Below are 57,671 nucleotides of genomic sequence, written 5' to 3' on the forward strand. Positions count from 1 at the left end.
ATGAAGTGTTACTTCCGGCACTGGCAAAAATTGCAGAACTGTAATTATTTACGGAATTGACTGAACCTATGAAATTTGAATTCGCGTTGGTATGCTTATACACCGCAAATCCATCTACATACTCGATACTGGTATTTCCCTCAAGTCTATTTGATGGAGTGGCAGTAATCGCATTGGTATTGTTGAACCGAACTGTTGGATTAAAGTTGATCTGTTCCTGTTCGTAATTAATTGTCCCAAATTTAGTAAAGGTATTTGTACCTGTTTGATCTGTCCAATTGTTTAAGCTTGTACCCGAACTGCTTACACCCGCATCTGCTTTCAGCCAAAGGTTTGAAGTTAAAACTAATGGCAATTTGGTAACGATGGTAAAATGGCTATTATTTGGAAGAGTTACACCATTAAAAGCAACAATATTATTGGAAAAAGAAGTTGCGTCTACAACAGTTGCTCCCGAAGTAAAGTCTCCATCCGCATCATCAATCAGTAATTTAAATTCAAAAACATTATTGCCAGTAACAGTAAGACCATTTATATCAAAAGTAAGGTCAACGGTACCTACATCTCTGGTATGCCTAACATGCCATTCTCTTCCTATTCGTTGTGCACCAGCCAAACTTGCAGGCACTTCCGTGGCTTGCTCTGTGAGTGCTCCATTATCATGGCCCGTAATTAAAAAGTCGCCATCATCCAAAGAAGAAGGGTTGCTGATAACAATATTTCCTTTCCCGGTTTGTCCGGTTCCGTCACCACTTCCCGTATTGATACTATTGGATTGAGTCTGTTCCAGTCCAGAGGTATCATCTTTACCAATGCCAAATATATCATTTGTAAATGAACTTGATACGTAAATCACTCCCCCTGATGAATTTAAGTAAATACTATTTCCAGCTGCATTTTTTATGGTGATTCCGTATTTAAGGGCTAGATAAGTTTCCACCCTTAACTTATCTTGGCTGGAAAGACTGGATGGGTATAAAATTACTTCAGCTACATCACCTTGAAATTGTGGCCAACCATTGGCATTTCCCGCATTATTCGTGCCACCAATCATAGGTGTAAATGAAAAAGAGTTAAATGCAATACCCGCAGTTCTAACGGTCTGATCTAACCTATTCACTGCAGCACTGGCAAACGGATGGGTGGTTAAACTTACATCAAAATAAACAATATTCGACTGGCTAAATGAAGTAGGGTTAGTAAAGGCATTATAGGCTGCGTTATTTCCATTGGCCACATAAGTATTTGTACTTCTTCCCCCAAAAATGGCCTTACCAAAATCCGCACCAGGATTAACACCACCTACAATTGTTCCGTATTCATCGACCCCTTTTTTATAAACAGCAAACCCAGATACAAAGTTTATCTCTGTGTCTCCATTTAGTCGATCTCCTGGCAATTGTGTAATTCCTTCTTGATTGTCAAAGCTTACGAAGGGATTAAAGTTGATGGCATTGGTTTGATAGCCTGGGGTACCGGTAACAGTAAAGGTATTGGTGCCCGTTTGGTCAACCCAGCCGCTTAGGTTGGCTCCGCTATTGGTAGTACCTGCATCGGCTTTAAGCCATAGGTTTGAGCTCAAAAACAAAGGGAGTTTTGTAATTATAGTAATGTAATTCGCATCTGGTAAGGTTACACCGCTAAACGTAACTACATTATTAGAAAAATTGTCTGCATCCACAACAGTAGCACCTGCACTGAAATCTCCATCAGCATCAATCAGTAATTTTATTTCAAAAGCAGTAGTACCAGTAACTGTCAACCCATTCATATCAACAGTAAGGTCAACGGTTCCTACATCTCCGGTATGCCTAACCAGCCATTCCCTACCTATTCGTTGTGCACCAGCCAAACTTGCCGGTACTTCTGTGGCTTGCTCTGTGAGTGCTCCATTATCATGGCCTAGCATCAAAAAGTCGCCATCTTCAAGAGAAGAAGGATTGCTCAATACGATGTTTCCTTTTCCGCTTTGGCCAGTCCCATCCCCAGAACCTGTATTAATACTATTAGAAGAACGTTGGTTTAAACTACTTCCATCATCTTGACCAATACCAAACACATCATTCCAATAAGTAGCGTTATTCCAGATAACAGTACTGTTGGAATCAATATAATTAGTAGTAGAGGGATTTAAGGATATACCATATTTAATAGCTAAATAAGATTCTATTTTATTTCGTTCTAAATCTGAATGTATAGCGGGATACATAATTAACTCTGCTATTTTTCCATTGAAATAATCCGGCTCTGATGGATCTTGAGAGCGACCAACAAATGGAAGATCCTCAAAATTTGAATAATTACCTGAACCCAGAATTGAAGAAGTAGCAAACTCTTGTCCATCTATAAATGATTTTTGACCGGTAGCAGGTGCATTCTCTACAATTTCAATATTAGCAAGACGGGCTTGTGTGGTTCCTAACGTATCCGCAGATTGAAAGTAATTGTTTCCATCATTATTCCCTGTACTCATGTTATCATTTTTAATAACATAACCTCTATTTGAACCGCCGGTAGCAGCACTTAAGACTGTTAGGTTACCACCAGCATCACGCTTAATAACGGCATAAACATTCTGAAATTTAATTGATGTATCACCCGCCAAATAATCTCCAGAACCATCAAAAGAGATTGCGTTATTAAAGTTTATAGAATCTATTCCTGTTTGTGGATCTCCTGATACTGTAAAAGTATTAGTTCCGCTTTGGTCAGTCCATCCAGTTAAGGTACCTGATGCGGGAGAGACTCCATCATCGGCTTTAAGCCATAAGTTACTTGAAGCAAAGAGTGAATTATTTGATACAGGTAAATCTGTTACAAAGGTAAAGTAGTTGCCATCTGGCAAGGTGACCGCATCAAAGGACACTACTCCCCCCGTAAGGGCTGTTGCATCCACCACAGTTGCCCCTGCACTGAAATCTCCATCAGCATCAATCAGTAATTTGATTTCAGAAGCAGTAGTACCAGTAACAGTAAGACCATTTATATCAAAAGTAAGGTCAACAGTACCTACATCACCTGTATGCCTAACCAGCCATTCTCTTTCGATTCGTTGTGAACCAGCCAAACTCGCCGGTACTTCATTACTTTGCTCTGTTAAAGCTCCATTATCATGGCCCGTAATTAAAAAGTCGCCATCACCCAAAGAAGAAGGGTTACCGAAAACAATATTTCCTAGACCACTTTGGCCAGTTCCATCAGCTGAGCCTGTATTGTTACTGTTGGATTGATTTTGGTTGAGACTGGATACATCGTCCCTTCCTATTCCAAATACATCATTCCAGTAGGTGGAATTATTCCAAAGGACTGCACCGACAGAATTGACATAATTGCCCACATTTTGGTCAAGAGTAATTCCATATTTTAATGCCAAATAACTTTCAAGTTTTGTTTGATCATTGGAGGCCAGACTATTCCCGTAAAAAGAAATCTCTGCAATTTCTCCAGGTAGTAATGATATTGGGTTTGAAGTAGCGGTTTCCGTATGGGCAATTTTAAAACTCCGTTGTGCATTTAGAGCCATACTAGTTGATTCTGTCCCAACTAGCGCACCATCTACATAAAACCTTAAGGAGGACCCATCATATTTGGACGTAAAGAGTTTCCATTCATTCGGGTTAACAAATCCCCCACTTATTTCAGTTAATGTTGAACCATTTGCTGTGAAAAAAAACCATTCTGCAGCGTTTATTTCCAAGGCATATCCAGCTATGGTGGGAGAGGTTAGATCAAGACTATTTATAATGTTGGCACTATTAGTCAATTGGTTAGCACTAACTACTGTACTTAGGGTAAAAGAAGGCGTATTTAAACTGGAAGCGTAGGGAATAGAAATCCTATCATTTACTCCATCAAAAACTATAGTTGGGTTAAAATTTGCCCGTTGGGAGGTGACCTGAGGATTCCCCGCAATGCTAGTTGTATGATTACTGGTCTGGTCTGTCCAAGTAGCCAAATTTCCTGTTGAGGGAATAACACCTGCATCAGCTTTCAACCACAAGTCGGCCCCAGAAACTCCCCCCGGACTGGCTGGTGGAGCTGGTGAAGTACCCGGATCAATAGTCGCAGACCCAGAAAGTGTGATGGTATAGTCCAAAGGATACGTAGGCCCAAAATCATCTTGATTAGTGAATCTAAGTCGAACTGCATTATTAGGAGAACCTTTTCCTACTTCGCTTTGCGATGAGACTTGAATGGTAGTACTGGCTGAAGGACCATCAAACCCCCAAAGATCCGTATTCTTGAAAGAATTACTTGGTGAACATGGGTCATTTCCATCTAAAAACTGAATACGCATATTCCCGAACATTGCCGGATCAGGATAGTCCACGGTAATTGTGATGTCACCAGTTGAACTTGGCGTTATTACCCAAAAATCTATGTCAGTGCCGCTTTCGAATGCTCCTGTAAAGGTTCCATACCCTCCAATTACCTTGGCAGTAGAGCAATCATCATTGGGTTCTGTTTCGGCTGTTTGGGCAAAACTCCCCAACGAAACCAAAAACAGCATCAAGCCAAACAAAGCGCTTTTTAAAAATCCTTTTTTAGCGTTATAAAAGGGTAAACTTATTTTCATTACTATATGGTTAAAATATTGAAAACCGAATTTTTAGATCACCCCTGTTGTTTCTTATAATTACTTCAAAACGCCGTAAGGTAGACTAAAACAAATTAACTGCAATTTAACATTTTATCTTTTATGCATGTGGGTTTTTATGGTTAAAAGTGTAAGAATTTTTCTAAATATAATTCGATGTTTAGGATAATTAAGTTGGTAGAGGTCAGTTTTTAATTATGTATTTAAACAGGATAAGTATGGCGATATTCAATAGGTATATCTTATGCGCAACCTCTATTCCGCCCACGAATCCAATTTGGGAGAACTGTAATTTGATTAGGATGGCTGGAGTCCATATAAAACGAATAATTTAACATATAACACTTAAAAGACACCTTTCTTTTAGTTGATGTATAAATTATATTCTATATTTAACATTTTTAAAACCGAATAAAACCATAGTTTTTTTAAATTCAATGATTATAAACAATAAAACATAGAATTTATGAAACTTCAAAATGAAACAGGGCATGCCATTAATGTGGCGAATTTCCAATTATTAATGGAACAGGTAGCGGTTTACGAAAACTACAATCCGCCAATTGAAAGTTTAATATTGGAAAATCTTCGGGAACTGTATAACAAAGCACGCATTGTTCTTACCGAACTGGAGCAGAAACGTACCGACAATAAAAAAGCCATTCATAACCGACAGGAAGTTTTTGAAAATCTAAAGCCATTAACCACCCGTATTATTAACCATTTAGAAATTTTGAACTTAAATGAAGGAACCCTTCAGCAAGCAAAATCCTTACGAAATCAAATTCAGGGTTCAAATTACGCCAAGCCCAAAAAAGAGACTAGGGAAGGAGAGGACGTGAAAACCATATCAACCTCTCGACAATCGTACAATCAATTGGCAGAAAACTTTTCCATTTTGGTGCAATTACTAAAAACCATTCCCAATTACAACCCTAACACAGCAGATCTAACTTTAGTGAGCTTAGACCAATACGTTGCAGATTTAACTTCCAGCACACAGCAGGTAAATACATCAGAGGCCAGCTTTAATACTTTGCTAATAGAAAGGGATAACTTGCTCTATGCAGAAGATACAGGACTCTATGATACGGCACTATCCGTAAAGAAATACGTAAAAAGCGTCTACGGCGCCACCTCCCCAGAGTATGACAAAGTGAGTAGGGTGGAGTTCGTAAATTTCGCAGCAAAGTAAACCCCATTAAGATATCTCCATTAGTTCAAAACCATTTAAAAGTAAAGTTCTTGTTCAATTTGATCTGATATATTCCAATTCTTTAATTGCGATATAGAGAACTTTACTTTCTTTTCTAAAATAGCATTTTAAAAATCCCAGAATGCCAAAAAATCTCTAAGCCTTACTATTTTATATTCTTGTCAGGGAAGTTTATATTCTTTTGAGGGAACTGTATATTCTTGTCAGGGAAGTTTACATTCTTTCGAGGGAACTGTATATTCTCGTCAGGGAAGTTTATATTCTTTTGAGGGAACTGTATATTCTCGTCAGGGAAGTTTATATTCTTTCGATGGAACTATATATTCTTGTCATGGAAATTTATATTCTTTCGAGGGAACTGTATATTCTTTCGAAGGAACTATACATTCTTGTCATGGAAATTTATATTCTTCCGAGGGAACTATATATTCTTCTCAGGGAAGTTTATATTCTTTCGGGGAAACTGTATATTCTTGTCAGGGAAATTTACATTCTTTCGAGGGAACTGTATATTCTCGTCAGGGAAGTTAATATTCTTCCGAAGGAACTGTATATTCTTGTCAGGGAAGTTTATATTCTTTTGAGGGAACTGTATATTCTTTCGAAGGAACTATACATTCTTGTCATGGAAATTTATATTCTTCCGAGGGAACTATATATTCTTCTCAGGGAAGTTTATATTCTTTCGGGGAAACTGTATATTCTTGTCAGGGAAATTTACATTCTTTCGAGGGAACTGTATATTCTCGTCAGGGAAATTTATATTCTTCCGAGGGAACTGTATATTCTTGTCAGGGAAATTTATATTCTTCCGAGGGAACTGTATATTCTTGTCAGGGAAGTTTATATTCTTCCGAAGGAATTATATATTCTTGCCATGGAAGTTTATATTCTTCCGAAGGAACTGTATAATTTCCACATTGCACACAATTAGAATGAAAATCATTTGAATAGCACCGGGTAAAGTTAAAAATCGTTTTAAACTCCCAATACTATTGAAGCATCAATGCCAAGTTTTACGCTTATATCCCTTGCTACTTTTAAAGTTGGTTCGCTTTTTCCGTTAAGATACTCGCTAACTCTAGAGGTACTTACTCCTAAAAGCTCAGACAAACGCTTTTGGTTTAATCCCATTTCTACCATTCTTAGTTTAATAACGTCTACAAGAGAGGGTTTGTTTACAGGGTAATAGCGTTCTTCGTAATCTGCAACAAGATCCGTTAAGAGATTGAGTTCTATATAACCTTTGGTATCTTTGTTTTCTATATTTTCCGAATTTTGTAACAATTCTTCCACGCGTTCAACAATGGCGTTATACTCTTTTTCTGTTTGTATCATGGCTAAACGTTTTTAATGTCTTTAATTTTATCATATTCAGCATGAGTGCCTATAAACCTTATGTAAACTTTTTTGGCATTAAAAGAAATAATAGCTACCAACCGGTAATCATTTCCTTTTATATTGAAAACAAAACGATGATTTCCAACATAATCAACGCTATTAAAATCCTTCCTTAATTCATTGATGTTTTCCCATTCCTTCACCTTTACGTTATGATACCATAAGTTTAAGGGGGTTTCACTATCTGCGTGTATCTCTATAAACTCTTTAATTCTTTTATAAGTAACTATACGCATGGTTTAAACATAAGTTATCACACATCAAAGATACTTTGAAATTTTGATTTACAAAATAAAATTTTGAATTATAAAATAAATTTAAGAATTGAACTTTGTAACAAGATATTTGTAAGTACTTTATCTAAAACCTATCACCTAACCCCCAAAAAACCTACTTCCCCATACAATATGTAACTTTCCTTGCATATAGAGTGAAAAGAGGGTGTAAAGTGTAAAAAAGATGTACTATTTTTTTTGTTATTGGTAGGATGTTCTTAATGAATGTTTAGCTTATTCAAGCCACTTAATTAAAATTTACTAGAGGGATTTTTTTTGGTCGCAAAAGCTCTATAAATCTTAACAATCTTATTGTCTATTTTAAATACTAATACAAAGGGGTATTTTTTTAAAGTAACTTGCCTAAAGTCTTTGTAAACAATTTGAAATAAAAAAGGATCTCTTTCTAAATAAGAAATAGAATTCTCTATTTGATGCAAAAAGTTATCCGCTATTTTTGAGGAGATTTTGTTATACCAATCATAAGAATCTGCGATATCAGATTTCGCATCTTCCTCAAATACAACCGTATACTTATGCATTCCTATTTTTTACATAAGATTTAACTTCGTCCCAACCAACAAAGTTGGCATCTCCGTTTAACTCCTTTTTTGTAGCATTATCGAGCGCTTTCTTTTGAGACAGAGTAAGTGAGTGTTCAGAAGAATTGAACCAATCTTCAGGAAGTAATTTAAATAACTTAATTTTTTCCTGTAGAGATAAGTTTTGGAATGCCTCAGCTAATTGTTCAACTGTTATGTTTGGAATACTTGCCATAAGACAAATTTAATAATAAAATTCAAAAGTAATTTACTGGATCCTACTAGGTTTAAAGGCGGAGCGATACTTTTTCCTTGTAACATGAACCTTATAAAGTACGGTTAAAATAATTTTGGCCCGAAAAACCTACTTCCCGATGCAGAAATTAGCAAAAATGTTTCCTAATAAATCATCTGTGGTAATTTCTCCCGTGATTTCACCAAAATGATATAACGCTTGGCGGATGTCAATTGCCAGTAGGTCACTGGAAATACCGGCCGCCATTCCGTCTTGAACCCTGTCAATTTCTTGCATGGCTTTCAGTAAGGAATCGTAGTGGCGGGAGTTGGTAATAATGGTTTCATTATTACGCAGGGCACCCGTATTTACAAAGTTGAGTAAGATGTTCTTTAATTCCTCAACACCCACACCTGTTTTAGCGGCAAGCAATAGGTGCTTTGTCTTTTCGTTATCAGCGCTAATTTCCTGTAATTCAGCACTTATAAAGTCCGTTACCTCACTTTTTACTTTATCTGTTTTATTTGCGATAATTACCAGTGGTTTTTGCGGAAAACGGTTTCTTATCTTTTCCAATTCTATTCGTATTTCCTTAAAAGTGTCTCTGTTTTCAGCCAATTTTTGACTGTCAATTAAGTACACTACCACCTGGGCTTGTTCAATTTTTTCAAAGGTCTTTTTAATACCAATACTCTCCACCACATCTTTGGTTTCCCGTATCCCTGCGGTATCAATAAACCGGAAACCGATTCCCCCGATACTTAGTTCATCTTCAATAGTATCGCGTGTGGTTCCTGCAATGTCGCTAACAATGGCGCGTTCTTCATTTAAAAGTGCATTGAGTAGGGTAGACTTACCCACATTGGGTTCTCCCACAATAGCTACAGGAATACCGTTTTTCAATACATTACCCACGGCAAAAGAATCAATAAGTCTTTTTAATACTAATTGAATACGGTTTAGCAGTTCCTTAAAAGCACTGCGATCGGCAAATTCCACATCCTCTTCAGCAAAGTCTAGTTCCAGTTCGATGAGGGATGCGAAATTGAGTAATTCCTCCCGAAGCTTTTTTATTTCATTACTGAAGCCTCCACGCATTTGTTGCATGGCTATTTGATGGCTCGCTTCGTTATCGGAGGCAATGAGGTCTGCCACAGCTTCAGCCTGACTCAAATCTAATTTTCCGTTAAGGAAGGCACGCAGGGTAAATTCCCCGGCATCCGCCATGCGGCAACCATTCCGAAGAAATAATTGTAATATTTCCTGCTGAATAAAAGGTGAGCCGTGGCACGAGATTTCCACTACATTTTCTCCTGTATAAGAATTGGGGCCTTTAAAAAGGGATACCAACACTTCATCCAACAGTTTTTCGTTTTCCACAATATGCCCCAAATGAATGGTATGCGATTTCTGCTTAGACAGAACCTTGCCGCTAACTGATTTAAAAAAGGGTTCTGCAACAGCAAAGGCTTCTTTACCGGAAATCCTTAAAACAGCAATCGCTCCCGCACCCGAGGGGGTAGCTAAAGCAATAATAGTATCTTGGGTATTCATACGTAGAAATTTTGATGCAAAAGTACAAATAGTATACGAAGTGAGAGGCTTTACAAATCCTTTTAATTTGCTTAACAATGCAAGTTAAACCTTGTTAAAAACTATTTATTTTTTATCATTCTTTGTACATTTAAGCTATAATCATAAAACAAAATATAAATAATGAACTATTTAAATTTAGATAAAGGTAAAACAGAAAGTACTGTAAAAGAGTTAAATGTTTTATTGGCAGATTATCATTTATACTACCAAAAACTTAGAAATTTTCACTGGAACATCTTCGGAAAGAATTTTTTCGATTTACACGAGAAGTTTGAAGAGCTTTACGATGATGCTAAATTGAAGATTGATGAAATCGCAGAACGTATTCTTACATTGCGTCACATGCCTGTGAGTAATCTATCGGATTATTTGAAGAATTCTAACGTAAAAGAATCTAAAAGCGACATCACCGATACAGAAATGATTGAAGCGCTGTTGGAAGACCACGGAACCATTTTAAAGCAAATGCGTAAGGTAGTCGAGACCGCCGATAAAGGTGGCGACGAAGGTACTATCGATTTAATTGGTGCTTATATTAGAGAGTTAGAGAAAACTTCATGGATGCTGGATGCTTGGAGAATGAAAACAAATGATACTTTGAAGAAGTAATTGAAATAATACCTTATGGATCAACTAAAAGATCAGTTATCTGAAGCATGGGGTAAAATGATAAAAGAGTTAGGTTCATGGCTAGATGCAATAGTCGTGAACCTTCCTAATTTATTGTTGGCCATCATTGTATTTGTCGGCGCCTTCTTTTTATCCGGCTATATTAATACTCTGGTGTATCGCGTCCTGGGGCGTACCTCTATGCAGAGCAGTGTTAAGCGAATACTAGCCAAAATTGTTTCCGTAGTGGTAGTCCTTGCCGGACTATTCATTGCTTTGGGTATTCTTAATTTAAGCAAACTTCTGACCTCTTTATTGGCTGGTGCTGGGGTAGTTGGTTTGGCTATTGGTTTAGCGTTACAAGGAACCTTAGCCAATACTTTTTCCGGAATTGTTCTTTCCTTTGTTAAATATGTACAAATAGGAGATTGGGTTAAAAGCAATGGCTATAGAGGCCGCGTAGTTGATATCGACTTGCGTATGGTAACTATCAGGCAACCTGACAATAATATGGTATTTCTTCCCAACAGAATGGTTGTGGAAAACCCATTGGAAAATTTTTCCACCAATCCAACCGCTAAAGTTTTTCTTTCCTGTGGAGTAGGGTATAGCTCTGATTTGGATTTGGTTGAAGAAACCGTTTTAACCACGTTGAAAAGCAATTTCGATACCATAAAATCGGATGATGACCTAATCTTTTACTATACTGAATTTGCAGACAGTTCCATCAATTTTGAGGTACGTTTTACCGTAAATTCTGAAAGTAATTTGGAGCTTTTAAAAGCAAAAGGACAAGCTATTGTAGCTATTAAGAAAGCCTTTGATAAGAAAGGAATTAATATTCCGTTCCCAATTCGAACTATCGATTTTACTAATAAGTTAACGATGGAGAGAAGTAATGGAGCACAAGAAAATCAAAGCGAAACCGAAGAATAATCGGGATGGGGTGTAACAATTTCCAGTTTGGGTCAGTAAAAAAGAAACCGTCATAAATAAACTTATTGTGTGACTGCCTGTTCTATGGTAATTAATATTCCAAAAGCATAATTTTTTCGCAACACTAAAGTTCTGCAACAAATTGCAGGGTTTAAATACCATTTCTTTGACCGATTAACAAGCAAAAGCAATCCTACACTATTACTGTTGGTCAACAATAATAGATTTATTTTTTAGATTCTATTTGTTTGAAAATCAAAAATTAAGTTGTAAGTTTGCACTCCTTTTTAGCATACCCAAGAGGGAAAAGGGTTGAAAATCAATTTTTTATACAAACATCTTCTGTATTTAAATAATGTGAACCTCTTGATTTAAATCAGAATACAAATTTATTATCAGCACATGGCTGAAACTAAAGAAGCACAAGTAGCTGAAGCAAAGGCTGCAGAAGCTAAAAACGAACAAAAAGAAACAGTTTCTCAGGAAGAGTTTCTTCAGAATTTCAACTGGCACAATTACGAAGAAGGAATTGACCAAGTTGAAGACGAAAAATTAAAAGAGTTCGAAAACTTAGTTGAAGAAAACTTTGTTGACACGGCAGATGAAGAGGTAGTTGAAGGAACTGTTGTTCACTTAACAGACAGAGAAGCAATTATCGATATCAATGCGAAGTCGGAAGGTGTTATTTCTTTAAACGAGTTTCGATACAACCCAAACTTAAAAGTTGGGGATAAAGTAGAAGTTTTAATTGATGTTCGCGAAGACAAGTCTGGACAATTAGTATTGTCTCACCGTAAAGCGAGAACTATTAAAGCTTGGGATAGGGTAAATGCAGCTCACGATAAAGGAGAGATTGTAAACGGTTTTGTTAAGTGCAGAACTAAAGGTGGTATGATCGTTGACGTATTCGGTATCGAAGCGTTCTTGCCAGGATCTCAAATTGATGTGAAGCCTATCCGTGATTACGATGCGTATGTAGGTAAAACAATGGAATTCAAAGTGGTTAAAATTAACCATGAGTTCAAAAACGTTGTTGTTTCCCACAAAGCACTTATCGAAGCAGATATCGAAGAGCAGAAAAAAGAAATCATCGGGCAGCTTGAAAAAGGTCAAGTTCTTGAAGGAACCGTTAAGAACATTACTTCTTACGGGGTATTCATCGACCTTGGTGGCGTAGATGGTCTTATCCACATTACAGATCTTTCTTGGTCTCGTATCAACCACCCGAATGAGGTTGTTGAATTAGATCAGAAATTGAATGTGGTAATCCTTGACTTCGATGATAACAAGTCTAGAATTCAATTAGGTCTTAAACAATTACAGAAACACCCATGGGAAGCTCTTGGTGATGAAGTAAAAGTTGGTGATAAAGTTAAAGGTAAAGTAGTTGTTATTGCAGATTACGGTGCGTTTATCGAAGTTGCTGATGGTGTTGAAGGATTGATCCACGTTTCTGAAATGTCTTGGTCTACGCACTTACGTTCGGCTCAAGATTTCGTAAATGTTGGAGACGAAGTAGAAGCAGTAGTGCTTACTTTAGATCGTGAAGACCGTAAAATGTCTCTTGGTATCAAGCAATTGACACCAGATCCATGGACAGATATTACTTCTAAGTATCCTGTAGGTTCTAAGCACACAGGAATCGTTCGTAACTTTACTAACTTCGGTGTATTTGTTGAATTAGAAGAAGGAATTGACGGATTGATTTATATCTCTGATCTTTCTTGGACTAAGAAAATCAAGCACCCATCTGAATTTGTAAACGTTGGTGACAAACTAGAAGTTGAAGTTCTTGAATTGGATGTTGAAGGACGTAAATTAAGTCTTGGTCACAAACAAACTACTGAAAACCCTTGGGATAAGTACGAAGCAGAATTTGCTGAAGGAACTGTTCACAAAGCGGAAATCGGAGAGATTGTAGACAAAGGTGCTACTATCGACTTTAACGAAGATATCGTAGCATTTGTACCTTCTCGTCACTTAGAAAAAGAAGATGGTAAGAAGTTGAAAAAAGGAGAATCTGCTGAATTTAAAATCATTGAGTTCAACAAAGAATTCAAGAGAGTAGTAGCTTCTCACACAGCTATCTTCAAAGAAGAAGAAGAGAAAAATGTTAAAGCCGCTGCAAAACGTAGCAACCAAGCTGAGAAAACAACACTTGGTGATGCTAACGCAGAGCTTCAAGCATTGAAAGATAAAATGGAAGGGAAGTCTTAATTAGATTCCAATTCATTTAAAATTATAAAAACCACGCCTCGAGCGTGGTTTTTTTATGCTATAAATTTATATTTTTAACTTGCCGGCAATCATCAACCAAACACCAAACCAATGAAATCTATTTTTGTTTACTTATGGTTCTTTATTTTCTTGTTTTTCACCACAAATCAAACCAAAGCGCAAACACTCCAGTATAAAAATCCACTAATAGAAAATGCATTTATTGCAGATCCATTTGTTTTACATTACGAAGGAACCTATTATTTGTATGGAACTACAGCTTCAAATGAGGGTTTTAAATATTGGATTTCTAACAACTTAGTTGATTGGCAAGAAAAAGGTTTTGCCTTTAAAAAGAAAGAAGAAGGGTGGGGTCAAAAGAACTTTTGGGCACCTGAAGTTATTCAATATCAAGATAGGTTCTATATGTTTTATAGTGCAAAAGGGGAAACCGTTAACGGAGAAGGCATGCGCATTTGTGTGGCCGTTGCTGCCGAACCATCAGGGCCTTTCGAAGAAATGCATGCGCCGTTGTTCGATTATAATTTTTCGTGTATTGATGCCCATGTTTTTGTAGATGAAGGAAAACCTTATTTATATTATGAAAAAGTGGGTGCTGTTGGAAAACACTGGGAAGGTAAAGGCTATCTCTGGGGAATGATTTACGGAGTTCCTTTAGCTGAAAACCTTTCAGGCCCCATAGCAGAACCAACGTTGTGTCTTTATCCTAGTCAGGATTGGGAAGGGATTAACAGCATGAAAGCTCGCTCGAACGAAGGAATGACCGTTTTTAAAAGAAATGGAATTTATTATATGATGTATTCTGGTAATCACTATGCTGATCCTAATTATGGAGTTGGATATGCAACTTCAGATGCTCCTTTGGGTATGTGGCAGAAATTCCCGAAAAATCCTATTTTAAAGAACAACTTGAAAAAAGGCATTTCGGGTCCGGGACACAATAGCGTATTGAAAATCCCCAATTCAAAAAACTGGCTGATTTTTTATCACTCCCATGCTAATCCGGATAAGCCATCTGCAAATCGGGTGGTAAACATGGATGAATTGACATTCGATGAAAACGGATTCATAAATAGCATCCATTCTACTAAAGCAAAAAGGGTTATAAAAATTTCTTCAGAATAAATGCCGATCTCTCTTTATTTAATGTTTTAAGTCTGATTTTTAGGTAAGAAATTACGGCGAATTTTAAATAATTTTCTATTTTTAAAGAAAATAGCCAATAAATGAAATTTCTTTTAATATGATTACTCGAATAAAAGAACTGCTTTCCAATAGAATAAGAATTATTGGGTTTGCAATATTTTTGACAGGGATAGTGCTTAACTATATTTTCGAAAATCAAAGTAGTGGATATTATGAGTATGTACTCATGGGATTGGGACTTGGATTAATGATCCTTGGGAAAGAAGTTAAATTCAAATCAAACTAAATGAGTACGCTTAAAATAAACTATAATCCAAAAATATTGAAACGAGACCTGTATTTAGGGGTTGCGTGGGAAATTTTGGCCATTGCTACATTGTTTTTAGCTAAAGGAAATTATTGGCTTTTATCTGTAAACCTAATACTTGCCACACTTTATCATGGACGTTTTGTATACAGAAATATGAAACCTTATTTGTTGATTGAAAACGGAGTCCTTACTAAAAACTCTTTTCCTAAAAAATCAATGAAACTTTGCGATATAACAAGAATTAAAAAGTTTGGAGAAGATTTTGAACTGGAAACTTCAGAAGAAAAAATCAAAATTAATGCGGCTTTAATTGCACCGGTTTCGCTAAAAGTGCTGAACGAATTTTTGGGAGGAATTGAATTAGCACCTAATCTAACACCATTTTCCAAAAAATAACTTCCATTATTCCTTTTAATTTCATATTTTAATAAGTAGGTAACAACCAATACTATAAGTTATGAAATTAGGAGCATTTTCAGTTAGTTTAAGCGTCGAAAATCTTAGCGTTTCCAAAAAGTTTTATGAGAATTTAGGATTTTCTGTTTTTGGTGGTTCCATGTCGCAAAACTACCTTATTATGAAAAATAAGGATTGTTTAATTGGTTTGTTTCAAGGAATGTTTCAGGGAAACATTTTAACCTTCAATCCTGGTTGGGATTCGAATGCCCAAAAACTGAAAGAATTTGATGATATAAGAACCATTCAGCAAGAAATAAAAGCTAACGGCGTCAAAATCGATAAAGAAATAGATGAAGACTCCACAGGACCTGCCAGTTTTACCATATCCGACCCCGATGGAAATGTAATTCTGTTTGATCAACATATCTAAATTAATATTAAGCGTATAATAAACTTCAGGAATCGTTTTAATTGGAAAACTTTTATATATTTAACTTCTTATTAATCAGCAACTAACCAATTAGAATGAAGACCTTAGCAAGAAGAAGTATTTGGGTGCTATTTGCATTTATGTGCATTGGCATTGGGCTCTATCCAATAATTTATTTTTTAATCGATGGTAATTTTGGCTTGTTACTCAACAAAACTCCAGAATTACTAGCTGATCAAATATGGAATATTGCGTTTTACGGACATATAACTCTTGGAGGTCTTGCATCGCTTATTGGATGGATGCAATTCAGTTCGAAACTTCGAAGAAGAAATATTAAATTACATAGAAACATCGGTAAAATATACATTTTTGCAGTTTTAATAAGCGGAACTTGCGGCGCATATATTGCACAATTTGCAACGGGAGGAATAAGCAATAGTATTGGTTTTACCTTAAGCGGTTTGGTTTGGTTAAGTACAACAGCTTTGGCCTATAACGCGATTGTTAAAGGAAAAATTAGAGAGCATCAGAACTTTATGATATATAGCTACGCAGTTTGTTTTTCCGCCGTAACATTACGTATTTGGCTACCGGCGTTAACCGCAATTTTGGGAGAATTTCGTCTTGCTTATCTTATTGTAGGCTGGTTGAGTTGGGTACCAAATTTGGTTGTTGCTTACTTTATAATAAAAAAGATACATCCCAAACCATATCCTCAGCAAATTTAGGCTTTACGATAGTTTAATTCTTAGTCTAAAGCAGATTTGTAAGTCTTTAAACAACGTTCCCGAGCTTCTTTATGATCTACCATTCTATCAGGGTAGGTGAGCTCGTTGTAATCTTCTACCCAGCGTGTAATGTATTTTAAATCTTCATCGAACTTTTTTATTTGGGTAGTCGGATTAAAAATTCTAAAGTAAGGCGCGGCGTCTACGCCACTTCCGGCAGCCCATTGCCAGTTACCTACATTGCTAGACATTTCGTAGTCCAGTAGTTTTTCAGCAAAATAGGCCTCTCCCCAGCGCCAATCGACCAACAAATGTTTGGTTAAAAAACTGGCAACAATCATACGCACACGGTTATGCATGTATCCAGTTTTATTTAATTGCCTCATCCCAGCATCTACAAATGGATAACCTGTTTCCCCCTTACACCACTTTTCGAATTCCTTTTCATTGTTTCGCCATTCAATTCGGTCGTATTTTTCCCGAAAGGCATTGTTCACGGTTTCTGGAAAATGCCAAAGTATTTGCATGAAAAATTCGCGCCATATCAGTTCGTTCCAAAAAGTTTCTTCTTTGGCTTCTACCGCTTTTTTAAGTATTTTTCGGTAGCCTACCGTACCAAAACGCAAGTGTACACTCAGGTTTGAAGTTCCATGCTGGGCAGGATAATTCCTAGTGTCTTTATAATTTTCTAAGGTAGTTGGTGTTACATCGTAATCTTTTACTTCAATTTTTGATTTTTCGAATCCGATATCGGATAAACTCAACTGTGGTAAGCGAGTGTTTTTAACCAAATTGTCAAGATACTGACTCGTATAGTGAATTGTAAGCTCCTTTTTACTGAAATTTTCTTTCCATTTCTTCATATAAGGGGTGTACACCACATAAGGGTCGCCATCATCTTTCACCACTTCATCTTTTTCAAAAAATACTTGGTCTTTAAACGTTTTGAATGAGATTCCTTCCGAATTCAATAAATCCGAAATTTCCTCATCCCTCTTTTTGGCGTAAGGTTCGTAATCATGATTGGTATAAACTTCCTGAATGTCGTAATCCGAAAGGAGCATTTTAAATACACTTTTCGGATTGTCATGAAAGAGTGCTAAGGAGCTATTGTGTTCTTTTTGAAGGACATCCCGCATTTCCTGTAGCTTTTTATGAATGAAAGTCACTCGTGCATCGTCCTTAGGCAACCCATCCAAAATCTGTTTATCAAAAATAAATATGGGCATCACAGGAAATTCCCCTTTCAGGGCTTCTAGAAAACCAACATTATCATCTAATCTTAAATCCCTGCGGAACCAAAAAATGGAAATTTTATCCTTCATTGTATTTTTTGTTTATCAGAACACTAAAATAATTAAACAAAACAAGCATCGTGCAACTAATGATGCTTTTAAGATTTCGTTAACAACTTGAATGTGCTTTATGCGTAAATTCGTAGGACTAATAACTAATTTAAAATAATCAAAAAAAATGAAAAAGCTTTTATTAACCGTTTGCTTGGTGTTAACTGGCGTAGCTTTGCAGGCCCAAGTTACTACCCCGCAACCGAGTCCGAAATCTACGTTGCAACAACAAGTAGGTTTAACAGATGTAACTGTTGAGTATTCCAGACCATCCATGCGTGGAAGGGAAGTTTTCGGGAATTTAGTTCCTTTTGGTGAAATATGGAGAACAGGAGCCAACCAAAACACCATGATAACTTTTAGTGATGATGTAACTATTGGCGGAACAAAGGTTGAAAAAGGTACCTACGCTTTGTTTACCAAACCTAATGAAAAAAACTGGGAAGTATATTTTTATACTGATACCAACAATTGGGGAAATCCTCAAAAATGGGACGACAGCAAAGTAGCTGCAAAAGTTTCCGCAGAAACTTATGAACTTCCTTTTGACGTAGAAACTTTCACTATTGATATCGATAACTTAACCAACAACGGAGCTGCTATAGGTATTGTTTGGGAAAATACTTACGTAAGTGTTCCATTTGAAGTTCCTACGCAAGAAAAAGCTATAGCTAGTATTGAAAAAGTAATGAACGGTCCTCAAGCTGGAGATTACTATTCCGCAGCCGTTTATTATTTACAGGAAGAAAAGGAATTGAAGCAAGCAGAGGAGTGGATTGATAAAGCTATTTCTTCCCAAAAACAAGCCCCTTTTTGGATGCTTCGTCAAAAATCTTTAATTCAAGCTGCACAAGGAAATAAAAAAGGCGCCATAGAAACCGCTAAAAAATCATTAGCTGCAGCGGAAAAAGCTGGAAATAAAGATTACGTAAAGCTTAACCAAGACTCATTAGCAGAATGGGGAGCTAAGTAAAAGATATATTAATTTCTTTAGGCTGTCTTACCTAATTTTTATAGGCTAAGACAGCCTTATTTTATATTAAATTTCTGTGGACTTGGGATTGGGACCGTATTCGTTCGTTTTATTTTCACTATCAGTAGCTAATAATACAAATAGCCAAATACCTCCAATAATAGGAATAAGTCCCACTAACATCATCCATCCACTTTTACCAATGTCATGCAAGCGTCTTACGGCAACTGCAATTCCAGGAATTAATACAATAAGTCCATAGACAATGTAAATAGGGCCGTAGCCTATACCTTCAAAAGCAAGTCCTGTAACATTGTCTAATACACCTGCAATTAAAGCAAAAATAAGATTGAAAAGAGCGAACATCCAATATTCTTTTCTTCTTGCTCTTCCATTAAAATCCGCGTAGTGATTTTTTAAAACTTTTAAATACCAATTCATATTATTATTTTAGGTTCCTACTCATTTGGCTTTTCGGTTACGCCCTGTTTGTATGGTGTCGAGACTCCATTTTAAGGTGTAAATATATAGAAAAAAAGCGTTATTTCCCTAAAACAATTTACTCAACATTTTCACATATTTTAATTTTCCAGCATACGGAGCATATTTAAGTGGAACATCTAGCCAAGTACCTCGGCGAACAACAGCTTTTTTATGGGAAAATACATCGAAAGTGAGTTGTCCGTGGTAAGCGCCAATTCCGCTGTTTCCAACCCCACCAAATGGTAATTTTTTATTTATAAAATGTACAACTGTATCGTTTATCGTGCCGCCACCGTAAGAATTCTCGTTCATGATGCGATTGGCGAAATGTTTGCGTTTCGAAAAAACATAAAGTGATAACGGCTTTTCGAACCGGGAAATAATCGGTTCAATTTCATTCTCATTTTTATAACTGAGAATTGGTAGAATCGGACCAAAAATTTCGTCTTTCATAACTTCGCTTTTCAGACTAGGTTCATCAATGAGGGTGGGGGCAATAAAAAGCTCGCTTTCCACAGTTTCACCTCCAAAAAGCACAGACTGACCATTCAACAAGTTCTTTAGGCGATTAAAATGGTCTTTATTTACAATTCTTGGAAAATCAGGTGAATCTTTAGGGGTATTGGTGTAAGCGTTTACAATCTCATCCTTTAAAGCAACTATTAATTTTTGTTTTATATTTTCAGCAACCAAGAGGTAATCCGGAGCTATACAAGTTTGTCCGCCATTCAAAAATTTCCCCCAAACAACCCTTTTTGCAGCTTGGTTAATATCTGCGGTTTCATCAACAATACAAGGATTTTTACCTCCTAACTCCAAGGTTACGGGCGTAATGTGTTTTGCAGCAGCCTGATAAACAATTTTTCCCACTTTCGGACTACCGGTAAAGAAAATGTAATTCCATTGTTGTTCCAGTAATTGTTCTGAAACCTCTTTACCTCCTTGTACAACAGCAACATGGTTTTTGGGAAAAACTTCTGAAATAATTTCATCAATAATAGTAGCCGTATTTGGGGTGAGTTCCGAAGGTTTCACCACGGCAGTATTTCCAGCGGCTATGGCGCCAATGAGTGGGGATAGCGCAAGTTGAAAAGGATAGTTCCATGGAGCAATAATTAGAACTGTCCCATAAGGTTCTTTAATGATTTTAGCAGATGATGGAAAATTCACAAGGGAGGCGGACACACTTCTTGTTCTTGCCCATGAATTTATTTTCTTGATGGTGTTATCCAATTCTGTAATAATATATTGCGTTTCTGTGAGTAATGATTCAAATTCACACTTTTTAAAATCGGCAAAAAGCGCATCACAAATATTTTTTTCGCGTTTTTCAATCACCGCTTTCAATTTTTTTAAGGCAGCTTTTCTGTTGTTAATATCCCTTGTTTTGCCAGCATTGAAATACGTTTTTTGGTTATTAATGAGTTCTGTTATAGATGTGTCCATGATTTTTATTCTAAAAAAAGTTTTTTCAAGTTATAAATTATATTTAATATTGCAGTGATGAAAATATCACCGTATAAAATATTAGAACAAGCGAATACAATTACAGTAATCATTTCTGTCATTACTTTGGTAATTATTTTACTGAAGTAAAAGGAAGTGTTTATATTTAAAATATAGTAAGCCTTCCTTTAAAACGGAAGGCTTTTTTTATGGAATGAAAATAGCAAACAAAAATATTATTATTATCAGCATTGTCATTAACTCGTCTTGAGTTGATGCATGCCCTTATTGTATAAAGGTCTGTATCAACAAGTGATACAGACCTTTTTTTATGGTTCAAATTAAGAAATATAATCGTTTGAATGTCCTAAAAAATAAGCCTTAAAAGGCTGATTATCAGAAAAATGAATATTAATTATGGGTGTTGGATTTAAAGTAAATAGGTAATTGAATTAAAAAAATAGAAATTCAATACCATAATTTTGATTTAAATTAATAATACTCGAAAATTTAACATATAAAGTGAAATTAAATAAGTTTAGCCAGCAAGTTACCCAAGACCCATCGTTACCAGCAGCACAAGCCATGCTTCATGCGTTGGGCTTAACCGATGAAGATTTAAAAAAGCCTTTTGTAGGTATTGCCAGTACAGGTTACGAGGGAAATCCTTGTAACATGCATTTAAATAGTTTGGCGACCCATGTAAAAAAAGGGACTGAAAATGCTGATTTAGTTGGTTTGATTTTTAATACTATTGGTGTGAGCGATGGAATATCTAACGGTACACCAGGAATGCGTTTTTCCTTGCCATCGAGGGATATTATTGCCGATTCTATGGAAACGGTAGTAGAAGCAATGAGTTATGATGGTTTAGTAACCGTGGTTGGTTGCGATAAGAATATGCCCGGAGCACTTATGGCGATGTTGCGTTTAAACCGCCCTTCGGTTTTGGTGTATGGAGGTACTATAGCTTCCGGTTGTCACAATGGGAAAAAACTGGATATTATTTCTGCCTTTGAAGCCTACGGACAAAAAGTTGCGGGAACGATAGATGAAGAAGAATATAAAGAAGTTGTTCATAAAGCTTGCCCTGGTGCCGGTGCTTGCGGAGGAATGTACACAGCAAATACTATGGCTTCTGCCATTGAAGCTCTTGGAATGTCATTACCGTTTAATTCATCGAATCCAGCGGTTAGTAATGAAAATATAAAAGAACAAGAAGCGCAAAGAGCAGGGGAGGCAGTGCGATTATTGCTGGAGAGAGATATTAAGCCTAGTGATATTGTAACCAAACAGTCTTTAGAAAACGCTATTCGATTAGTAACTGTATTAGGTGGTTCCACAAATGCGGTACTTCATTTCCTAGCCATCGCTAAGGCGGCGAAAGTTGATTTTACTTTAGATGATTTTAAAAGAATTAGTGATAGTACACCACTTTTGGCAAACCTAAAACCTAGCGGGAAGTATTCTATGGAAGATTTACACCACATCGGCGGTATTCCTGGAGTATTAAAGTATATGTTGGAAAAAGGAATGTTGCACGGCGATTGCTTAACCGTTACTGGAAAGACTTTAGCCGAAAATTTAGTTGACGTACCAAGCTTAAAAGAAAATCAAGATATTATTCACCCGATTGAAAAACCTATAAAGGATAGTGGACATATTCGAATTTTATTCGGAAATCTTGCTACGGAAGGAGCTGTTGCTAAAATTACAGGAAAAGAAGGGCTTTCTTTTAGAGGGACAGCCAACGTATTCAATGATGAAAAATCGGTGAATGAAGGTATTAAAACTGGAAAAGTCAAAAAAGGTGATGTCGTCATTATCCGGTATGAAGGTCCAAAAGGAGCTCCGGGAATGCCAGAAATGTTAAAACCGACTTCCTCCATCATGGGAGCTGGTTTAGGAAAAGATGTAGCCTTAATTACTGACGGTCGTTTCTCAGGGGGTTCACACGGTTTCGTGGTTGGGCATGTTGCCCCTGAAGCGCAAGTGGGAGGAAATATTGCTTTGGTGGAAAATGGAGATATCATTGCTATAGATGCGGTTAACAATACCATCAATATTGAAATTTCAGATGAAGAGTTAGCTAAAAGAAGAGCAAATTGGAAAGCGCCTAAACTGAAAGCGGAAAGAGGAATATTATACAAATATGCCAAAACGGTTTCCTCCGCTGCTAAGGGCTGTGTAACCGACGAATTTTAAAACACAATACCAATTTTATAATTATGGGTAATACCTGTAACTAATAGATTGTTACTTATGGAAGTAAAAACATTAAAAAAAGAAGAAAGCAAAACCGGAACTTCAATAAGAGTTTCTGGTGCTGAAGCAGTAATCCACTGTTTGTTGGCGGAAGGCATAGATACGGTTTACGGGTACCCAGGTGGTGCAATTATGCCTATTTATGATGAATTGTTCAAATTTAAAGATGAACTTCATCACGTGCTAACAAGACATGAGCAGGGAGCTGCACATGCAGCGCAAGGATATGCACGTGTTTCGGGAAAAGTGGGAGTAGCTATGGCTACATCCGGACCTGGTGCCACAAACTTGGTTACGGGAATTGCTGATGCGCAAATCGATTCGACTCCTTTAGTTTGTATTACGGGGCAGGTAGCGCGTCATTTATTGGGTTCTGATGCTTTTCAGGAAACCGATATTGTTGGAATATCCACGCCTGTTACCAAATGGAACTATCAGATTACCCATGCTTCGGAAATTCCCGAAGTAATTGCTAAAGCCTTTTACATAGCACGTTCGGGAAGACCAGGGCCTGTTTTAATTGATATTACTAAGAACGCCCAGTTTGAAGAATTCGATTTTAAATATCAAAAGTGTACCGCTATACGCAGTTATACGGCAAAACCGACCATAAGTCAGCTTAAAATTGAGGAGGCCGCGGAAGCCATTAATAATGCCAAAAAACCAATGATTGTTTGGGGACAGGGAATTATTCTAGGAAAAGCAGAGGCGGAGTTAAAAGCTTTTGTTGAGAAGACAGGAATTCCAGCTGCATGGACCATTTTAGGCGCTTCTGCATTACCGAATACACATCCTTTAAATGTTGGGATGGTAGGAATGCATGGTAATTATGGACCAAACATTTTAACCAACGAGTGCGATGTTCTAATTGCCCTTGGAATGCGTTTTGATGACCGTGTTACCGGAGATTTATCTACTTACGCCAAACAAGCTAAAGTACTTCATTTTGAAATCGACCCTGCTGAAATTAACAAAAACGTACATGCTGATGTTCCAGTTTTAGGGGATGTTAAAGAGTCTTTGGAAGCAATTCTACCGCTATTGAAGGAAAACAAGCACGAAGCTTGGCACAATGAGTTTAAAGAAAAGTATAAAATAGAGTTTGATAAAGTAATTAAAAATGACCTTCAGCCTGAAAAAGAGGGCTTAACCATGGGAGAGGTGATTGAGCAAATCAATATAGCGTCCAAACATGAGGCAGTTATTGTTTCCGATGTAGGTCAGCATCAAATGATTGCTTGTCGTTATGCTAAATTCAATACTTCCAAAAGTAATATTACTTCCGGAGGATTGGGAACCATGGGATTTGCACTTCCTGCCGCCATTGGTGCGAAGATGGGGGCTCCAAAAAGAGAAGTAGTAGCCGTAATTGGAGACGGTGGTTACCAAATGACTATTCAGGAACTAGGAACTATTTTTCAAACTGGAGTGCCCGTAAAAATTGTAGTACTTAATAATGAATTCCTTGGAATGGTAAGACAATGGCAACAATTGTTTTTTGATAAACGCTATGCTTCTACGGAAATGACAAATCCTGACTTTATTAAAATTGCCGAAGGATATCACATCCAAGCAAAAAAGGTTACGAAAAGGGAAGATTTAGCTACTGCGGTGGAAGAGATGATGGCATCACCAGATGCTTATTTCTTAGAGGTACAAGTTGAAAAAGAAGACAATGTATTTCCGATGATTCCTACCGGAGCTTCAGTATCCGATGTTAGGTTGAGTTAAAATAAGTTTATAATGTTAAAAAGTAGCTAGTTAGTAGATTGATAGGTGCGGTTTGTTAAACTTTTAGTTAAAATAAATTTGATTATAAAAAGTAATGAAAAATCATACAAAGTTTGAGAATCAGAAACATTTATCAATTCTAAGTGCTTGGTACTAACTACTTAATATTAAAAAAATGGAAGAAAATAAAACATATACCATTTCAGTTTATTCTGAAAATAACGTAGGATTACTCAACAGAATCTCTGGAATATTCTTAAAGAGACACATTAATATAGAGAGTTTAAATGTTTCTAAATCAGAGATTGACCATGTTTCAAAGTTCACCATAGTAGTTCATACTACGGAGGATTGGGCGCGCAAAATTGTTGGTCAGATTGAAAAGCAAATTGAGGTTATTAAGGCGTATTATCATACCAATGAGGAAACCATTTTTCAGGAATCTGCCTTATTTAAAATAGCGTCAAATTTACTTTTTGATGAAAGACAGATTCAGAATATAATAAAAGATAACCATTCCGAAATCGTTACCGTTTCCCCAGAATTTTTTGTGATTTCAAAATCGGGAAGAAGGGAAGAGATTGAAGAAATGTACGAGCAACTAAAACCTTATGGCATCATGCAATTTGTTCGTTCGGGAAGAATATCGGTTTCTAAGTCGGAAATGCAGATTTCAAATATTTTAAAAGAATTTCAATATCAATAATTTGAATATCCGTAATGCAAAATACGAAGATTAAAATGTCAGGTCGAGCGCAGTCGAGACCTTATTTAAAGCTATTTAGCCAAATGACCTCTCGACTGCGCTCGAGGTGACATTGAGTTATGATAATTACGGATAATCATTCAATAATCAGAAAAAAAGAAAAACAACTAAAATTAATAGAAAACAAAATGGCAAATTATTTTAATACACTTTCGCTTAGACAGCAATTAGAACAATTGGGAGTATGTGAATTTATGGATATTTCTGAATTCAGTGACGGTGTAGAAAAACTTAAAGGAAAAAAGGTAGTGATTGTAGGATGCGGTGCACAAGGTCTAAATCAAGGACTTAACATGAGAGATTCTGGTTTAGATGTTTCGTATGCATTGCGTGAAGGTGCCATTAAAGAAAAAAGACAGTCCTACTTAAATGCTACTGAAAATGGATTTAAAGTGGGTTCTTACGAAGAACTAATCCCTTCAGCAGATTTGGTTTGTAACTTAACCCCAGACAAGCAGCACACCAATGTTGTGAGTACCATTATGCCTTTAATGAAAAAAGGGTCAACACTTTCTTATTCCCATGGTTTTAACATTGTTGAAGAGGGAATGAAAGTTCGTGAAGATATTACCGTTATCATGGTTGCGCCAAAATGTCCGGGTTCAGAGGTTCGTGAGGAGTACAAACGTGGTTTTGGGGTACCTACCTTAATTGCGGTTCACCCAGAAAACGACCCAGAAGGAAAAGGATTGGAGCAAGCAAAAGCTTACGCTGTAGCTACAGGAGGACATAAAGCAGGAGTATTGCGTTCTTCATTTGTTGCCGAAGTAAAATCGGATTTAATGGGAGAACAAACCATTCTTTGTGGGTTGCTTCAAACGGGGTCTATCCTTTGTTTTGATAAAATGGTTGAAAAGGGAATTGATGCTGGCTACGCTTCAAAATTAATTCAGTACGGATGGGAAACTATTACGGAAGCTTTAAAGTACGGTGGTATTACCAATATGATGGACCGTCTTTCAAATCCTGCTAAAATTGAAGCATTTAAGCTTTCCGAAGAATTAAAAGAAATTATGCGTCCGCTTTTCCAAAAACACATGGACGACATTATGAGCGGTCATTTTTCTAAAACTATGATGGAAGACTGGGCAAACGACGATAAAAACCTTCATACCTGGCGTGCAGCTACAGGAGAGACTGCTTTTGAAAAAACGCCGGCTGGAGATGTAGCTATTTCTGAACAAGAGTATTTCGACAATGCGGTGTTAATGGTGGCTTTTGTGAAATCGGGTGTGGAATTAGCCTTCGAAACCATGACGGAAGCCGGAATTATTGAAGAATCTGCTTATTACGAATCGCTACACGAAACACCGCTTATTGCGAACACGATAGCGAGAAAGAAATTGTTTGAAATGAATCGTGTTATTTCCGACACAGCGGAATATGGTTGTTACTTGTTTGACCACGCTTGTAAACCGTTGTTAACAGATTTCATGAAGAAAGTTGATACAAACATTATAGGGAAACCTTTTGCAACCTCAAATGGGGTAGACAACAAAGAGTTGATTGAAGTTAATGATCAAATCCGTAATCACCCAGTGGAAGAAATAGGAGCATGGTTGCGTACTTCCATGACTGCTATGAAAAAAATAGTATAAATTTTTAGAAAAGTAACTGCTTAGCATAGTTTGCCGATCTGTCAGACTATCCCGAAGTTTCGGGGGTAAAGCCGTTGCCTTCTAAAACAAATAGTTTTATGCAAACAGAAACAGTTTACATACCAACATTAGAAAATGTAAGAAAAGCTGCTGCTACCCTCAATGGGGTAGCAGCAGTTACACCTTTAACCCATAGCTTAAGGTATTCCAAAAACTTGGAAGCCAACATTCTTCTTAAACGGGAAGATTTGCAAGTGGTTCGTTCTTATAAAATTCGTGGCGCCTACAATAAAATGAGTTCTTTAACGAGCGCAGAACGTAAAAAGGGAATTGTTTGTGCTTCGGCAGGGAATCATTCGCAAGGAGTAGCGTATTCGTGTAAAGAGCTTCAAATAAAAGGAACTATTTATATGCCTTCGCCAACACCTAAACAAAAGATTGAGCAGGTAAAAATGTTTGGTGAAGATTATATTGATATTGTTTTGGTGGGCGATACTTTCGATGATGCCAACAAAGCCGCATTGGCGGAATGCAATCGTTTGGGAAAAACCTTTGTACACCCTTTTGATGATGAGAAAGTTATTGAGGGACAAGCTACCGTTGGATTGGAAATTCTTGAACAAACCAAAAAAACAATCGATTATGTGTTTGTGGCTGTTGGAGGTGGAGGCTTGGCGTCTGGACTTTCCAGCGTATTTAATGTACTTTCTCCACAAACTAAAATAATTGGGATTGAGCCTCAAGGTGCTCCATCCATGAAAACTTCCTTAGACAATAAAAAAAATACTGAATTAAAGGAGATTGACAAGTTTGTTGATGGTGCAGCCGTGCAACGTGTTGGTGATAAAACTTTTGCTATTTGCAGTCAGCTATTGGATGAAATGATTACCATTCCGGAAGGTAAAGTTTGTCAGGAAATATTGGATTTATACAACAAAGACGCTATTGTAGTGGAACCTGCTGGAGCACTTACTTTGGCTGCTTTGGATTTTTACAAGGATAAACTGAAAGGTAAAAACGTAGTTTGTGTAGTGAGTGGTAGTAATAACGATATTACCAGAACCGCGGAAATAAAGGAACGAGCATTGTTGTATGCCAATTTAAAGCATTACTTTATCATTCGTTTTCCACAGCGTGCAGGAGCGCTTAAGGAATTTGTTGCTGAAATCTTAGGGCCTTCGGATGACATTACCCATTTTCAGTATACCAAGAAAAATGCAAAAGAAAATGCTCCAGCCGTGGTTGGAATTGAGTTAAAGGACGAAACGGATCTAGAACCGCTAATTGACCGCATGAAATCCCGAAATTTCTTCGGGGAATATCTCAACAATAAACCCGATCTTTTTCAGTACTTAGTGTAAGTTATGATATAATTATCAATAACGATTAGAGTTGAATTTATCTTGGCTAATTACGATATTTATATAAATTATTAGAATCTTAAGCATCTTTGCTTTTCAAAAAATGAATTATGGAGACCAATACCAAAACGTTTAAAGAAATACCGGAAAAATTTCAGATTAAAGAACTCGTACATCAAGATAAATTTTTAGTAGGTGGACAATTGAAACAATGGGAAGGTAAAACTACCGAAGTATTTTCTACCATTTCTTCTACGGAAGATTACAAGCCTACTTTATTGGGAACCATTCCTTACATGGGAGAACCAGAAGCGAATGAAGCTTTGGAAGCAGCAGCAAAAGCTTTTGATAAAGGAAAAGGATTGTGGCCAACCATGAAGGTTGCCGATAGAGTGGCGTGTATGGAGAAGTTTGTAAAGCAAATGGAAACCAAACGGGATGAAGTGGTGAAGCTTATTATGTGGGAGATTGGTAAAAACTTACCGGATTCGGAAAAGGAATTCGATAGAACGGTGGAATATATCTACGACACCATTGAAGACTACAAGCAACTGGATCGAGATTCTGCCAATTTTCAAAAACGTGACGGGATTTACGCACATATACGTCGTGGTCCTTTGGGGATAGTTTTGTGTTTAGGACCTTATAATTATCCTTTGAATGAAACTTTTGCATTATTAATCCCCGCTTTGATAATGGGGAATACCGCCATTTTTAAACCTGCCAAACACGGTGTTTTATTAATTACTCCTTTGTTGGAGGCGTTTAGAAACAGTTTTCCTAAAGGTGTCGTAAATATTGTTTATGGTCGCGGTAGGGAAGTGGCTGCGCCCATAATGAAGTCTGGACGCGTGGATGTTTTAGCATTGATTGGGAACAGTAAATCTGCTGTAGCTTTGCAAGATCAGCATCCTTATAAAAATAGATTACGTTTGGTACTCGGACTAGAAGCTAAGAATCCGGCGATTGTTTTGCCCGATGCCGATCTCGATTTGGCTATTAACGAATGTATTGCTGGAACGCTATCTTTTAACGGGCAACGTTGTACAGCCTTAAAATTGGTATATGTGCATGAAGACATTCGTGAAGAATTTAATAAACGATTTGCTAAGCGTGTTGATGAGTTAAAGTTTGGCAATCCTTGGGAAGAAGGAGCGAAACTAACGCCACTTCCAGAGCCGGATAAACCGCAATATATTCAAGAGCTTATAGCCGATGCGAAATCGCATGGAGCTGCCATACTGAACAAAAAAGGCGGACAAATAAGCGAAAATTATATTTATCCAGCAGTTTTATATCCAGTAAATAAGGACATGCGAGTGTATCACGAAGAGCAATTTGGCCCAGTTATTCCAATAGTTCCTTTTAATGATATCGAGGAGCCTTTAAATGATATTGCCAATTCCAATTACGGACAACAAGTGAGTTTGTTCGGGGCGGATATCCGCACCTTGGCACCGCTTATTGATACGTTGGTTAACTTAGTTTGTAGAGTGAACCTTAATAGTTCTTGTCAACGTGGTCCAGATGTTTATCCTTTTACGGGTAGAAAAGATTCGGCAGTGGGTACTTTGAGCGTGCATGATGCGTTGCGTTCATTCTCCATTCGTACGTTTGTAGCTTCAAAAGACAATGAATACAACAATCGTATTCTAAACGATCTTTTGGGCAGCAAAGCTTCGAATTTTGTAAGTACTGATTATATTTTGTAATAATTTTTATAAAAACAAAACCCCAAAAGATAATGCTTTTGGGGTTTTTTAGTTTTATGATACTTGTTTTTAATCTAAATCATTAAGGCCCTTTTCAGCTTCGGATAAAATAGCCAAAGCGGCTGTATGCTCATCTTGATGCACAAACATTTGAACCTGATTAATAACTGAAGGCCCAAAACCTGCTAAACGCGCAGATTCCGTTTCATTTTTTATAACCGGACTAATTCCAGCCTCTTCCAATTTACTTTTTATATAGGTAGCTTGTATATCGCTTCCCGTAAAAATGCGTATATAATCTTTATTTTCCATAACCTAAAGCTACGCATTAAAATATTTACTTTTCCATATAGCATTGTTAAAATTTTTACCCAAAGCAAAACCGTAAAATATGGTAATACTTCCAATCATTTTAAACATAAAAAAGAATAGGAGCCAAAAATGACTGGAACTTTCTTCACGTGTAAAAAGTCCCATAGGCATCACCAGAGTAGCTAAATAACTTAGCGCTAAAACTAAAACGGTAAGATTGAATAAATTTTTAAATGGCAGTACCAAAAGTTTCCGTAGTGGATGCAAATCGTTGCCCCATTTATGGATTAGATAAAAGTAATTATTACCGATGGGCGCAAAAAGTAAAGGATCGTCTGCATTCTCAAGTTTAAATAACTTAGAAGGAGCCATAATTTTGAGTCCGCTTAGCGTTGTTTCATGTTCCTTTTCCAATTTTTTTATTTCTGAAATAGCCTCTTGCGGAAGGTTTCCCTTAAAGAAACGGGTACTTAGGAAACGAAGCCGATAGTCCACACAAATCTTTTCAATTTGGTCAATATGATAAATCTTATTTGATTCTAACATATCGAAATTAAAATCATTGTTGTCAGAGTGAACGCCATCGTTTAAGGATTTTAATATTTTCTCTTCGTGCTTGGCATCAAGCTTCAATACGTTTCGTACCTGTTTTAATATAGCCTCTTCGGAAAGCGATTTATCTCGATAGGACTGTAATTTCTCTTCAATATTCGTTCTTTTCAGCATAGTTCTTCTTTTTTTTGATGAGAGTTCATCAAATTTACTGAAATATAACTTTCATTACAACACTCATTTACAGTTAATTAATAAGTGTTTGTGTTAAAAAAATAGAAAAAACATCAAAAAGGAAAAACTCTCTTGAGGAAACTTGCGTAAATGAGGGTGTAAACAAAAAAATAATTACTATGAAAATTGAAAACATTAAAAACGCCATCTTAATTGCCGCTATTGCATTTACTACTTCCATTTCTTTTGCACAAGAAACTAAAATGGTTGGAGGAGCAGCGATGTACCCAACTAAAAACATCGTAGAGAATGCTGTAAATTCAAAAGACCATACAACTTTGGTTGCAGCCGTTAAAGCTGCCGATTTGGTGGAAACATTACAATCCGACGGACCTTTTACTGTGTTCGCTCCTACAAATAAAGCTTTTGAGGCGCTACCAGCAGGAACGGTTGAAACATTGTTGAAGCCTGAAAACAAAGAAAAATTGCAAGCTGTACTTACTTACCACGTAGTATCTGGTAAAATGGACGCAATGGACTTGATGAATGCCATTAAAGATGGAAAAGGAAAGGCAATGCTAAAAACGGTTAACGGAGAGAGCCTAACCTTTATGAAAAAAGGAAAAAAATTAATGGTAATGGATTCTAAAGGAAACAAAGCCAAAGTAACCATTGCAGACGTATATCAATCGAATGGGGTAATCCACGTGATTGATACCGTATTGCTACCATAAGGTGGGAATAATTGCTAAAGAAAAAGAAATGAAAGCGCTCTATTAAGGGCGCTTTTATTTTTTTTGAAACTCTTCAGGGACTTTGTCTCTATGCTTAAATCGGTTGTGTGTCCATAAGTAATATTCCGGCTGGTGCCTAATTTCTTTTTCTAAGAGTTCTGTGTAGATGTCTGTAATTTTATAATCAGGAAAGCTTTTAGGAGAATCGGTTATATCTATTATGGTGGTTTCGTAATAACCTCTTTTTACTTTTTTAGCGCAAAAGAACACCACGGCGTGATCGAACTTTTTAGCAAAGGTTTCTGCCGCCGTATGTACAGGTACTGTAATGCCGAAAAAATCTCGCCAATAACGAGCCTGTGAAGGCATAGGGGATTGGTCGTTTACAAATCCGTACAGGGCTAAGATATTATTCTTATAATTCCTCAGAATTGTTTTTGGGGTTTCAGATTTGGTTATCAATTCTCCATCTTGTTGTCTTCTAGTTTTCTTTACTAAACGGTCGAAATATTTGTTGCTCAGCGGAGCATAAATACCAAAACCTTTATGTTTTATATGCTTGCTCAAGGAAAGTACCCACTCATAATTGGCGTAATGACCACACAGTAAAATTACACTCTTGTTTTCTCTGGCATACTTTTCCAATAATTCCAAATTATGGAACTTTACTCTTTCCCTTAATTCTTTGTCAGAAATGCTTAGTGATTTAATCATTTCAAAGAATAAATCGCACATGTGTTTGTAGAATTTTTTTCTAATCAGTAATAATTCTTCCTCGGTCTTTTCCGGGAAACACATTTTCAAATTTTTGAGTACCAATTCTTTACGGTAGCCAATAACGTAATAGAGTAATAGATAAACTGCGTCTGAAACTTTATAGAATATGGGGAAAGGGAGAATGGAAATAAACCACAGAAGTGGATATACCAAGATGTACACAAGTAATTGCATTAATTTTGTTTTGGACAAAAATACACAAACAGTTGATTTAACCTTTTATTGATTCTTTAAAATAGCATATTTCTAGATATTTTATAATAAAAACCATGGTTCATTCCCTCAATTTTTTTGAAATTCATTAAGTGAATACGAGTTGAGTGTCAAGAAAATTGCTTTCCCCTAAAAAAGCATGGAAATATACCTATATTTGGGTAACATTTGAGCAAGTTAAAAATGCTATTAACCAATTTCAAATGAGCAAACTAGTATTAGAAGGCATTCTAATCAACCATTTAAAATAACTAAAAGTAAGTAAATGAATCTTAGTATAGCAACCATTGTAATTATTGCTGCCAATGTTTTGGCCTCCGTAAAGGGATTTAACGACTTTTCATTTTTCGAAAAATACAAATTTAATATTGGCGCCATCCGTCGGGGAGAGCATATTAGGTCAATTACATCTGGCTTCTTACATGTAGATGTAGCTCATTTACTTTTTAATATGATCACCTTATATTTTTTCGCGCCTATCGTAGTACAGTATTTCGGGGATCCTAAATTTCTTGTAATTTACTTTGTGAGTTTGTTGGCAGGAAGCCTTCTGTCCATGGCATTTCATAAGGATGAATATCATTACAGTGCCGTTGGGGCCAGTGGTGCCGTTACTGGAATTTTATACGCTGCAATTTTGTTGCAACCAAGCATGCGTTTGGCATTTTTCTTTATTCCAATTCCCATTCCTGCCTATATTTTTGGTATTGGATATCTTTTATATTCTATTTACGGAATGAAAGCTAGAATTGGCAATATTGGGCATACAGCACATTTCGGCGGAGCCATTGGCGGTTATGTAATGACGCTATTGTTCATGCCATCTCTTTTTGTTACGGAGACCCTTATGGTTGTGCTTCTCGCTATTCCAATCGTAATACTTTTTATTCTGGAAAAGACGGGTAAGATTTAGTTTGGCATTGTGTTTGGTTAGATTCAATTCAAATGATAAATACGAAGTAATTATGAGAAAAATATTGTTTTTAGTTTTAGCTGTAGTTTGTGTAACGAGTGTTCAGGCGCAGGAAACGAATCCATCCATTTCGGTTGTAGGTGAAGGTACTGTAAAAGTTGTACCAGACCAAGTTCTTATTAAAGTAAGGGTAGAGAGTGAAGGGAAATCTGCGGAAGCGGTAAAAAAAGAAAATGATTTGGCTATCGATAAGGTTATCAAATATGCCAAATCCATGAAAATTAGTGAAAAAGATATTCATACTGAATATGTAAATTTAAATAAGAATTACGATTATCAAACTAAACAGTATAAGTATGTGGCAAACCAATCCATGTCCATTTTACTGAAGGATTTAAATAAATATGCCCAATTCACGGAAGGGCTCCTTAATGCCGGAATCAACAGGATAGACGGTGTAACCTTTAAGTCTACTGAAATTGACAACCACAATTCTCAAGCTCGTATGGCGGCCGTTAAAAACGCTAAAATGAAAGCTTCAGAATATGCTTCTGTTTTAAATCAGAAAGTGGGAAAAGCTATTTCTATTTCTGAAATGGGCTCAATAACCCCGCCGCAACCCATATACCGAATGGAAATGATGAAAGCATCCGACTCGATGGAACAAGGTGAAGATATGGAAACCATAGCGATTGGAGAAATGGTAATTAAAGCCAAAGTAAACGTAACGTTTGAATTGGAGTAATCTATTGAAAATTTTCGGAATAAATAGGCGAGGGGCTTCTAAAAAATTTTAAAGTCCCTCGCTTTTTTTGGGTGCTTGGTTGACTCTAAAGTCAATTTATTGTAAATCAACTACCCCGGTGCAAGCCCGCGAGGTATTCAAACGAAAATATAATTTAACTCATTTCGACATAGAACGTCGGGGAATAAGCCCTCAATGAGGGATTTAATGTATGTTTGTACCTATATGGATTCACTTACGCAAATAGTTTTAGGCGCCGCCGTTGGGGAGGCAATTCTTGGGAAAAAAATTGGAAATAAAGCAATGCTTTACGGAGCCATTGCAGGCACTATTCCAGATTTAGATGTTCTTGCAAGTAACTTCACCGACACCGTCACCGCCTTGGAAATACACCGCGGATTTACCCATTCAATATTATTTTCCATCCTTTTTGCACCCATCTTTGGTTGGTTAGTTTCTCGTTTTGAGAAGTATAAAAATGTAAAAGACTGGTCATGGCTGTTTTTTTGGTGCTTGTTCACACATCCTTTGTTGGATGCATTTACTACCTGGGGGACGCAACTCTTTTGGCCGTTGGAAATCCGATTGGCGTTTAAATCCATTTTTGTAATTGATCCGCTTTACACACTGCCGTTTTTGGTGTTTTTGCTATTGGCCATGTTTCAAAAAAGAACTTCCAGAAGGAGATCCTTTTTTAATACTGTTGGACTCATTTTGAGCACTGGTTACTTATTGCTTACGCTTGTCTTAAAGTTTGCTTCTTTTAAAAAGTTTGAAGGTGCCCTAACGGAACAGAATATTTCATTTTCTGAAATAGACACACGCCCCAGTGCCTTAAATACTGTTTTGTGGAATGCCAATGTGGATGCCGGGGATTACTTTTTAATCGGAAACTATTCTTTTCTGGATACCAAGCCCATTCGTTTTGATAAATATCCGAAAAATCATCATTTGATTGAAGATTTACTGTCCGATAAAAAGTTACAGCGAATGATAGCCATTTCAAAGGGATGGTACAGCATCAGTAAAAAAGAAGATGGACTGTTTTTTAACGATTTGCGGTTTGGTTTGTTGAGTATAGAATCCAATTCAGATGATTTTGTATTTCAATATAAAATAGAGAAATCAGCGACTGGTGAGCTGTCTTTTACGGAAACCGAAAAGGGGCGTAGGGATGCCAAAAAACTCTTAACCCAACTTTGGACACGGATTCAAGGAAATTAAGACACAGTCGAAGACAAATATTAACTTCTATTTCTTTTTTGCTTCTACCAATTCCAGTTTATCCAATGCCACACTGGTGGTAAACATTCCGTAATTTACAATCGCCTTGTTCTTTTCAATGGTATCGATACTTCCTACCGATTTACTATCAATTAGTCGTACTCGGTCACCCACTTTTAAAATAGGTTTAGGCTTTTCTGGCGGTTTCGGTTTAGCAATCTTCTCCTTTTTCTTTTTCTCCCGAATTACTTTTACTTCTTTTTGAACTTCTGCTTCCACAGCTTTCTTTTTGGCTCGTTCTACCTTCTTTTTCGCTGCTGATTCTTTTTTCCGCTTAGAATTTTCGGTTTCTACAATCCGAAGAAATTCAGAAATTAAAGGACGCTTTTTCTTATTGATGAAATAGCTTTCGGAAATATCATTGATTTTGTTTCCGAGGTAAATCATGCGTTGATTATGGTCGTATAACTGCTGATAATTTTCCAGTTTAGCTTTTATCTTGGCATTTAATTCTTCTAGCCGCTTGGCTTCGTCCCGGGCTTTCACCTCTTCTTCACGCAGTTGTGTGGAGGTTTTATCCATCTTAATTCGCTCTTTCTGAAGCTTAGCAATAGTGGCGTCGAAACGTACTTTCCCTCGTTCAATTTTCTTTTTAGCCTTGTTTATCAAACTATAAGGAATGCCGTTTTTCTGGGCTACTTCAAACGTAAAAGAACTTCCTGCTTCGCCGAGAACTAATTTAAAAACAGGTTCCAAGGTTTTACTGTCAAACCGCATATTTGCGTTGGTGGCATGTGGAAGCTCGTTGGCAAGCATTTTAAGATTGGCGTAGTGTGTGGTGATAATTCCAAAAGCTTCCCGTTCGTAAAAAACTTCTAAAAACGTTTCGGCCAAAGCCCCACCCAATTCAGGGTCACTACCTGTACCAAATTCATCAATTAGAAAAAGTGTTTCACTGTCGCACTTCCGAAGGAAATAATTCATATTTTTCAATCGGTAGCTGTAAGTACTTAAGTGATTTTCAATGGATTGGTTGTCCCCAATATCGGTTAAAACATTATTGAATAAACACATTTCACTGCGTTCGTGAACCGGCACCAATAATCCACTTTGCAACATTACCTGCAACAAACCAACCGTTTTTAGAGTAATACTTTTACCACCAGCGTTGGGCCCGGAAATTACGATAATACGGTTCTCCTTGTGCAGTTCGATTGTTTGTGGATACGTTTTTACCCCTTTAGCTTTATTAGTGAGAAAAAGAAGAGGGTGGTAGGCGTCAATAATATTAAAATGTCTTTCCTCATTGATTTTAGGTAACAAAGCATCCATTTTATGGGCATACTTTGCTTTTGCTGAAACCGTATCGATTAGCGTTAAAAAATCTTGATAATCAATAAGTAAAGAGCGAAAAGGGCGTAAAAAGTTGGTAAGTTCCTTTAAAATCTTTTGAACTTCTTCCTTCTCCTCATATTCCAAGTTATTAAGGTCCCGATTATAATTGCGAGTTGCTTCGGGTTCTATATAAACGATACTTCCCGTTTTGGAATTACCCATTATGGAGCCGTTAACCCGTTTTCTGTACATGGCTTTTACTGCCAAAACCCTACGGTTATCAATTACGCTTTCCCGAATATCATCCAAAACTCCTGCGGATGAATACGTGCTCAGTGCACCTGCAAAACTTTGGTTAATTTTTGCCCGAACCTGATTAATTTCCTTACGCAATCTGTAAAGGGTTTCTGAAGCGTCGTCTTTAATTTCCCCAAAACGGTCGATGACACCATCTATTTTTTGCTGAATCTCTTTTGTGAATTCAATTTCCTGCGCAGTTTTATGAAGGGTAGGGTAGTACTCATGAAATTTTTTATAAAAAAGAATATGACTATTTGTAGTTGCCGAAATAGAAGCTATTCTTCTGAATCCTTCTATTTCGATAAGCGTGTTTTCAATCTTTAAAAGCTGTATTTCCTTAGAAATCGCATCAAAATAATGATTGGGAATGCTATTGTTGTTTTCAAAGGAAGACAAATATTCGTTGGTTTGATTCAAGGAATCAAAAAGAGCCTCTTTTTTTCGAAAAGGATTAATTTGCAAAGCACTTTCTTTACCTAATTCCGTATTGCAAAGTGCAGAAACTTGTTGCAGTACTTTGGAGAATTCAAGGTCTTGAAGTGTTTTTTGGTGTATTTTATTCATATAAATGTGCTCCCTGTGTTTTAAACGCTTGCAAATTTACATACTAATTCGGACTTTAAAACCTAGTGTCAAGTCAAACTTAAACCTACGGGCATTTCGGGATGTCTTTTTAGGCATCCCTGCATTGCAAAAAGACTTGCGTAGCTACGGCTATGCGCATTTTTTGCGCTTTGGCCTACCTAAAAACCCACGACCGTCCGCCCCGTCATTCAAGACTTGACTTGACACTTGTTCAAAATGAATGTAGTATTTTTACAAGTGTAAAGAAAATTTTTTAGCATGAACGTCAGCATAGCGCCCAGTTGGAAGGAAAAGTTATATACTGAATTTGAAAAACCTTACTTCACGGAATTGACCAATTTTGTAAAACAGGAATACAAAGAGCACACCTGTTATCCAGCGGGAAGTCAAATTTTTTCTGCTTTTGATTTTTGTTCGTTTCCCGATTTAAAAGTAGTGATAATTGGTCAAGACCCATATCACGGGCCGAATCAAGCGAACGGACTTTGTTTTTCGGTAAAAGATGGGATTCCACATCCGCCCTCATTAATTAATATTTTTAAAGAACAGGAAAAAGATGTTGGAAAGCCATACCCGAAAAGTGGTAATTTAGAATCTTGGGCATCCCAAGGTGTTTTATTGTTAAATGCTACACTAACGGTTAGGGCGCATCAAGCGGGGAGTCACCAAAATAAAGGCTGGGAAACATTCACGGATGCCGTTATAAAAACAATTTCCGAAGAAAAAAGAGATGTTGTTTTTCTGCTATGGGGCGGATTTGCCAAAAAGAAATCAAAATTAATAGATGCTACTAAACATCATATTTTAACTTCTGGTCATCCATCTCCTTTAAGTGCCAATCGCGGTTACTGGTTTGGCAACCAGCACTTCAGTAAATGTAATGAGATTTTAGTTTCAAAGGGTAAAGAGCCTATTATTTGGTAAAAAGTTGCTTATCCAATTAGCGGGAAACTATTTGTGAATAAGACAGTTTTTTCTCTATAATATTCAATTTCTCCAACTGGTCTTGAACATTTTTAACCGTAACAGGGGTTATATTTTCTTGACTCCATCGAGTAATGGAAAGCCACTCTTGAATATCCTTTATTTTTTGTTCGTATCTGTTGGCCAGCATCCGATCGATGCTGGGGATGTCTTTAAAGTCCGCCGTATAGGTATTTATAACTTCTAGAATATGAGTTATAATCGAGGCATTTTTTTGTAAAACTTCTTCTCTCACCGCGATAACAAAGCATGGCCATGGAGTAGGGCAGTCGTCTATTCTTCTAAAAATACCTTTGTCCACAATGGGTTTTGTTGTAAAATGTTCCCACATAAAATAATCAGCGGTGCCAGATGAGAGGGCTTCAATCGCCCCGTCCTTATTGTTGACTACTTCAAACGACAGGTCACTGTAATCCCAGCCATGATTATCGGCATTTACGTATGCCATTAGGTGACTACCGCTTCCGTAGCGCGAAATGGCTGCTTTTTTTCCTTTTAAGTCCTCAATTTTTTTAAATGAAGATTGTGTACTTACGTGTATTCCCCAATATAAGGGTGATTCAACAAATACCTGAACGATTTTAGAGGGGTTTCCGCCGACAATATCTTTAACGATTCCTTCCGTAAGAATAATGGCCATATCGGTTTCACCATCGCGAAGCATTTGGCACATTTTACCAGTTCCTTCAGGAACGTCTGTCCATTGCAAATCGATACCTCTGTCTTCGAAAGCACCATCGTCGATGGCGAGGTGCCAAGGAAGGTTAAAATGTTCTGGAACGCCAACAATTTTTAAGCTCTTCATTTAAATAAATTACATTAGATTGAAAAATCTCAATAGATACTTCAAAATTAATTAAATACTATGAAAAACTGGTAATTTTCTCTAAAGTATACTCAATAAGTTTTTGGGTAGCCGCTTCGGGATTTTGAGAGAAATTTTTATTGGGACGATTGGCAAGAATGCAATTCATGGAAACTGCTCGATGTCCCAGCAAAGCTGCCAATCCGTAAATTCCGGCGGTTTCCATTTCTAAATTTGTTATTTTCAATCCGTTAAAATTAAAAGATGCCAACTTATCGTTTAAATTAGGATCTTGAATGTCTAACCGGAGCTTTCTGCTTTGCGGCCCATAAAAACCTACGTTGGTGGCAGTAAAGCCTTTGTGGACTTTATCAGATAGTAATTTCACGCCCAATCCTTCATTGTATTTAACCACATAAGGCGTAGATTTTTCTTTGAACCATTCCGTATGCTCAACAATTGCCTTTTGAATTTCTGGATGCCGTACGTGTTCGCTTTTGTAGAAATGAAGCAAGCTATCAAATCCCACGGCGTATTCGCTCATCAAAAAATCATCCACTTTAATATCAGGTTGAAGCGAACCTGTGGTGCCGATTCTAACGATATCCAGACTCTTTAGGTCCTTTTTGATAGTTCGGGTTTCAAAATCTATGTTTACTAAGGCATCCAGTTCATTAAAAACAATATCGATATTATCGGTACCGATACCTGTGGAAATAACGGAAACTCGCTTGTTGTTCAACATTCCAGTATGAGTAACGAATTCACGTTTACCTTTTTTGAGTTCGATACTATCGAAGTAGCGGGAAACCATGGCTACGCGGTCTGGATCACCAACCGTAATTATGGTATCTGCAATATCTTCCGGCAATAAGTTTAAATGGTAAATGCTGCCGTCGGCATTTAATATAAATTCTGAACTAGGGATTTTTGTCATTCTAAAGCTTTAGTAATTGAGCTCCATCTTCTACAAATAAAAAAAAATATTTTGGAGTTCCTCCTAAATATTCTTGATCACTTCTAATGTTTGGATAGTAATTTTGGATGTTTTTAGCGACTTTAAGTCCGGTCTTGGTGAGTTTTGCAGGGTTGAAAGAGCGGAACAGAGGACGAAGGTTGTTGGCCATTTTATTGTATTGTATATCGCCAAAACCATAAACTCCTTGATCTTTTAACATTTTCACAATCATTTCTTCTTTGGTGGAAGGTTTATTTTGAATGGTTTTCTGAAGCATTTTATTCTCCAATTCATTCAATCCATTTTTCAAGCTTGGAAATCGGTGAAGATGGGATTCCATCGCTTTTGATAAATAAGATAGCTGCGAATCATTTTGATAAATGGCATTTTGTAAACGAATAGGGTTGTTTTCACAATACAGCTGCCAAATGAAATCGCCGTATTCAACATCATCTTTATTTAAAACGGCGCGATTATTATAGAGTTCTTTTAGTTTTTCTTTCGAGAGTTCTGATAATCCATATAGTTTTTCCGTATCGTCTTCTTTTCCAGAACAAACTAAAGAAATTTCAGCATGAGGCCTGTGTTTTTTTAACCAACTCAATACAGCAATCATATTAACTTGACAAAAAAGGTCGTATTCAAACCAAAGTACGATTTCTTCCTGATTTTTTTGATTGCAAAGGTTTCTGTACTCCTTTAAAGTTTTGTTGATAAAAGTATCTTTCGTTACTTTATATGCCCTATGCAGGTACTCATAACGCTGTTTCCAAAAAGATTCACTCCCAACCTCATTTATGGTTTTTCCCTCGCACAACATCTCTCTCCAAGTAATGATATCTCCGGAAATCTTTAGGTTTTTTAATACTGAAGTAAAATTGTCTCCGTTGGTAATATGTAGTGTTTTGGCCATGTAACTATAGGTTTGCTAATTAACTGGAAAACTTTAACCAAGCAAATGCATTCTACCCTAATTATGGCTTTAGTTTTGGGCAGAACCACATTTACTTTTCTTTCTACGGATAAAAGTATAAATTCTTAAATACAATACAATGCCCGAATGCGTTAAATATGTAACGTATTGATTATTAATATATTTTGAGTCGGGCATGTTTTTTTATTGAAATAAGTTTCAGTGTCCGTTTCTTGTTTCTAGGGTTTGTGGTTTAAAGTTTCTGTTTGATTAAAAGATTTAAAAATAAAGGAACAGGGAAGCTTGAAGTTTCCGATTACTGCTTAGAGCATAAAGCATATGGCTTATTGCAGTTAACAAATAACGATTTACGAAAATTGCTCTAAGCTTTACGCTATATGCTTGTAAAGTTTCCGAACTCCGCCTAAGACTTTTAGCATTTAGCTTATTGCTGCTTAGCTTAGTAAAAATGAACAACTGGCAACGATTAACGAACATAGTCCAAATTAATAGTTAACAATTAACCAGTTTACTATCCTCCAACCCGTTTTACCTTAAAGCCTTTATCTTTTAGAATTTCCATAATTTGAGAACGATAATCTCCTTGAATAATGATTTTTTCATCCTTAAATGAACCTCCAACACCTAAAGTAGTTTTTAGTTCTTTCGCTAGAATTTTAAAATCCTTAGAAGCACCGTTATATCCATCAATAATGGTAATAGGTTTCCCTTTTCGCTTTTCATATTTACACAAAAGCGGTTCATCTTGCAACCATACGGCATTCTCGTCTGGTTCTTGCTTCGGTTCTTCTTTAAATTCGTGTTCTGGAAATAAGTTTTTTAACTGGTCCTGTAAATCCATCGTTACGCTTTTATCAATCCAAGTTCAATGAGTCTTTCATGCAGAAATTCTCCGGCAGTAATATCTTCATATAATTTTGGATGATTTTCATCAACACAATTGTCTAAAACATCCAACGGCATGTCACTCACAGGGTGCATAAAGAATGGTACAGAATACCGGGAAGTACCCCAAAGCTCTTTAGGTGGATTGATAACTTGATGAATAGTGGATTTTAATCGGTTGTTGGTGTGCCTGGAAAGCATGTCTCCAACATTTATCATTAATTCATCAGGTTCGGCGATAGCGTCTATCCATTCACCTTCGTGATTTTGCACCTGTAAACCTCTTCCTTGCGCGCCCATTAAAAGGGTTATTAAGTTAATGTCTCCATGAGCCGCTGCGCGAACCGCATTTTTAGGTTCTTCTTTTATTGGAGGGTAGTGAATAGGACGTAAAATAGAATTCCCGTTTTTAATATACTTGTCGAAATACGTTTCTTCCAATCCTAAATGCAAAGCTAAGGCGCGAAGTACGTACTTAGCTGTTCTTTCAAGTTGCTTATAGGTTTCTTTGCCAACTTCATTAAACTTTGGTAATTCTTCCACTTGAACATTATCTGGATATTCCTTTTCCAATTTAGGATTGTCTTCCACATACTGGCCGAAATGCCAGAACTCTTTCAAATCGCCTTCTTTTCTTCCTTTTGCATGTTCTTTTCCGAAGGAAGTATAGCCACGCTGACCACCAATCCCTTCAATTTCATATTTATCTTTGGTCTCTTGAGGAAGGTCAAAAAACTTTTTTATTTCAGCATATAAATCATCAATCAATTTATCAGAAAGAAAATGTCCTTTTAAGGCCACAAAACCTATTTCTTCATACGCCTTTCCAATTTCATTTATAAACTTCTGCTTACGCGAAGGGTCTTCTGAAAGAAAGTCTGTTAAATCTACGCTTGGTACTTTATTCATGGTAAAATATTTTAAGCGGCTGAAGCCTTATTGTTGTTACAAATGTAGCGATTTATCAATCGATTTTATAATGATGGTATTTATAATTTTTCTACATTTGATAGAAATCCAACTAGCATGAACGAAACCTCTTCCACCTTGGCTTTTGAATACGATAACCGATTTATAAGCAATAATGTGCTTTTGGATTTGCATTACAACATGCTGAAATCCAGAATGATTGAAGAAAAGATGTTGGTGTTGCTTCGCCAAGGGAAAATATCGAAGTGGTTTAGTGGGATTGGGCAAGAAGCCATTGCCGTTGGCGTTACTACCGCTTTGCAGGCAGATGAATACATTTTGCCGATGCATCGAAATCTCGGGGTGTTTACAACCCGTAAAATACCACTTTCCCGTTTGTTTTCTCAATGGCAGGGAAAAGCGAGCGGATTTACGAAAGGGCGCGATAGAAGTTTTCATTTTGGAAGTCAAGAATACAAAATTGTGGGAATGATCTCGCATTTAGGTCCGCAATTAGGCGTAGCCGACGGGATTGCATTGGCCCATAAATTCAGAAAAGAAAAAAAAGTTACTGCCGTTTTTACTGGTGAAGGGGGTACCAGTGAAGGCGATTTTCACGAAGCCTTAAATATTGCATCCGTTTGGTCACTTCCAGTATTATTCTGCGTTGAAAATAATGGGTACGGACTCTCAACGCCTACTTCCGAACAGTATAATTGCAAGAATATAGCCGATAAAGGAATAGGTTACGGAATGGAATCCCATATTATTGAAGGCAATAACATTCTTGAAGTGTTTACTACCGTAAATGAAATTGCCAAAAGCGTTCGGGAAAATCCGCGTCCTGTGCTTTTGGAATTTAAAACCTTCCGCATGCGTGGACATGAAGAGGCGAGCGGGACCAAATATGTGCCCGATGCTTTAATGGACGACTGGAAACATAAGGACCCTGTATTAAATTACACCCAATTTCTGTTGGATGAACATATTTTGACTTCTGAAGAATATACCAACCAGCGAAACGAAATTCAATCTGAAATTGATGAGCATTTGCAAATTTCCTATGCTGAAAAAGCCATTTCTTCTAATGATAGTAATGAATTAAATGATGTTTTTAAACCTTTTGAAAATGAATTAGTTAATTCAGAAAAAAATAAAAATAATATCCGATTTATTGATGCTATTTCGCAAGGGTTGAAGCAAAGTTTAATAAAGCATGACAACCTCATAATTATGGGTCAGGATATTGCCGAATACGGAGGAGTCTTTAAAATTACGGAAGGCTTTGTGGAGGAATTTGGAAAGGAAAGAATTCGAAATACACCTATTTGCGAATCTGGTATTGTCGCTACGGCAATGGGACTTTCCATCAACGGAATGAAAGCTGTGGTAGAGATGCAGTTTGCCGATTTTGTTTCCAGCGGTTTTAATCCTATTGTAAATTACTTGGCAAAATCCCATTATCGATGGGGCCAACATGCCGATGTGGTAGTTAGAATGCCTTGTGGTGGAGGGGTAGGGGCTGGACCCTTTCACTCCCAAACCAACGAAGCCTGGTTTACCAAAACACCCGGTTTAAAAGTAGTGTACCCAGCTTTTCCAAGAGATGCTAAAGGGCTTTTAATTTCCGCCATTAACGACCCAAATCCTGTAATGTTCTTCGAGCATAAAGCTTTATACCGAACCATTTCTGAAGATGTCCCGGAGGATTATTATACCCTGCCTTTGGGAAAAGCAGCACTTATAAACGAAGGGAAAAACATTACTTTAATCACGTACGGCGCCGGAGTGCATTGGGCACTTGAAGTTTTAGGAAATATCCCCAAGGTTTCGATAGATTTAATAGACCTTAGGTCGCTCTGCCCATTGGATACAGAAACGATTTACAATTCCGTTAAAAAAACAGGAAAAGCACTTGTTTTACAGGAAGACACTTTGTTCGGAGGGATTGCCAGCGATATTTCGGCCTTAATTACCGAAAATTGCTTTGAATACTTGGATGCCCCAGTAAAACGAGTTGGAAGTTTAGAAACACCTATACCATTCTCCAAAAACCTTGAAAACCAGTATTTAGCTAAAAATAGACTGGAAAATGAATTGTTAAATTTATTTAACTACTAGGGTTGCTTTTAGTTTAAATATTTGTTAATTTAACAAGGGAATACTTAACCCACGAAGCTTTTTTATTACTTTAGAACTAATCAACGTTTAATTATAATCAAATAAAATCATGAAAAATAAGTTGTACATTTTATTGCTAACCGTGTCTGTAATACTGGGCTCTTGTGGGTTAAGTAAAGAAAATAAAGACAGTAGAAAGTCTCTAGACGGTACATGGCAACTCACTGACATAGATTATCAAAACAATGAAGGATACTTTAAATCGGTTTTGTTTAATGATGTTTCTGCAAAGTGTTTTGTGGGCAGCGAATGGTTCTTCCGCTCAAATAATAGTACGGGGTATTACAATATTTTAAAACCGGGAGAATGTGCACCGGGACAAAGAAATATTCGTTGGTCTATCCAAGATGATGCTAATGGAAATCCTACTAAGTTTCAATTTAAGTTTATAGATGAAAAGAAAAATGATATCGGTGGTGGATACGGTTATGTTTTTCAGATAAATTCACTTTCTCCGCAACAAATGGTTGTTTCAGCAGATGCAGCCGTAGGTTCAGAAACCGTAACTGTAGTTTATTCTTTTACCAAAACAGCCTCTTTGAGATAAGTTACAGAAAAGGATTGACGTTAAAATTATAAAAGACTAATTAACAGATCATAATAAATAATACGATGAAAAAAATAGTATATAAAAGTAGTTTGTTTTTTGCTTCAGCTCTAATGTTAGTGAGCTGTGAAGCCATTAAAAATTCGAATAATACCCAAAGAGGTACCGCAATTGGAGCAGGTTCTGGAGCGGCCATTGGTGGAATTATCGGTAATAATGTTGGTGACGGAAACAATTCGGTACTTGGAGCCATTATTGGTGCTGCAGTTGGTGGCGCCGTGGGGAACAGAATTGGTAACAAAATGGATAGAAATGCCGAAGCAATTGAAGAGGCAATTCCAGGCGCAGATGTAACACGAATTGGAGAAGGAATTAATGTAACGTTTGATGAAAATAGCGGTGTTAAATTCGCATTGAACTCTGCTGATATTTCTGCGGAAGGACAAGAAACACTTCGTAAAATGGCAGAAGTATTTGTTGAGTATGACGATACCAACATTTTAATTGAAGGACATACAGATAGTTCTGGTGCAGATAGTTACAATATGTCTTTGTCTGAAAAAAGAGCAAAATCCGTTCGTGATTTTCTTGCCGCTAACGGTGTTGCTAGTTCCAGAATGACTACGAAGTGGTATGGTGAGACCCAACCTAAATTTGATAATAATACTGAAGAAGGTCGTGTAAAGAATAGACGAGTAGAGCTTGGTATTGTTGCAAGTGAAGAAATGATTCAAGACGCTAAACAAGCAGAATAATCAAAAAATCATATAAATTGAAAGTCCGATATTTTTATCGGACTTTTTTTGTTTCAGGACTTTGTATTTAGATGCTTGTGGATAGCGTACTTATGTGAAGTGATTATTTTAGTTGTACGTACAACTAAAATTTACTAATTTTAATTTACTTGATTACCAGATGATTCCGGAATTGAGAAAGAGAATCTCGAATAAGATCAGTATTAAAAATCAGAAAAGGATATCACTTTTTTAGTTGCTTCTGTTAAACTAGTATTCTGAGGCATTAAGTACCGAATCTTGAAACAAACGAATAATGAATGTATTACTTTTCTTGACATTTTTATGGACTGCCGTTTCATCATCTGGAACTGTAATTAGTAGTGATAGAGATAGACCAAACATCATAGTCATCCTTGCAGACGACCTTGGCTACTCGGATATTGGTTGTTACGGTTCAGAAATAAAAACCCCAAATTTAGATAAACTAGCTTCGGAAGGAGTTAGGTTTAGTCAGCTTTATAACAATACAAGATGTTGCCCTTCAAGAGCAGCTTTACTCACAGGATTATACCCGCACCAGGTAGGTATCGGAGCAATGACCGATACAGATATTCCAATTCCGGAATATCAAGGCTTTTTTCGTGAAGATGTTAAGACTATTGCAGATATATTAAAAGAAATTGGCTATAAAACATTTATTTCTGGGAAATGGCATGTTGGTGAGAAAGAGGGGCATTGGCCCAAAGATCATGGATTTGATCAAAGCTTTGCCCTAATCAATGGCGCTTCTAGCTACTTCGATTTTAAACCTTACAGAAACGATCTTTGGCCTTTAGGTAATGAAATAAAAGTAGTTGCCGATAACAAGGTTGTAGATATGAATGAAAAAGATTTCTATGCCACAGATCTATACACAGATAAGGCTTTGGATATATTGGAAAAGCATAAAACAGACGAACCATTTTTCTTATATCTTTCTTACACAGCTCCCCACTGGCCGTTGCATGCACTTCCTGAGGATATTAAAAAGTATGAAGGTAGCTATGACGCTGGATGGGATGTAATAAGGGAAAGTAGATTTGAAAAATTAAAAGCATTAAACTTAATTGAAAGTAAAACCGTTTTATCCGGTAAAAATCTGGACACTCGTGATTGGAATGCCCTAAACGAGGAAGAAAGGAAATATGAAGCTAGGTTAATGGAGGTTTATGCGGCCATGATTGATAGGATGGATCAAAACATAGGAAAGTTGATAGATTACTTAAACACTAAAGAAGAATTGGATAATACGGTTATAATTTTTCTTTCCGACAATGGCGGTTGTTCCGCAGGGAATTTGGCAAATGGAAAGTATTCACACCCAAGATTAGACCCCAAAGCTGAACCAGGAAGCCCTTCATCATTTACGAGTTATGGTCCGTCATGGGCAAATGTTAGTAATACTCCATTTAGGGAGTTTAAATCTAATATACACGAAGGAGGAATTGCAACTCCGTTTATTCTTTGGTACCCTAAGGCGATTAATTCAGGTATAATCTCAAAAACGCCTAGTCATATTATTGATGTAGTACCAACCTTATTAGATATTTGTGGAGTAGATGAAAATGAAGCCACTCTAAACACTTTAGAAGGAACTAGCTTATTACCATTTGTAACTGGAAAAGAAACCAATTTTGAGAGGCCTTTGTATTTTGAGCATGAAGGAAATTGCGGAGTTATTTTAAAAGACTGGAAGGCTGTAAAAAATTATGGCAAGGATTGGGAACTGTACAATTTGTCAGTAGATAGAAGCGAAACAAATAATCTTGCCAGTGAAATGCCAAAGAAACTTAAAAAATTGGTAATTCGTTATAATGAATGGGCACGGGAAAACCGAGTACTGCCTTATGAAGATGTCAAAAAAGCAATCCCTTACCAGTTTTAGGATGATAAATTTAAAATCTTCATATTTTGGATTTCTTGCAATGAGCGCGATATTAGTGTCATGTGCTAAAAAGGATAGCGCTGCTCAGTTAAATGTAATTTATATCAGTATGGAAGACATGATGCCCTCGTTCGGGTGTTATGAAGATACCATTGCGTATACCCCAAATATTGATAAATTTTCCGAAGATGCTATAATATTTAAGGATGCTCATTGTCAGGTTGCGCTTTGCACGCCTTCAAGAACAAGTATACTTACAGGGATAAGACCTTCAACCAGTGGAATCGTAAAAATTGATGATGATTGGCAAAAAATGTTACCTCATGCCACCTCACTGCCAAGACACTTTAGGAATTCGGGATATCACACTGTAATTGCGGGTAAAATTCACGATTATAGAAGTGGGGAAACGGACGATGCGTACAGCAAAGTTTTTGATATTCATGGAATAGATGATAACGATTTAGCATTTAAAGCCATTGACAATGCAATCAATCAAAAGAAACCATTTTTTTTGGCATTGGGATATAGTCAAACCCATGATCCTTGGACTCCAGACCCAAAATCGGAAAGCCATTATTCTTTAAATCAATTTTCATCGAAAGACCGTCACCCTTACTACAAAGGTGAGTTATTGGATTCTACAGATATTAAAAATCTTCAGAAGAAATATTATGGAGAAATAACAGAGGTAGATAGTCTAATAGGTGAGATCTTGGCCAGAATAAAGCAACTTGAATTGCATAAAAACAGCGTAATACTTCTTGGAGCTATGGATCATGGATATAGTTTTGGAAATCATTCACATTGGGGGAAAGGCAATAATTACGACGATGAAACCCGTGTACCTTTACTCATCAGCACTCCAGGATGTAAAAATCTAGCTATAGAAGCTTTAATCGAGTTGGTCGATATTTATCCCACCCTGATTGAATTATGTGGATTACCTAATCCACCTCAAAGCTTAGAAGGAATAAGTTTTGTTCCGTTGTTGAGATCTAAAAACAAAGAATGGAAAAAAGCTGTGTTCACGCATAGAGCTTATAACAAAGATATTGTAGGAGTAAAAACTAAAAAATACACTTTTATTGATTTTGAAGGAGACAGCGTGGAGTTGTACAATAGGATTAGTGATGCATTAAATCGTAAAAATATTGCAAATGAATTTCCTGAAGTAGTTTCAGAAATGAAAATTCTAAAAGAAAAAGGTTGGCGAAATGCCATGCCGAAAGAAAACCAACCAAACTAATAAAATGAAAATAAGTTATCTTTTAATAACATGTATTTTAATTTTTGGGTCGTGTGACCTATCAAAACCAAATTCTCCGAAAGTTGAAAATAAAACAGAAGCTTTACAAGATTCTCTTGTAAAAGGTTGGAACACCTGGAACAATCCCAGTGTTCTGTCTTATGTTAAAATGCCGGACGGACTCAAACTTCAAATAAAAATGCGAAAAAAAGGGCATGGTCCTTATTGGCTTGGGGATGCTTATGTGGCTAATCCAAAATACAATTTTGCTGAAGTAATAAAGCCAAAGGAACATGCATATGATGGCAGTTATACGGCTTTACATCTTTCTTGGGAAGGAATGAACGCATCCATAGAAACGGCCGTTGATGGTGAGGACTTTGTTATGCTATATACACCGGATTCTATTCAAGAATCAGTTCATATTTTAGTATTAGAATCAGGTTATTTATGGAACAAACCAGGACTCTTACGTTTAGAGGAAGATATTATTGAAGCTTCGAGCGATGATAATAAAACGGTGATTCGGAATATTGGAACCGATACAAATATGCCTTTACCCATACCAACCCCGTACTTTTCGTTTGATTCTGACAATAAAATTGCCATATATACTGGAAAAGAGCGCTCAATTCAAGAAGTTGAGGCGATTATCCTTAACAAGAAAAACCAATTTAAGGAAAATACTAGTCAATATGGCGAACTCGCATCCGTTTATGAAGCTATTCAATCCGTAGTCGCTTGGAACCAGTTTTACGATGCCTTTAACGATAGAGGTATTTCATCTGTTAGTCGCATTTGGAATGAGGCCTGGGGAGGATACATCATTTTCGATTGGGACACCTATTTTATTGCATCAATTGCGGCAATTGATAATAAAAATTTAGCCTACAGCAATGTTTTTGCAATAACAAATAGTATAACAGATAGTGGGTTTATTCCAAACGTAGCTGCTACTTACAAAAAATCCAACGACCGCTCCCAGCCACCTGTGGGTGCAATGACGGTTAAAATGATTTACGATCAGTATAAAGAGAAGTGGTTTTTGGAAGAAGTATATGGAAACTTACTGGCGTGGAATAGGTGGTGGACAAACAACAGGGATAATAAAGGTTTCCTGTCATGGGGTTCAGATCCACACCCGCAAGGAATGCAGGGAAACACGATGAAAGCAGCGAAATGGGAATCTGGACTTGATAACTCTCCCATGTTTGATGAAATTGCCTTTAATGAAGAAACCCACATGATGGAACTTGCTTCCGTTGGGTTAATGAGCTTGTACATCGCAGACTGTAAATATTTGGCTGAAATAGCCTCGGTATTAGGAAAGCTTGAAGATAGAGAAGAATTATTGAATAGAGCCAAAATGTACTCCGATAAGCTCAATGAGTTATGGGATGATAACCTTGGCATTTACCGGGATAAGAATTTGATTACGGGAGAGTTCACAGAACATTTATCTCCTACACATTTTTACCCTTTGCTGGCAGGTGTCCCAACACAGGAACAAGCTACTCGAATGATTGAAGAACATTTTATGAACCCTGAAGAATTTTACGGTAAGTATATGATGGCTTCCATTGCTAAGAACAATGCCGCTTATCCAGATAACAGCTATTGGAGGGGTAGAATATGGGCACCAATGAACTATCTGGTTTACTTGGGATTAAGAAATTATGATTTGCCAGAAGCGAGAAAGATATTATCTGAGAAATCGAAAGAATTGTTGCTAAAGGAGTGGAACGATAAACGTCATATATACGAAAACTATAACGCAGAAATCGGTGTGGGGGATGATGTTCGCAATAGTGATCCATTCTATGCTTGGGGAGGACTCCTGGGATATATTCCATTGATTGAAGAAGGTTATGTAAAGATTGAAACCATCAAATAAGCAGTATTGACAAATTTATCTTTTTACAAAATGCAATTCCTGTTTAGGATCTAGAGTCTGTCTTAATTTAATTTTGAGAGCTGCTTGGGAATGACTAAATTTAAAGAGAGTGAGGTTAGTAGAAGTTAACCTTCCAAAATACGAACCTTGAAATTAGGTCAAACCTTAACTATCAAATTAGAATAATATGAAAATATTGAAAATCAGCTGCTGTTTACTTTGCATAATTTGCCTATCCGTAAGTTGCAAAACCGACACTAAAAAAGAAAAGAGTACTTCCAAAGATAAAATTGTAAGCAAACCTGAAAGCGAAACTGTTGAAGTGGAAATTAGCAGGGAAGAAATTATCTACAAAACAGATACAACTACAATGAAGGGGTATATCGCCTATAACTCTAAGGTGCAGGGTAAGCGACCGGGGATACTTGTTGTGCACCAATGGTGGGGACACAATGATTACAGTAGAAAACGAGCGGATATGCTTGCAGAATTGGGTTACGTTGCGTTGGCAGTAGATATGTATGGTGACGGAAAACAAGCAAAGCATCCCAAAGATGCTGGTAAGTTTGTGGGAATGGTAATGAAAAATATTGATGTGGGCGAAGCGAGGTTCGATGCCGCCATGAAAGCTTTAAAAGCGAATCCAAATGTAGATTCTGAAAAAATAGCCGCCATTGGATATTGCTTCGGCGGAAGCGTAGTATTGACAATGGCAAATATGGGGAAAGACTTAGATGCTGTAGCTGCATTCCACAGTGGTGTGCAACTTCCAGTAATGCCTTCGGAAGAAATTAAAGCTAAAATTTTAATTTGTAACGGCGCTGATGACCCACTTGTTTCTTTAGAGTCCATTGCAGCATATACCAAAGCTATGGATAGCGTAAATGCCGATTATGAATACATATCTTATGAAGATGCCGTTCACGCTTTTACCAGTAAGGAGGCGGATTCATTGGGTAAAAAATTTGACTTGCCACTGGCTTACAACCAAGAAGCTGATGAAAAATCTTGGGCAGAACTTCAGAAATTGTTGAAGGAAGTATTTTAATTTCAATAAAATTTGAATCCATAATAAATCCGAACTCACAAGGTTCGGATTTTTTTATGTTAAACAATCCTTAAACCCCCGTTAAAGTGCTTTAAAACATCTGTTTAGCTTCAAAAATTGTAGTACCTTTTAGGGAAATCAAATTACTAAACCAAAAAAATAATGAGTAAACCTTTAAACGTATCTCAAAAACTTATAAAACAGCATTTACTGGAGGGCGAAATGACGCCTGGAAGCGAAATCGGAATTAAAATAGACCAAGCTTTATTGCAAGATGCAACAGGTACGCTTGTTCAATTGGAATTGGAAGCAATGGGACTTGACAAAGCCAAAACCGAAGTGGCGGTACAATATGTAGATCATAACTTGTTGCAAACCGACTTTAAAAATGCAGACGATCATCTGTTTTTACATTCAGCGGCCCAAAAATTCGGACTGTGGTATAGTCGTCCAGGTAATGGGGTGAGTCACCCTGTTCATATGGAACGTTTTGGTAAACCTGGTAAAACACTTGTTGGTTCGGATAGTCATACGCCAGCAGCGGGATCACTTGGTATGTTGGCCATAGGAACCGGCGGATTGGATGTAGCAGCAGCCATCGCTGGTCAACCTTATTTTGTAAAAATGCCTCAAATTATGGGGGTAAAGCTTACGGGAAAATTGCCAGATTGGGTAAGTGCCAAGGATGTTATTTTGGAAATGCTCCGCAGATATGATGTGAAAGGTGGTGTCGGTAAAATTATTGAGTATTACGGAGAAGGATTAAAATATTTAAGTGCCATGGATAGGCACGTTATTGCCAATATGGGAGCTGAATTAGGTGCGACTACAACCGTTTTTCCAAGTGATGAAGAAACCAAAAGATTCTTAAAATCCCAAAAAAGGGAAGAAGATTGGATTGAATTAGTGGCTGATGAGGGTTGCGAATACGACTTAGAAGATGAAATTGTTCTCGACAATCTCGTTCCATTAATCGCCATGCCTACAAGTCCGGGGAATGTTGTTCCCGTAAGCGAAGTGGAGGGCAAGGAAATCAGTCAAGTTGTTATTGGTTCTTCTGCAAATCCAGGGTTACGTGATTTTTGGATTGCGGGTGCCATTGTAAAAGATAAAAGCATTAATCCAAATGTGTCCTTTGATATTAATCCAACTTCCAGACAGATTATTCAAAATATGATAGACAACCGAGCATTTGCCAATCTTATTAAAGCAGGTGCAAGATTTCACCAATCGGGTTGTATGGGCTGTATCGGTATGGGGCAAGCGCCCGCTAGTGGAACTATTAGTTTGCGTACCATGCCTAGAAACTTCCCGGATAGGTCGGGAACAAAAGATGACCAAGTCTATTTATGTAGTCCAGAAACAGCTGCAGCCTCGGCTCTAACAGGAAAAATTACCGATCCAAGAAGTCTGGAGAAGCTTTTTGATATGACTTATCCACAGTTCGAAGCTCCAGAAATTGAAATTATTAACACGGAAATGTTGGTAGCACCGCCAGAGGATGGAGCAGAATTGAGTTTGAAAAAAGGTCCTAACATTAAAACTTTACCACATATCGAACCTTTAAACGACCGCTATAAAATTCCAGTGGTTCTTAAAATGGGCGACAATGTCTCCACGGATGAAATTTTAAAGGCGGGTGCAGAAGTGTTGCCTTTCAGAAGTAATATTCCAGAAATCAGTAAGTTTTCTTATACAGTTATTGATGAAACTTTTTACGACCGCGCCATGGAAGCCAAAAAACAGTATGGTGGTCATATAGTGGTGGCTGGTGAAAATTATGCGCAGGGAAGTAGTAGGGAACACGCCGCTCTAGCGCCAAAATATTTGGGACAGATAGCGGTAATTGCTAAAAGCTACGCACGAATTGCTTGGCAGAATTTGGTGAACTTCGGAATTCTACCTCTTGAATTTGAGAATAATGAGGATTATGATAAAATAGAACAAGGAGCCGAGGTTACCTTTAAAAATTTAGTGGAGGATGTTAAAAATAACAATCCAATTAGGGTGTCGATTGCTAACAAGGGGAAAGAAGTTATAGTTAATACAAAACACTCTTTGAGTGAGCGACAAGTAAATTTACTGCTTAAAGGAGGAATTATTAACGATTTCAAAGAGAAACTAGCATCTTAAAAACAGACAGATATGACAGAATTAGAACAGTTACACTTAGATAAAATAGCAAAAACCAATCATGAGATTTATGCATTGCTTAAAATGCGATGGAGCCCAAGAGTTTTTAAGGAAGATAAAATTCCGGAAGATGAAGTAAAACAACTCTTTGAGGCTGCGCGTTGGGCACCAAGCTCTTTCAATAGACAGCCTTGGCGTTTTATTTATGCAGAAAAAGGAACCGACGCTTATGACAAAATAGTAGGTTGCTTAAGCGATTTTAATAAAAGCTGGGTAAAAAATGCTCCCTTGTTAATGATTACCGCATACAAAGAGAAAACGGAAGAAGGACAGGAGAATTTCCATGCTTTACACGATTTAGGACTGGCGGTTGGAAATATGTGCGTGCAAGCGCAATACATGAATATTGGTGTGCACCAAATGGCGGGAATCGATTGGGAGAAAGCACAGAAAGAGTTTAATGTTCCGGAAGGGTTTCATGTAACAACCGCCATCGCCTTTGGTTACTACGGTGGTGATTTTGAAAAATTGAATGAAGAATTACTCGAAATGGAAACCAAGGAAAGAGAGCGTGTACCACAGGAAGATTTTGCATTTAAAGATGGTTGGAAGAAATAGTTGTGGGTTTATAGTTAACCTGAATAGAAAGTCCCGAAAAAGTTATTTTCGGGATTTTTTTTGTTAGAGCTCAGTAGATAGTTACCTAATTTAGTATCATTAGATTGTCTGGCTGAGCGCAGTCGAAGCCTATTTTATAAATGAAAAGTCCTCGACTGCGCTCGAACTGACATCTATTCAATATTAAATATTTGGTAATATAGAACTAATGAAATAAATAGATAAGTATTTAACTACTCACCTCTATCTTTTGTTTTATATTTAGTGAACTGAAAAAGAGAATTCTATTGAACAATACCATTTATTAATTGATATTACTGTAAAAGAAAATGGATGATTTTTTGCTTTTAGCAAAGAAGAAAATTACAGCATAGCCTAAGCTACGGTTTTATTTTATGATGAAGGTAAAAGTAAAAAGACACATTTTATTCCAGTAATATTGATGAGTAAATGGTATAAACATTCCAATAATTTTGATGTTATCATCGTTGGTGGTGGTTTAGCGGGGCTAACGGCCGCTATTCATTTGTCCAAATTACAATATAGCGTTTTGGTTTTCGAGAAAAACAGCTATCCGCATCATAAAGTTTGCGGAGAATATGTTTCAAGGGAAGTAATTCCATATTTAGATACGCTGGACGTTTCATTCAATCAGTTTTCATTACCGTCGATTAATCAATTAAAAATTTCCACTGTAGATGGTAAACTTTTACAAACTAATTTACCTCTTGGCGGAATTGGAATTAGTAGATATGCTTTTGATAATTTATTTTATGAAAAAGCATCTGAAAACAATGCCCAATTCAAATTCGATTCAGTAAAAGATATCATTTTCAGCAACAATAAGTTTACAGTACATACAAAAGATGAAGAATTTTCTGCTGAAATAGTCATCGGGGCCTACGGCAAACGAGACCAGTTGGATAAACAATTGAAGCGGAAGTTTATCGATGAAAAATCGGGTTGGCTGGGAGTAAAAGCGCATTACCACTTGGAGGACTTCCCTAAAAACATGGTTGAATTACATAGTTTTAATGGTGGTTACGCAGGTTTGTCTAAAACAGAAACAGGAGCTGTAAATTGCTGCTATTTGGCTTCCTATAAAAGCTTTAAAAAAGAGAGAAATGTAGAAGCTTTTACTAAAAATACGGTAGCAAAAAACCCGTGTTTAAATGACTTTTTCAATAATTCCCACCCCATTTTTAAAGAACCAATGGCAATAGCACAAGTATCCTTTTCAGAAAAAAAAAGTGTTCATAATCACATTCTTATGTGTGGCGATACCGCTGGGTTAATTCATCCGCTTTGCGGGAATGGTATGGCCATGGCGATACATAGTGCTAAATTGGCTGCTGAAGAAATAGATAGTTATTTTAAGAATTCAGCACAGAGCAGGGCAGACTTAGAAAAATCCTATGAAAAAAGGTGGAACCGCTTATTTAAAAAACGATTATGGATGGGAAGACGATTGCAAAGTATCTTGCTAAACGACACGCTTTCAAAATCCGTAATGACATTGATAACCAAATCGCCGTGGTTACTCAATAAAATGATTTCAGCAACCCATGGAAAGCCGATTGTATGATATTTCATTTCCCAAATCGATGTGAAGATACCGAGTTGATGGACGATCCAAATCTTAATCCGGCGATGCTGGAG

The 57,671-nt window shown here is 36.9% G+C and carries 50 protein-coding genes (2 of these 50 cut by a window edge); 32 read left to right on the plus strand and 18 right to left on the minus strand.

Annotated features, from left to right (window positions below; all coding sequences use genetic code 11):
* Window positions 1-4,576, minus strand: the 5' end (the start) of a protein-coding gene (locus tag NDQ75_RS09540) for an HYR domain-containing protein (protein WP_202027248.1). It extends 5,582 nt beyond the left edge of the window; only the first 4,576 of its 10,158 coding nucleotides appear in the window; the start codon lies at window positions 4,574-4,576; its stop codon lies off the left edge, out of view.
* 487 nt (window positions 4,577-5,063) lie between these two features.
* Here NDQ75_RS09540 and NDQ75_RS09545 point away from each other — a divergent pair, with 487 nt between their 5' ends.
* Together NDQ75_RS09545 and NDQ75_RS09550 are read left to right on the plus strand one after the other, a co-directional pair.
* A complete protein-coding gene (locus NDQ75_RS09545; RefSeq protein ID WP_202027249.1) occupies window positions 5,064-5,792 on the plus strand; it encodes a hypothetical protein in 729 nt (242 codons plus the stop codon).
* Between the two features lie 202 nt (window positions 5,793-5,994).
* Window positions 5,995-6,747 (plus strand): hypothetical protein, encoded by a 753-nt coding sequence (locus NDQ75_RS09550; RefSeq protein ID WP_202027250.1) that lies wholly within the window; start codon window positions 5,995-5,997, stop codon window positions 6,745-6,747.
* Window positions 6,748-6,791: 44 nt separating this feature from the next.
* Here NDQ75_RS09550 and NDQ75_RS09555 read toward each other — a convergent pair whose 3' ends face one another.
* The 5 genes from NDQ75_RS09555 to mnmE form a co-directional block, all read right to left on the minus strand.
* Entirely contained in the window at window positions 6,792-7,151 is a 360-nt protein-coding gene (locus tag NDQ75_RS09555) for a helix-turn-helix domain-containing protein (RefSeq protein ID WP_202027251.1), read from the minus strand.
* A 2-nt stretch (window positions 7,152-7,153) separates the two neighbouring features.
* The gene (locus tag NDQ75_RS09560; protein ID WP_202027252.1) at window positions 7,154-7,450 is read right to left on the minus strand and encodes a type II toxin-antitoxin system HigB family toxin; all 297 of its coding nucleotides are present in this window, start codon (window positions 7,448-7,450) and stop codon (window positions 7,154-7,156) included.
* Between the two features lie 290 nt (window positions 7,451-7,740).
* Window positions 7,741-8,031: a type II toxin-antitoxin system RelE/ParE family toxin gene (locus tag NDQ75_RS09565; protein ID WP_202027253.1), complete on the minus strand. Its 291-nt coding sequence runs from the start codon at window positions 8,029-8,031 to the stop codon at window positions 7,741-7,743.
* Window positions 8,024-8,266, minus strand: a complete 243-nt coding sequence (locus tag NDQ75_RS09570) for a hypothetical protein (RefSeq protein ID WP_202027254.1) — start codon at window positions 8,264-8,266, stop codon at window positions 8,024-8,026. The genes NDQ75_RS09565 and NDQ75_RS09570 overlap by 8 nt, the downstream gene beginning before the upstream one ends.
* Before the next feature lie 129 nt (window positions 8,267-8,395).
* A complete protein-coding gene (gene mnmE / locus NDQ75_RS09575) occupies window positions 8,396-9,820 on the minus strand; it encodes a tRNA uridine-5-carboxymethylaminomethyl(34) synthesis GTPase MnmE (RefSeq protein ID WP_202027255.1) in 1,425 nt (474 codons plus the stop codon).
* Window positions 9,821-9,982: 162 nt separating this feature from the next.
* Here mnmE and NDQ75_RS09580 point away from each other — a divergent pair, with 162 nt between their 5' ends.
* From NDQ75_RS09580 to NDQ75_RS09610, 7 genes are all read left to right on the plus strand, one after another.
* On the plus strand, window positions 9,983-10,471 hold the full coding sequence (locus NDQ75_RS09580) for a Dps family protein (RefSeq protein WP_202027256.1): 489 nt from the start codon (window positions 9,983-9,985) through the stop codon (window positions 10,469-10,471).
* 15 nt (window positions 10,472-10,486) lie between these two features.
* Complete coding sequence (locus NDQ75_RS09585) at window positions 10,487-11,407, plus strand: mechanosensitive ion channel family protein (RefSeq protein WP_202027257.1); 921 nt, start codon at window positions 10,487-10,489, stop codon at window positions 11,405-11,407.
* A 402-nt stretch (window positions 11,408-11,809) separates the two neighbouring features.
* On the plus strand, window positions 11,810-13,624 hold the full coding sequence (gene rpsA, locus NDQ75_RS09590; RefSeq protein WP_202027258.1) for a 30S ribosomal protein S1: 1,815 nt from the start codon (window positions 11,810-11,812) through the stop codon (window positions 13,622-13,624).
* A 111-nt stretch (window positions 13,625-13,735) separates the two neighbouring features.
* A complete protein-coding gene (locus NDQ75_RS09595; protein ID WP_202027259.1) occupies window positions 13,736-14,770 on the plus strand; it encodes a glycoside hydrolase family 43 protein in 1,035 nt (344 codons plus the stop codon).
* A gap of 307 nt (window positions 14,771-15,077) precedes the next feature.
* Window positions 15,078-15,497: a hypothetical protein gene (locus NDQ75_RS09600; protein ID WP_202027260.1), complete on the plus strand. Its 420-nt coding sequence runs from the start codon at window positions 15,078-15,080 to the stop codon at window positions 15,495-15,497.
* A 61-nt stretch (window positions 15,498-15,558) separates the two neighbouring features.
* A complete protein-coding gene (locus NDQ75_RS09605) occupies window positions 15,559-15,930 on the plus strand; it encodes a VOC family protein (protein WP_202027261.1) in 372 nt (123 codons plus the stop codon).
* 95 nt (window positions 15,931-16,025) lie between these two features.
* Window positions 16,026-16,661, plus strand: coding sequence for a DUF2306 domain-containing protein (locus NDQ75_RS09610; protein ID WP_202027262.1), 636 nt, complete (start codon window positions 16,026-16,028; stop codon window positions 16,659-16,661).
* A gap of 20 nt (window positions 16,662-16,681) precedes the next feature.
* On the opposite strand, the gene NDQ75_RS09615 is transcribed toward NDQ75_RS09610, so the two are convergent.
* Window positions 16,682-17,986 carry a cryptochrome/photolyase family protein gene (locus NDQ75_RS09615; RefSeq protein WP_202027263.1) on the minus strand — a complete coding sequence of 435 codons (1,305 nt, stop codon included), beginning with the start codon at window positions 17,984-17,986 and terminating at the stop codon, window positions 16,682-16,684.
* 148 nt (window positions 17,987-18,134) lie between these two features.
* Between NDQ75_RS09615 and NDQ75_RS09620 the strand changes: the two genes are divergently transcribed.
* Entirely contained in the window at window positions 18,135-18,980 is an 846-nt protein-coding gene (locus NDQ75_RS09620; protein ID WP_202027264.1) for a DUF2911 domain-containing protein, read from the plus strand.
* A gap of 66 nt (window positions 18,981-19,046) precedes the next feature.
* Here the strand turns inward: NDQ75_RS09620 and NDQ75_RS09625 are convergent, their stop codons facing one another.
* Complete coding sequence (locus NDQ75_RS09625) at window positions 19,047-19,421, minus strand: DUF805 domain-containing protein (RefSeq protein ID WP_202027265.1); 375 nt, start codon at window positions 19,419-19,421, stop codon at window positions 19,047-19,049.
* Window positions 19,422-19,529: 108 nt separating this feature from the next.
* Window positions 19,530-20,909 carry an aldehyde dehydrogenase gene (locus tag NDQ75_RS09630; RefSeq protein WP_202027266.1) on the minus strand — a complete coding sequence of 460 codons (1,380 nt, stop codon included), beginning with the start codon at window positions 20,907-20,909 and terminating at the stop codon, window positions 19,530-19,532.
* Window positions 20,910-21,431: 522 nt separating this feature from the next.
* Here NDQ75_RS09630 and ilvD point away from each other — a divergent pair.
* From ilvD to NDQ75_RS09660, 6 genes are all read left to right on the plus strand, one after another.
* A complete protein-coding gene (ilvD, locus tag NDQ75_RS09635; RefSeq protein ID WP_202027267.1) occupies window positions 21,432-23,114 on the plus strand; it encodes a dihydroxy-acid dehydratase in 1,683 nt (560 codons plus the stop codon).
* Between the two features lie 57 nt (window positions 23,115-23,171).
* On the plus strand, window positions 23,172-24,905 hold the full coding sequence (gene ilvB / locus NDQ75_RS09640; RefSeq protein ID WP_202027268.1) for a biosynthetic-type acetolactate synthase large subunit: 1,734 nt from the start codon (window positions 23,172-23,174) through the stop codon (window positions 24,903-24,905).
* Between the two features lie 175 nt (window positions 24,906-25,080).
* On the plus strand, window positions 25,081-25,611 hold the full coding sequence (ilvN, locus tag NDQ75_RS09645; protein WP_202027269.1) for an acetolactate synthase small subunit: 531 nt from the start codon (window positions 25,081-25,083) through the stop codon (window positions 25,609-25,611).
* Window positions 25,612-25,799: 188 nt separating this feature from the next.
* Entirely contained in the window at window positions 25,800-27,269 is a 1,470-nt protein-coding gene (gene ilvC / locus NDQ75_RS09650) for a ketol-acid reductoisomerase (RefSeq protein ID WP_202027270.1), read from the plus strand.
* Window positions 27,270-27,367: 98 nt separating this feature from the next.
* Window positions 27,368-28,630, plus strand: a complete 1,263-nt coding sequence (ilvA, locus tag NDQ75_RS09655; protein ID WP_202027271.1) for a threonine ammonia-lyase IlvA — start codon at window positions 27,368-27,370, stop codon at window positions 28,628-28,630.
* Window positions 28,631-28,740: 110 nt separating this feature from the next.
* Complete coding sequence (locus tag NDQ75_RS09660; protein WP_202027272.1) at window positions 28,741-30,342, plus strand: NADP-dependent glyceraldehyde-3-phosphate dehydrogenase; 1,602 nt, start codon at window positions 28,741-28,743, stop codon at window positions 30,340-30,342.
* Window positions 30,343-30,411: 69 nt separating this feature from the next.
* Here the strand turns inward: NDQ75_RS09660 and NDQ75_RS09665 are convergent, their stop codons facing one another.
* Together NDQ75_RS09665 and NDQ75_RS09670 are read right to left on the minus strand one after the other, a co-directional pair.
* Window positions 30,412-30,654: a putative signal transducing protein gene (locus NDQ75_RS09665; protein ID WP_202027273.1), complete on the minus strand. Its 243-nt coding sequence runs from the start codon at window positions 30,652-30,654 to the stop codon at window positions 30,412-30,414.
* Between the two features lie 9 nt (window positions 30,655-30,663).
* On the minus strand, window positions 30,664-31,380 hold the full coding sequence (locus NDQ75_RS09670) for a hypothetical protein (RefSeq protein WP_202027274.1): 717 nt from the start codon (window positions 31,378-31,380) through the stop codon (window positions 30,664-30,666).
* Between the two features lie 179 nt (window positions 31,381-31,559).
* Between NDQ75_RS09670 and NDQ75_RS09675 the strand changes: the two genes are divergently transcribed.
* Window positions 31,560-32,114: a fasciclin domain-containing protein gene (locus NDQ75_RS09675; protein ID WP_202027275.1), complete on the plus strand. Its 555-nt coding sequence runs from the start codon at window positions 31,560-31,562 to the stop codon at window positions 32,112-32,114.
* Between the two features lie 54 nt (window positions 32,115-32,168).
* On the opposite strand, the gene NDQ75_RS09680 is transcribed toward NDQ75_RS09675, so the two are convergent.
* Complete coding sequence (locus NDQ75_RS09680; protein WP_202027276.1) at window positions 32,169-33,065, minus strand: lysophospholipid acyltransferase family protein; 897 nt, start codon at window positions 33,063-33,065, stop codon at window positions 32,169-32,171.
* A gap of 304 nt (window positions 33,066-33,369) precedes the next feature.
* Between NDQ75_RS09680 and NDQ75_RS09685 the strand changes: the two genes are divergently transcribed.
* The 3 genes from NDQ75_RS09685 (at window position 33,370) to NDQ75_RS09695 (ending at window position 35,986) form a co-directional block, all read left to right on the plus strand.
* Complete coding sequence (locus NDQ75_RS09685; protein WP_202027277.1) at window positions 33,370-34,017, plus strand: rhomboid family intramembrane serine protease; 648 nt, start codon at window positions 33,370-33,372, stop codon at window positions 34,015-34,017.
* A gap of 52 nt (window positions 34,018-34,069) precedes the next feature.
* Complete coding sequence (locus tag NDQ75_RS09690; RefSeq protein WP_202027278.1) at window positions 34,070-34,762, plus strand: SIMPL domain-containing protein; 693 nt, start codon at window positions 34,070-34,072, stop codon at window positions 34,760-34,762.
* A 225-nt stretch (window positions 34,763-34,987) separates the two neighbouring features.
* Window positions 34,988-35,986 carry a metal-dependent hydrolase gene (locus tag NDQ75_RS09695; RefSeq protein WP_202027725.1) on the plus strand — a complete coding sequence of 333 codons (999 nt, stop codon included), beginning with the start codon at window positions 34,988-34,990 and terminating at the stop codon, window positions 35,984-35,986.
* A gap of 27 nt (window positions 35,987-36,013) precedes the next feature.
* Here the strand turns inward: NDQ75_RS09695 and NDQ75_RS09700 are convergent, their stop codons facing one another.
* A complete protein-coding gene (locus NDQ75_RS09700; protein ID WP_202027279.1) occupies window positions 36,014-38,185 on the minus strand; it encodes an endonuclease MutS2 in 2,172 nt (723 codons plus the stop codon).
* Window positions 38,186-38,464: 279 nt separating this feature from the next.
* On the opposite strand from NDQ75_RS09700, the gene NDQ75_RS09705 reads away from it, so the two are divergent.
* Complete coding sequence (locus NDQ75_RS09705; protein ID WP_202027280.1) at window positions 38,465-39,130, plus strand: uracil-DNA glycosylase; 666 nt, start codon at window positions 38,465-38,467, stop codon at window positions 39,128-39,130.
* A 16-nt stretch (window positions 39,131-39,146) separates the two neighbouring features.
* Here NDQ75_RS09705 and NDQ75_RS09710 read toward each other — a convergent pair whose 3' ends face one another.
* The 5 genes from NDQ75_RS09710 to NDQ75_RS09730 form a co-directional block, all read right to left on the minus strand.
* The gene (locus NDQ75_RS09710) at window positions 39,147-39,995 is read right to left on the minus strand and encodes a substrate-binding domain-containing protein (RefSeq protein WP_202027281.1); all 849 of its coding nucleotides are present in this window, start codon (window positions 39,993-39,995) and stop codon (window positions 39,147-39,149) included.
* Between the two features lie 58 nt (window positions 39,996-40,053).
* Window positions 40,054-40,932, minus strand: coding sequence for a nucleoside phosphorylase (locus NDQ75_RS09715; protein WP_202027282.1), 879 nt, complete (start codon window positions 40,930-40,932; stop codon window positions 40,054-40,056).
* 1 nt (window position 40,933) lies between these two features.
* On the minus strand, window positions 40,934-41,866 hold the full coding sequence (locus NDQ75_RS09720; RefSeq protein WP_202027283.1) for a DUF1835 domain-containing protein: 933 nt from the start codon (window positions 41,864-41,866) through the stop codon (window positions 40,934-40,936).
* Window positions 41,867-42,398: 532 nt separating this feature from the next.
* Window positions 42,399-42,728, minus strand: a complete 330-nt coding sequence (locus NDQ75_RS09725) for a translation initiation factor (protein WP_202027284.1) — start codon at window positions 42,726-42,728, stop codon at window positions 42,399-42,401.
* A 2-nt stretch (window positions 42,729-42,730) separates the two neighbouring features.
* On the minus strand, window positions 42,731-43,681 hold the full coding sequence (locus tag NDQ75_RS09730; protein ID WP_202027285.1) for an isopenicillin N synthase family dioxygenase: 951 nt from the start codon (window positions 43,679-43,681) through the stop codon (window positions 42,731-42,733).
* Window positions 43,682-43,798: 117 nt separating this feature from the next.
* Between NDQ75_RS09730 and NDQ75_RS09735 the strand changes: the two genes are divergently transcribed.
* The 11 genes from NDQ75_RS09735 to NDQ75_RS09785 all read left to right on the plus strand — a co-directional run.
* The gene (locus NDQ75_RS09735) at window positions 43,799-45,802 is read left to right on the plus strand and encodes an alpha-ketoacid dehydrogenase subunit alpha/beta (protein WP_202027286.1); all 2,004 of its coding nucleotides are present in this window, start codon (window positions 43,799-43,801) and stop codon (window positions 45,800-45,802) included.
* 109 nt (window positions 45,803-45,911) lie between these two features.
* Window positions 45,912-46,409: a lipocalin-like domain-containing protein gene (locus tag NDQ75_RS09740; RefSeq protein WP_202027287.1), complete on the plus strand. Its 498-nt coding sequence runs from the start codon at window positions 45,912-45,914 to the stop codon at window positions 46,407-46,409.
* A 65-nt stretch (window positions 46,410-46,474) separates the two neighbouring features.
* Window positions 46,475-47,164: an OmpA family protein gene (locus tag NDQ75_RS09745; RefSeq protein WP_202027288.1), complete on the plus strand. Its 690-nt coding sequence runs from the start codon at window positions 46,475-46,477 to the stop codon at window positions 47,162-47,164.
* A 295-nt stretch (window positions 47,165-47,459) separates the two neighbouring features.
* Complete coding sequence (locus NDQ75_RS09750; RefSeq protein ID WP_202027289.1) at window positions 47,460-49,070, plus strand: arylsulfatase; 1,611 nt, start codon at window positions 47,460-47,462, stop codon at window positions 49,068-49,070.
* A 40-nt stretch (window positions 49,071-49,110) separates the two neighbouring features.
* Window positions 49,111-50,319, plus strand: a complete 1,209-nt coding sequence (locus tag NDQ75_RS09755; protein ID WP_202027290.1) for a sulfatase-like hydrolase/transferase — start codon at window positions 49,111-49,113, stop codon at window positions 50,317-50,319.
* Between the two features lie 4 nt (window positions 50,320-50,323).
* The gene (locus NDQ75_RS09760) at window positions 50,324-52,213 is read left to right on the plus strand and encodes an MGH1-like glycoside hydrolase domain-containing protein (RefSeq protein WP_202027291.1); all 1,890 of its coding nucleotides are present in this window, start codon (window positions 50,324-50,326) and stop codon (window positions 52,211-52,213) included.
* 187 nt (window positions 52,214-52,400) lie between these two features.
* Window positions 52,401-53,261: a dienelactone hydrolase family protein gene (locus NDQ75_RS09765; protein WP_202027292.1), complete on the plus strand. Its 861-nt coding sequence runs from the start codon at window positions 52,401-52,403 to the stop codon at window positions 53,259-53,261.
* 162 nt (window positions 53,262-53,423) lie between these two features.
* Window positions 53,424-55,394, plus strand: a complete 1,971-nt coding sequence (locus NDQ75_RS09770; protein WP_202027293.1) for an aconitate hydratase — start codon at window positions 53,424-53,426, stop codon at window positions 55,392-55,394.
* A 12-nt stretch (window positions 55,395-55,406) separates the two neighbouring features.
* Complete coding sequence (locus NDQ75_RS09775) at window positions 55,407-56,012, plus strand: nitroreductase family protein (protein WP_202027294.1); 606 nt, start codon at window positions 55,407-55,409, stop codon at window positions 56,010-56,012.
* A gap of 442 nt (window positions 56,013-56,454) precedes the next feature.
* The gene (locus NDQ75_RS09780) at window positions 56,455-57,597 is read left to right on the plus strand and encodes an NAD(P)/FAD-dependent oxidoreductase (RefSeq protein WP_202027295.1); all 1,143 of its coding nucleotides are present in this window, start codon (window positions 56,455-56,457) and stop codon (window positions 57,595-57,597) included.
* Window positions 57,594-57,671, plus strand: the 5' portion of a protein-coding gene (locus tag NDQ75_RS09785) for a methyltransferase domain-containing protein (RefSeq protein WP_202027296.1). The gene runs 642 nt beyond the window's last position; only the first 78 of its 720 coding nucleotides appear in the window; the start codon lies at window positions 57,594-57,596; its stop codon lies beyond the right edge, outside the window. Before NDQ75_RS09780 ends, NDQ75_RS09785 begins: the two co-directional genes overlap by 4 nt.

Origin of the sequence: Galbibacter mesophilus (assembly GCF_023721415.1) — a bacterium.
Classification (GTDB): Bacteria; Bacteroidota; Bacteroidia; order Flavobacteriales; family Flavobacteriaceae; genus Galbibacter; species Galbibacter mesophilus.

Excerpts from the sequence above, each read along its gene's own strand:
- ilvA (WP_202027271.1), top strand. The coding sequence starts at position 27,368 with ATGCAAACAGAAACAGTTTACATACCAACATTAGAAAATGTAAGAAAA.
- NDQ75_RS09780 (WP_202027295.1), top strand. The coding sequence starts at position 56,455 with ATGAGTAAATGGTATAAACATTCCAATAATTTTGATGTTATCATCGTT.
- NDQ75_RS09580 (WP_202027256.1), top strand. The coding sequence starts at position 9,983 with ATGAACTATTTAAATTTAGATAAAGGTAAAACAGAAAGTACTGTAAAA.
- ilvB (WP_202027268.1), top strand. The coding sequence starts at position 23,172 with ATGGAAGTAAAAACATTAAAAAAAGAAGAAAGCAAAACCGGAACTTCA.
- NDQ75_RS09620 (WP_202027264.1), top strand. The coding sequence starts at position 18,135 with ATGAAAAAGCTTTTATTAACCGTTTGCTTGGTGTTAACTGGCGTAGCT.
- NDQ75_RS09600 (WP_202027260.1), top strand. The coding sequence starts at position 15,078 with ATGAGTACGCTTAAAATAAACTATAATCCAAAAATATTGAAACGAGAC.
- NDQ75_RS09565 (WP_202027253.1), bottom strand. The coding sequence starts at position 8,031 with ATGCATAAGTATACGGTTGTATTTGAGGAAGATGCGAAATCTGATATC.
- NDQ75_RS09610 (WP_202027262.1), top strand. The coding sequence starts at position 16,026 with ATGAAGACCTTAGCAAGAAGAAGTATTTGGGTGCTATTTGCATTTATG.
- NDQ75_RS09615 (WP_202027263.1), bottom strand. The coding sequence starts at position 17,986 with ATGAAGGATAAAATTTCCATTTTTTGGTTCCGCAGGGATTTAAGATTA.
- NDQ75_RS09700 (WP_202027279.1), bottom strand. The coding sequence starts at position 38,185 with ATGAATAAAATACACCAAAAAACACTTCAAGACCTTGAATTCTCCAAA.
- NDQ75_RS09745 (WP_202027288.1), top strand. The coding sequence starts at position 46,475 with ATGAAAAAAATAGTATATAAAAGTAGTTTGTTTTTTGCTTCAGCTCTA.
- NDQ75_RS09760 (WP_202027291.1), top strand. The coding sequence starts at position 50,324 with ATGAAAATAAGTTATCTTTTAATAACATGTATTTTAATTTTTGGGTCG.
- NDQ75_RS09770 (WP_202027293.1), top strand. The coding sequence starts at position 53,424 with ATGAGTAAACCTTTAAACGTATCTCAAAAACTTATAAAACAGCATTTA.
- NDQ75_RS09595 (WP_202027259.1), top strand. The coding sequence starts at position 13,736 with ATGAAATCTATTTTTGTTTACTTATGGTTCTTTATTTTCTTGTTTTTC.
- NDQ75_RS09555 (WP_202027251.1), bottom strand. The coding sequence starts at position 7,151 with ATGATACAAACAGAAAAAGAGTATAACGCCATTGTTGAACGCGTGGAA.
- NDQ75_RS09690 (WP_202027278.1), top strand. The coding sequence starts at position 34,070 with ATGAGAAAAATATTGTTTTTAGTTTTAGCTGTAGTTTGTGTAACGAGT.
- ilvN (WP_202027269.1), top strand. The coding sequence starts at position 25,081 with ATGGAAGAAAATAAAACATATACCATTTCAGTTTATTCTGAAAATAAC.
- NDQ75_RS09665 (WP_202027273.1), bottom strand. The coding sequence starts at position 30,654 with ATGGAAAATAAAGATTATATACGCATTTTTACGGGAAGCGATATACAA.
- NDQ75_RS09740 (WP_202027287.1), top strand. The coding sequence starts at position 45,912 with ATGAAAAATAAGTTGTACATTTTATTGCTAACCGTGTCTGTAATACTG.
- NDQ75_RS09720 (WP_202027283.1), bottom strand. The coding sequence starts at position 41,866 with ATGGCCAAAACACTACATATTACCAACGGAGACAATTTTACTTCAGTA.
- NDQ75_RS09680 (WP_202027276.1), bottom strand. The coding sequence starts at position 33,065 with ATGCAATTACTTGTGTACATCTTGGTATATCCACTTCTGTGGTTTATT.
- NDQ75_RS09675 (WP_202027275.1), top strand. The coding sequence starts at position 31,560 with ATGAAAATTGAAAACATTAAAAACGCCATCTTAATTGCCGCTATTGCA.
- NDQ75_RS09685 (WP_202027277.1), top strand. The coding sequence starts at position 33,370 with ATGAATCTTAGTATAGCAACCATTGTAATTATTGCTGCCAATGTTTTG.
- NDQ75_RS09715 (WP_202027282.1), bottom strand. The coding sequence starts at position 40,932 with ATGACAAAAATCCCTAGTTCAGAATTTATATTAAATGCCGACGGCAGC.
- rpsA (WP_202027258.1), top strand. The coding sequence starts at position 11,810 with ATGGCTGAAACTAAAGAAGCACAAGTAGCTGAAGCAAAGGCTGCAGAA.
- NDQ75_RS09560 (WP_202027252.1), bottom strand. The coding sequence starts at position 7,450 with ATGCGTATAGTTACTTATAAAAGAATTAAAGAGTTTATAGAGATACAC.
- NDQ75_RS09705 (WP_202027280.1), top strand. The coding sequence starts at position 38,465 with ATGAACGTCAGCATAGCGCCCAGTTGGAAGGAAAAGTTATATACTGAA.
- NDQ75_RS09750 (WP_202027289.1), top strand. The coding sequence starts at position 47,460 with ATGAATGTATTACTTTTCTTGACATTTTTATGGACTGCCGTTTCATCA.
- NDQ75_RS09735 (WP_202027286.1), top strand. The coding sequence starts at position 43,799 with ATGAACGAAACCTCTTCCACCTTGGCTTTTGAATACGATAACCGATTT.
- NDQ75_RS09695 (WP_202027725.1), top strand. The coding sequence starts at position 34,988 with ATGGATTCACTTACGCAAATAGTTTTAGGCGCCGCCGTTGGGGAGGCA.
- NDQ75_RS09605 (WP_202027261.1), top strand. The coding sequence starts at position 15,559 with ATGAAATTAGGAGCATTTTCAGTTAGTTTAAGCGTCGAAAATCTTAGC.
- NDQ75_RS09625 (WP_202027265.1), bottom strand. The coding sequence starts at position 19,421 with ATGAATTGGTATTTAAAAGTTTTAAAAAATCACTACGCGGATTTTAAT.
- mnmE (WP_202027255.1), bottom strand. The coding sequence starts at position 9,820 with ATGAATACCCAAGATACTATTATTGCTTTAGCTACCCCCTCGGGTGCG.
- NDQ75_RS09775 (WP_202027294.1), top strand. The coding sequence starts at position 55,407 with ATGACAGAATTAGAACAGTTACACTTAGATAAAATAGCAAAAACCAAT.
- ilvC (WP_202027270.1), top strand. The coding sequence starts at position 25,800 with ATGGCAAATTATTTTAATACACTTTCGCTTAGACAGCAATTAGAACAA.
- NDQ75_RS09545 (WP_202027249.1), top strand. The coding sequence starts at position 5,064 with ATGAAACTTCAAAATGAAACAGGGCATGCCATTAATGTGGCGAATTTC.
- NDQ75_RS09710 (WP_202027281.1), bottom strand. The coding sequence starts at position 39,995 with ATGAAGAGCTTAAAAATTGTTGGCGTTCCAGAACATTTTAACCTTCCT.
- NDQ75_RS09660 (WP_202027272.1), top strand. The coding sequence starts at position 28,741 with ATGGAGACCAATACCAAAACGTTTAAAGAAATACCGGAAAAATTTCAG.
- NDQ75_RS09670 (WP_202027274.1), bottom strand. The coding sequence starts at position 31,380 with ATGCTGAAAAGAACGAATATTGAAGAGAAATTACAGTCCTATCGAGAT.
- NDQ75_RS09570 (WP_202027254.1), bottom strand. The coding sequence starts at position 8,266 with ATGGCAAGTATTCCAAACATAACAGTTGAACAATTAGCTGAGGCATTC.
- NDQ75_RS09725 (WP_202027284.1), bottom strand. The coding sequence starts at position 42,728 with ATGGATTTACAGGACCAGTTAAAAAACTTATTTCCAGAACACGAATTT.
- NDQ75_RS09630 (WP_202027266.1), bottom strand. The coding sequence starts at position 20,909 with ATGGACACATCTATAACAGAACTCATTAATAACCAAAAAACGTATTTC.
- NDQ75_RS09765 (WP_202027292.1), top strand. The coding sequence starts at position 52,401 with ATGAAAATATTGAAAATCAGCTGCTGTTTACTTTGCATAATTTGCCTA.
- NDQ75_RS09755 (WP_202027290.1), top strand. The coding sequence starts at position 49,111 with ATGAGCGCGATATTAGTGTCATGTGCTAAAAAGGATAGCGCTGCTCAG.
- NDQ75_RS09585 (WP_202027257.1), top strand. The coding sequence starts at position 10,487 with ATGGATCAACTAAAAGATCAGTTATCTGAAGCATGGGGTAAAATGATA.
- NDQ75_RS09730 (WP_202027285.1), bottom strand. The coding sequence starts at position 43,681 with ATGAATAAAGTACCAAGCGTAGATTTAACAGACTTTCTTTCAGAAGAC.